This is a genomic window from Sphingobium sp. WR1, from assembly GCF_059693745.1.
Genome location: NZ_JCATID010000009.1, coordinates 108,890 through 164,180, shown reverse-complemented (window position 1 = coordinate 164,180; position 55,291 = coordinate 108,890). Strand labels below are relative to the sequence as shown.

At 65.9% G+C, this 55,291-nt stretch carries 56 protein-coding genes (2 of these 56 cut by a window edge); 15 read left to right on the top strand and 41 right to left on the bottom strand.

What is annotated here, in order from left to right; genetic code table 11:
- Window positions 1-1,180, top strand: the 3' portion of a protein-coding gene (locus tag AC58EF_RS13115; protein ID WP_497276766.1) for an amidohydrolase. 539 nt of this gene lie to the left of the window's left edge; the window shows 1,180 of its 1,719 coding nt (coding positions 540-1,719); the start codon falls outside the window, past its left edge; it ends in the stop codon at window positions 1,178-1,180.
- 100 nt (window positions 1,181-1,280) lie between these two features.
- On the opposite strand, the gene AC58EF_RS13110 is transcribed toward AC58EF_RS13115, so the two are convergent.
- From AC58EF_RS13110 to AC58EF_RS13015, 20 genes are all read right to left on the bottom strand, one after another.
- Window positions 1,281-3,023, bottom strand: a complete 1,743-nt coding sequence (locus tag AC58EF_RS13110) for an MFS transporter (RefSeq protein WP_497276765.1) — start codon at window positions 3,021-3,023, stop codon at window positions 1,281-1,283.
- 2 nt (window positions 3,024-3,025) lie between these two features.
- Window positions 3,026-3,772, bottom strand: a complete 747-nt coding sequence (locus AC58EF_RS13105; protein ID WP_497276763.1) for an FkbM family methyltransferase — start codon at window positions 3,770-3,772, stop codon at window positions 3,026-3,028.
- Window positions 3,769-4,914 carry a glycosyltransferase family 4 protein gene (locus tag AC58EF_RS13100; RefSeq protein ID WP_497276762.1) on the bottom strand — a complete coding sequence of 382 codons (1,146 nt, stop codon included), beginning with the start codon at window positions 4,912-4,914 and terminating at the stop codon, window positions 3,769-3,771. Before AC58EF_RS13100 ends, AC58EF_RS13105 begins: the two co-directional genes overlap by 4 nt.
- Complete coding sequence (locus AC58EF_RS13095) at window positions 4,911-6,212, bottom strand: hypothetical protein (protein ID WP_497276761.1); 1,302 nt, start codon at window positions 6,210-6,212, stop codon at window positions 4,911-4,913. Before AC58EF_RS13095 ends, AC58EF_RS13100 begins: the two co-directional genes overlap by 4 nt.
- Window positions 6,209-6,946 (bottom strand): class I SAM-dependent methyltransferase, encoded by a 738-nt coding sequence (locus tag AC58EF_RS13090; protein ID WP_497276760.1) that lies wholly within the window; start codon window positions 6,944-6,946, stop codon window positions 6,209-6,211. The genes AC58EF_RS13095 and AC58EF_RS13090 overlap by 4 nt, the downstream gene beginning before the upstream one ends.
- Before the next feature lie 61 nt (window positions 6,947-7,007).
- Window positions 7,008-8,138 carry a glycosyltransferase family 2 protein gene (locus tag AC58EF_RS13085; protein ID WP_497276759.1) on the bottom strand — a complete coding sequence of 377 codons (1,131 nt, stop codon included), beginning with the start codon at window positions 8,136-8,138 and terminating at the stop codon, window positions 7,008-7,010.
- Between the two features lie 4 nt (window positions 8,139-8,142).
- Window positions 8,143-9,492, bottom strand: coding sequence for a sugar transferase (locus AC58EF_RS13080; RefSeq protein WP_497276757.1), 1,350 nt, complete (start codon window positions 9,490-9,492; stop codon window positions 8,143-8,145).
- Between the two features lie 66 nt (window positions 9,493-9,558).
- Entirely contained in the window at window positions 9,559-9,858 is a 300-nt protein-coding gene (locus AC58EF_RS13075; RefSeq protein ID WP_497276756.1) for a hypothetical protein, read from the bottom strand.
- Window positions 9,855-11,750, bottom strand: coding sequence for an XrtA/PEP-CTERM system amidotransferase (locus tag AC58EF_RS13070; protein ID WP_497276755.1), 1,896 nt, complete (start codon window positions 11,748-11,750; stop codon window positions 9,855-9,857). The genes AC58EF_RS13075 and AC58EF_RS13070 overlap by 4 nt, the downstream gene beginning before the upstream one ends.
- 11 nt (window positions 11,751-11,761) lie before the next feature.
- Window positions 11,762-13,297 (bottom strand): exosortase A, encoded by a 1,536-nt coding sequence (gene xrtA / locus AC58EF_RS13065; RefSeq protein WP_497276754.1) that lies wholly within the window; start codon window positions 13,295-13,297, stop codon window positions 11,762-11,764.
- Complete coding sequence (locus tag AC58EF_RS13060; RefSeq protein WP_497276753.1) at window positions 13,294-14,520, bottom strand: TIGR03087 family PEP-CTERM/XrtA system glycosyltransferase; 1,227 nt, start codon at window positions 14,518-14,520, stop codon at window positions 13,294-13,296. The genes xrtA and AC58EF_RS13060 overlap by 4 nt, the downstream gene beginning before the upstream one ends.
- The gene (locus AC58EF_RS13055) at window positions 14,517-15,587 is read right to left on the bottom strand and encodes a FemAB family XrtA/PEP-CTERM system-associated protein (RefSeq protein WP_497276752.1); all 1,071 of its coding nucleotides are present in this window, start codon (window positions 15,585-15,587) and stop codon (window positions 14,517-14,519) included. The genes AC58EF_RS13060 and AC58EF_RS13055 overlap by 4 nt, the downstream gene beginning before the upstream one ends.
- Window positions 15,584-16,429, bottom strand: coding sequence for an XrtA system polysaccharide deacetylase (locus AC58EF_RS13050; RefSeq protein ID WP_497276751.1), 846 nt, complete (start codon window positions 16,427-16,429; stop codon window positions 15,584-15,586). Before AC58EF_RS13050 ends, AC58EF_RS13055 begins: the two co-directional genes overlap by 4 nt.
- A gap of 22 nt (window positions 16,430-16,451) precedes the next feature.
- Window positions 16,452-17,969: an XrtA/PEP-CTERM system-associated ATPase gene (locus AC58EF_RS13045; RefSeq protein ID WP_497276750.1), complete on the bottom strand. Its 1,518-nt coding sequence runs from the start codon at window positions 17,967-17,969 to the stop codon at window positions 16,452-16,454.
- Between the two features lie 21 nt (window positions 17,970-17,990).
- Window positions 17,991-19,592, bottom strand: a complete 1,602-nt coding sequence (locus tag AC58EF_RS13040; RefSeq protein ID WP_497276749.1) for a hypothetical protein — start codon at window positions 19,590-19,592, stop codon at window positions 17,991-17,993.
- A complete protein-coding gene (locus AC58EF_RS13035; protein WP_497276748.1) occupies window positions 19,589-20,515 on the bottom strand; it encodes a P-loop NTPase in 927 nt (308 codons plus the stop codon). Before AC58EF_RS13035 ends, AC58EF_RS13040 begins: the two co-directional genes overlap by 4 nt.
- A gap of 14 nt (window positions 20,516-20,529) precedes the next feature.
- Entirely contained in the window at window positions 20,530-22,053 is a 1,524-nt protein-coding gene (locus AC58EF_RS13030) for an XrtA system polysaccharide chain length determinant (RefSeq protein WP_497276746.1), read from the bottom strand.
- Between the two features lie 2 nt (window positions 22,054-22,055).
- The gene (locus AC58EF_RS13025; RefSeq protein ID WP_497276778.1) at window positions 22,056-22,700 is read right to left on the bottom strand and encodes an XrtA/PEP-CTERM system exopolysaccharide export protein; all 645 of its coding nucleotides are present in this window, start codon (window positions 22,698-22,700) and stop codon (window positions 22,056-22,058) included.
- 132 nt (window positions 22,701-22,832) lie between these two features.
- Complete coding sequence (locus tag AC58EF_RS13020) at window positions 22,833-24,065, bottom strand: pyridoxal-dependent decarboxylase, exosortase A system-associated (protein ID WP_497276745.1); 1,233 nt, start codon at window positions 24,063-24,065, stop codon at window positions 22,833-22,835.
- The gene (locus AC58EF_RS13015; RefSeq protein WP_497276777.1) at window positions 24,062-25,573 is read right to left on the bottom strand and encodes an acyl-CoA ligase (AMP-forming), exosortase A system-associated; all 1,512 of its coding nucleotides are present in this window, start codon (window positions 25,571-25,573) and stop codon (window positions 24,062-24,064) included. The genes AC58EF_RS13020 and AC58EF_RS13015 overlap by 4 nt, the downstream gene beginning before the upstream one ends.
- Before the next feature lie 98 nt (window positions 25,574-25,671).
- On the opposite strand from AC58EF_RS13015, the gene AC58EF_RS13010 reads away from it, so the two are divergent.
- Together AC58EF_RS13010 and AC58EF_RS13005 are read left to right on the top strand one after the other, a co-directional pair.
- Window positions 25,672-26,682 (top strand): GNAT family N-acetyltransferase, encoded by a 1,011-nt coding sequence (locus tag AC58EF_RS13010; protein ID WP_497276744.1) that lies wholly within the window; start codon window positions 25,672-25,674, stop codon window positions 26,680-26,682.
- A 28-nt stretch (window positions 26,683-26,710) separates the two neighbouring features.
- The gene (locus tag AC58EF_RS13005; protein WP_497276743.1) at window positions 26,711-26,998 is read left to right on the top strand and encodes an acyl carrier protein; all 288 of its coding nucleotides are present in this window, start codon (window positions 26,711-26,713) and stop codon (window positions 26,996-26,998) included.
- An 18-nt stretch (window positions 26,999-27,016) separates the two neighbouring features.
- Here the strand turns inward: AC58EF_RS13005 and trxB are convergent, their stop codons facing one another.
- The 4 genes from trxB to AC58EF_RS12985 all read right to left on the bottom strand — a co-directional run bounded on the left by trxB (window position 27,017) and on the right by AC58EF_RS12985 (window position 29,647).
- On the bottom strand, window positions 27,017-27,979 hold the full coding sequence (gene trxB / locus AC58EF_RS13000; RefSeq protein WP_497276742.1) for a thioredoxin-disulfide reductase: 963 nt from the start codon (window positions 27,977-27,979) through the stop codon (window positions 27,017-27,019).
- Between the two features lie 153 nt (window positions 27,980-28,132).
- Window positions 28,133-28,258: a hypothetical protein gene (locus AC58EF_RS12995; RefSeq protein ID WP_497276741.1), complete on the bottom strand. Its 126-nt coding sequence runs from the start codon at window positions 28,256-28,258 to the stop codon at window positions 28,133-28,135.
- 288 nt (window positions 28,259-28,546) lie between these two features.
- Complete coding sequence (locus AC58EF_RS12990; protein ID WP_497276740.1) at window positions 28,547-29,008, bottom strand: hypothetical protein; 462 nt, start codon at window positions 29,006-29,008, stop codon at window positions 28,547-28,549.
- Between the two features lie 135 nt (window positions 29,009-29,143).
- Complete coding sequence (locus tag AC58EF_RS12985; protein ID WP_497276739.1) at window positions 29,144-29,647, bottom strand: 2'-5' RNA ligase family protein; 504 nt, start codon at window positions 29,645-29,647, stop codon at window positions 29,144-29,146.
- Window positions 29,648-29,761: 114 nt separating this feature from the next.
- Here AC58EF_RS12985 and AC58EF_RS12980 point away from each other — a divergent pair, with 114 nt between their 5' ends.
- Complete coding sequence (locus AC58EF_RS12980; RefSeq protein WP_497276738.1) at window positions 29,762-30,184, top strand: sugar transporter; 423 nt, start codon at window positions 29,762-29,764, stop codon at window positions 30,182-30,184.
- A gap of 18 nt (window positions 30,185-30,202) precedes the next feature.
- Here AC58EF_RS12980 and mltG read toward each other — a convergent pair whose 3' ends face one another.
- The 3 genes from mltG to AC58EF_RS12965 form a co-directional block, all read right to left on the bottom strand.
- Window positions 30,203-31,174: an endolytic transglycosylase MltG gene (mltG, locus tag AC58EF_RS12975; RefSeq protein WP_497276776.1), complete on the bottom strand. Its 972-nt coding sequence runs from the start codon at window positions 31,172-31,174 to the stop codon at window positions 30,203-30,205.
- Between the two features lie 121 nt (window positions 31,175-31,295).
- Window positions 31,296-32,555, bottom strand: coding sequence for a beta-ketoacyl-ACP synthase II (gene fabF, locus AC58EF_RS12970; RefSeq protein WP_497276736.1), 1,260 nt, complete (start codon window positions 32,553-32,555; stop codon window positions 31,296-31,298).
- Between the two features lie 178 nt (window positions 32,556-32,733).
- The gene (locus AC58EF_RS12965) at window positions 32,734-32,967 is read right to left on the bottom strand and encodes an acyl carrier protein (RefSeq protein ID WP_007689016.1); all 234 of its coding nucleotides are present in this window, start codon (window positions 32,965-32,967) and stop codon (window positions 32,734-32,736) included.
- 205 nt (window positions 32,968-33,172) lie between these two features.
- On the opposite strand from AC58EF_RS12965, the gene AC58EF_RS12960 reads away from it, so the two are divergent.
- Window positions 33,173-33,331, top strand: coding sequence for a hypothetical protein (locus tag AC58EF_RS12960; RefSeq protein WP_497276735.1), 159 nt, complete (start codon window positions 33,173-33,175; stop codon window positions 33,329-33,331).
- Here AC58EF_RS12960 and AC58EF_RS12955 read toward each other — a convergent pair.
- Entirely contained in the window at window positions 33,328-33,801 is a 474-nt protein-coding gene (locus AC58EF_RS12955; protein WP_497276734.1) for a hypothetical protein, read from the bottom strand. The two genes, AC58EF_RS12960 and AC58EF_RS12955, sit on opposite strands and share 4 nt — an antisense overlap.
- A gap of 125 nt (window positions 33,802-33,926) precedes the next feature.
- Here AC58EF_RS12955 and betI point away from each other — a divergent pair, with 125 nt between their 5' ends.
- The 5 genes from betI (at window position 33,927) to AC58EF_RS12930 (ending at window position 39,073) form a co-directional block, all read left to right on the top strand.
- Window positions 33,927-34,565 carry a transcriptional regulator BetI gene (gene betI / locus AC58EF_RS12950; RefSeq protein ID WP_497276733.1) on the top strand — a complete coding sequence of 213 codons (639 nt, stop codon included), beginning with the start codon at window positions 33,927-33,929 and terminating at the stop codon, window positions 34,563-34,565.
- A gap of 142 nt (window positions 34,566-34,707) precedes the next feature.
- The gene (gene ahpC / locus AC58EF_RS12945) at window positions 34,708-35,271 is read left to right on the top strand and encodes an alkyl hydroperoxide reductase subunit C (protein WP_497276732.1); all 564 of its coding nucleotides are present in this window, start codon (window positions 34,708-34,710) and stop codon (window positions 35,269-35,271) included.
- A 252-nt stretch (window positions 35,272-35,523) separates the two neighbouring features.
- Entirely contained in the window at window positions 35,524-37,101 is a 1,578-nt protein-coding gene (gene ahpF, locus AC58EF_RS12940; protein WP_497276731.1) for an alkyl hydroperoxide reductase subunit F, read from the top strand.
- Between the two features lie 273 nt (window positions 37,102-37,374).
- Window positions 37,375-38,520, top strand: a complete 1,146-nt coding sequence (locus AC58EF_RS12935; protein WP_497276730.1) for a ribosomal protein uL16 3-hydroxylase — start codon at window positions 37,375-37,377, stop codon at window positions 38,518-38,520.
- 4 nt (window positions 38,521-38,524) lie between these two features.
- Window positions 38,525-39,073, top strand: a complete 549-nt coding sequence (locus AC58EF_RS12930) for a pseudouridine synthase (RefSeq protein WP_497276729.1) — start codon at window positions 38,525-38,527, stop codon at window positions 39,071-39,073.
- A 98-nt stretch (window positions 39,074-39,171) separates the two neighbouring features.
- Here the strand turns inward: AC58EF_RS12930 and AC58EF_RS12925 are convergent, their stop codons facing one another.
- The 6 genes from AC58EF_RS12925 to glmM all read right to left on the bottom strand — a co-directional run bounded on the left by AC58EF_RS12925 (window position 39,172) and on the right by glmM (window position 44,584).
- The gene (locus AC58EF_RS12925) at window positions 39,172-40,440 is read right to left on the bottom strand and encodes an MFS transporter (protein ID WP_497276728.1); all 1,269 of its coding nucleotides are present in this window, start codon (window positions 40,438-40,440) and stop codon (window positions 39,172-39,174) included.
- Window positions 40,441-40,582: 142 nt separating this feature from the next.
- The gene (locus AC58EF_RS12920) at window positions 40,583-41,233 is read right to left on the bottom strand and encodes a L,D-transpeptidase family protein (RefSeq protein ID WP_497276726.1); all 651 of its coding nucleotides are present in this window, start codon (window positions 41,231-41,233) and stop codon (window positions 40,583-40,585) included.
- Window positions 41,234-41,414: 181 nt separating this feature from the next.
- On the bottom strand, window positions 41,415-42,014 hold the full coding sequence (gene rnhB, locus AC58EF_RS12915) for a ribonuclease HII (RefSeq protein WP_497276725.1): 600 nt from the start codon (window positions 42,012-42,014) through the stop codon (window positions 41,415-41,417).
- Window positions 42,007-42,894: a bifunctional hydroxymethylpyrimidine kinase/phosphomethylpyrimidine kinase gene (thiD, locus tag AC58EF_RS12910; protein WP_497276724.1), complete on the bottom strand. Its 888-nt coding sequence runs from the start codon at window positions 42,892-42,894 to the stop codon at window positions 42,007-42,009. The genes rnhB and thiD overlap by 8 nt, the downstream gene beginning before the upstream one ends.
- The gene (locus AC58EF_RS12905; RefSeq protein ID WP_497276722.1) at window positions 42,891-43,115 is read right to left on the bottom strand and encodes a DUF1272 domain-containing protein; all 225 of its coding nucleotides are present in this window, start codon (window positions 43,113-43,115) and stop codon (window positions 42,891-42,893) included. Before AC58EF_RS12905 ends, thiD begins: the two co-directional genes overlap by 4 nt.
- Window positions 43,116-43,243: 128 nt before the next feature.
- Window positions 43,244-44,584 carry a phosphoglucosamine mutase gene (gene glmM / locus AC58EF_RS12900; protein WP_497276721.1) on the bottom strand — a complete coding sequence of 447 codons (1,341 nt, stop codon included), beginning with the start codon at window positions 44,582-44,584 and terminating at the stop codon, window positions 43,244-43,246.
- Between the two features lie 100 nt (window positions 44,585-44,684).
- Here glmM and AC58EF_RS12895 point away from each other — a divergent pair, with 100 nt between their 5' ends.
- Window positions 44,685-46,052: an alanine/glycine:cation symporter family protein gene (locus AC58EF_RS12895; protein WP_497276719.1), complete on the top strand. Its 1,368-nt coding sequence runs from the start codon at window positions 44,685-44,687 to the stop codon at window positions 46,050-46,052.
- A gap of 85 nt (window positions 46,053-46,137) precedes the next feature.
- Here AC58EF_RS12895 and AC58EF_RS12890 read toward each other — a convergent pair whose 3' ends face one another.
- From AC58EF_RS12890 to AC58EF_RS12870, 5 genes are all read right to left on the bottom strand, one after another.
- Window positions 46,138-46,320: a CsbD family protein gene (locus AC58EF_RS12890; RefSeq protein WP_497276718.1), complete on the bottom strand. Its 183-nt coding sequence runs from the start codon at window positions 46,318-46,320 to the stop codon at window positions 46,138-46,140.
- 134 nt (window positions 46,321-46,454) lie between these two features.
- Window positions 46,455-47,000 (bottom strand): 30S ribosomal protein S9, encoded by a 546-nt coding sequence (rpsI, locus tag AC58EF_RS12885; RefSeq protein ID WP_497276717.1) that lies wholly within the window; start codon window positions 46,998-47,000, stop codon window positions 46,455-46,457.
- Complete coding sequence (gene rplM, locus AC58EF_RS12880; RefSeq protein ID WP_084438944.1) at window positions 47,000-47,479, bottom strand: 50S ribosomal protein L13; 480 nt, start codon at window positions 47,477-47,479, stop codon at window positions 47,000-47,002. The genes rpsI and rplM overlap by 1 nt, the downstream gene beginning before the upstream one ends.
- Before the next feature lie 246 nt (window positions 47,480-47,725).
- The gene (gene folP / locus AC58EF_RS12875; protein ID WP_497276716.1) at window positions 47,726-48,853 is read right to left on the bottom strand and encodes a dihydropteroate synthase; all 1,128 of its coding nucleotides are present in this window, start codon (window positions 48,851-48,853) and stop codon (window positions 47,726-47,728) included.
- A 90-nt stretch (window positions 48,854-48,943) separates the two neighbouring features.
- A complete protein-coding gene (locus AC58EF_RS12870; RefSeq protein ID WP_497276714.1) occupies window positions 48,944-50,086 on the bottom strand; it encodes a site-specific DNA-methyltransferase in 1,143 nt (380 codons plus the stop codon).
- A gap of 291 nt (window positions 50,087-50,377) precedes the next feature.
- Between AC58EF_RS12870 and AC58EF_RS12865 the strand changes: the two genes are divergently transcribed.
- Both AC58EF_RS12865 and AC58EF_RS12860 read left to right on the top strand, forming a co-directional pair.
- Window positions 50,378-50,713 (top strand): ArsR/SmtB family transcription factor, encoded by a 336-nt coding sequence (locus AC58EF_RS12865; RefSeq protein WP_497276712.1) that lies wholly within the window; start codon window positions 50,378-50,380, stop codon window positions 50,711-50,713.
- Window positions 50,710-51,291 carry a hypothetical protein gene (locus AC58EF_RS12860; RefSeq protein WP_497276711.1) on the top strand — a complete coding sequence of 194 codons (582 nt, stop codon included), beginning with the start codon at window positions 50,710-50,712 and terminating at the stop codon, window positions 51,289-51,291. The genes AC58EF_RS12865 and AC58EF_RS12860 overlap by 4 nt, the downstream gene beginning before the upstream one ends.
- A gap of 49 nt (window positions 51,292-51,340) precedes the next feature.
- On the opposite strand, the gene fabG is transcribed toward AC58EF_RS12860, so the two are convergent.
- Window positions 51,341-52,081, bottom strand: a complete 741-nt coding sequence (fabG, locus tag AC58EF_RS12855) for a 3-oxoacyl-[acyl-carrier-protein] reductase (RefSeq protein WP_497276710.1) — start codon at window positions 52,079-52,081, stop codon at window positions 51,341-51,343.
- 18 nt (window positions 52,082-52,099) lie between these two features.
- On the bottom strand, window positions 52,100-53,035 hold the full coding sequence (gene fabD / locus AC58EF_RS12850) for an ACP S-malonyltransferase (protein ID WP_497276709.1): 936 nt from the start codon (window positions 53,033-53,035) through the stop codon (window positions 52,100-52,102).
- Window positions 53,036-53,194: 159 nt separating this feature from the next.
- On the opposite strand from fabD, the gene AC58EF_RS12845 reads away from it, so the two are divergent.
- Together AC58EF_RS12845 and AC58EF_RS12840 are read left to right on the top strand one after the other, a co-directional pair.
- Window positions 53,195-54,667: an efflux transporter outer membrane subunit gene (locus AC58EF_RS12845; protein ID WP_497276708.1), complete on the top strand. Its 1,473-nt coding sequence runs from the start codon at window positions 53,195-53,197 to the stop codon at window positions 54,665-54,667.
- Window positions 54,657-55,291, top strand: partial view of an efflux RND transporter periplasmic adaptor subunit gene (locus AC58EF_RS12840; RefSeq protein WP_497276707.1) — the beginning only. 901 nt of this gene lie beyond the right edge of the window; only the first 635 of its 1,536 coding nucleotides appear in the window; the start codon lies at window positions 54,657-54,659; the stop codon falls past the right edge of the window. The genes AC58EF_RS12845 and AC58EF_RS12840 overlap by 11 nt, the downstream gene beginning before the upstream one ends.

Sequence of the window (55,291 nt, the reverse complement as noted above, 5' to 3'; positions counted from 1 at the left end):
GCTGGAGCGCATCGACGGCCATGCCGGCTGGGCCAACAGCGCCGCCATCCGCGCGGCCGGCGTGACGGCGACGACCAAGGCGCCCGCGGGTGGGCGCGTCGAGATGGCGGCGGGCAAGCCGGCGGGCGTGTTCGTCGACCGGGCGATGGACCTCATCCAGAAATTCGTGCCGCCGCCCGCGCCCAAGGACCGCGACATGGCGCTGGAAAAGGCGCAGCGCGCGCTGTTGGCGCAGGGCATCACCGGCATCGCCGACATGGGCACCAGCATCGAGGATTGGCAGGCCTTCCGCCGGTCGGCCGATCGCGGCGCGCTGCGCGTGCGGATCATGTCCTATGCCGCCGGCCTCGACAATATGGTGCTGATCGCGGGGCCGGAGCCGACGCCCTGGCTGTATGACGATCATCTGCGCATGGGCGGGATCAAGCTGATCCTCGACGGCGCGCTGGGATCGCGCGGGGCGTGGCTGAAGGCCGATTATGCCGATGCGCCGGGCCAGCGCGGCCTGACCCTGATCCCAGACACCCAGCTCCGCAACATCATGAGCCGCGCGGCGATGGATAATTTCCAGGTCGCCGTCCACGCCATCGGCGACGCCGCCAATGGCGAGATACTGGACGCGATCCAGGAACTGAACGACACTTATAAGGGCGACCGGCGCTGGCGCGTGGAACATGCCCAGATCATCGACCCCGCCGACCTGCCGCGCTTCGGGCCGCTGGGCGCGATCGCGTCGATGCAGCCGGTGCATGAGGCGTCGGACTGGCGCATGGCGACCGCGCGCATGGGCGAGGCCCGGCTGAAGGGCGCCTATGCCTGGAAGTCGATGCTCGACAATCGTGTGCCGCTGGCCTTTGGCTCCGACGTGCCGGTGGAAAGCCCCAATCCCTTCCCCGGCATCGCCGTCGCCATGAGCCGCGAGGATGCGAAGGGCGAGCCATTCGGTGGCTGGATGCCCGAGCAGCGGGTGGGTTTCGAGGCGGCGCTGGACGGCTTCACCCGGCAGGCGGCCTATGCGGGCTTCGCCGAAAAGAAGTTCGGCAGCCTGATTCCGGGGCAGCGCGCGGACTTCCTGCTGATCGACCGGGACATCAGCACAGCGCGCCCCGCCGACATTCGCCAGACTCAGGTGCTGGAAACCTGGATCGGCGGCAAGCGTGTCTATGTGAAGGGGCAATAGCCGCTCCATCAGAGCGCGGTATGGTTAGACGAATAAAATCACCTCCGTTCGCTTCGAGCGAACGGAACAAAGTAAAATCAGCGCGCGTCAAACTGATCGATCACATTGCGTTATCGGCCGCGTTCAGCGCATCCTCGAACGTCTCGGGCAGCGGCGGCTGGACCGGCTTATCGCAGCCCACTTCCTTCATATGGGCGCGCAGCGCGTCCATGCGGCCGAGATTCCAGCGCGCCAGCGGCACGCCCAGCGGGCGAAACTCCGCGCGGTCGAACAGTTCGACGACATAGGAGGCGCAGAGCATATCCACCTGATCCAGCGTCAACATGCCAAGATTCATCACCATCGGCTTGCCCGGCACGCCGTTCCGCCCCCGCACCAGATCGGTGACGTAGAGGCCACCGCGCGGATCGATCAGCACGACGTCGGCCTGGCTCGAATCGATCAGCTTGTGGCTGGCGGCATAGGGCGCGACAAACTCATGCGTGCGCCAGACGAGAAAGGCGCTCGACAAAGCGGTGATGAGGAGGGCGATGAAGATGGGCCGCATCGCGCCCTCCGGCCGGAAGCGCGCCCAGCCAAGGCCCGCGAGCAGGCAGAAGGGGCCGATGAAACCATGGGCGTAGCGGAAGCCCCAGCCATAGCCCTGCGCCAGCGCCAGCGCGCAACCCGCAAGGCAGCCCAGCGCCAGCGGTAACGCGATTTCCCGGCCGCGAATCATCGCGCCCCAGCGCATCGCCGCCATGCCGAGCGCGGCGAGCGGCACCATCAATATGTCGTTCCAGGCGATATAGCGGCTGATGTTCACCAGCGGCTGCCAGCGGTCGCCGAGCCGCTCGAACAGGCTGCCCACCTTGTCGGCGACGCCGGCGGAGGGGCGGACGTCCGCCGGCGCGCCCAGCGCATGGAGCAGGAAGCCGGGCCAGAGCTTGGCCCAGACGATGACGATCGCGACCAGGGTGAGCGCATGGAAGGCCGCCACCGTCCAGCGCCGCGCCAGCAGCATCCACAGGATGAAGGGCGCGATGAAGATGGGCGGGAAATGCCATTGGTGCAGCCCCGCCGCGATCAGCGCGACCACGCCGGCACTCAAATGACCGAACATCCCACCGCGCAGCACCAGCGCCAGCCAAACCATGTTGAGCGCGAAATGGCCGGTCATGGCATAGGGGGTCATCGCCGTGACCCAGAGCTGGCTGGACGAAAAGCCGAGCAGCATCGTCACCCACACCGCGTCCGGCCGGTCGGGCATCAGGTGCAGCGCCACCCGCCACAGCGCGAACAGCCCCGCCATCAGCAACACCGGCCCGGCCAGATTGGGATCGCCCAATTGCCAGAAGATCGCCTGGATCGCGCTGTTCACCGGCAGATAGGCCGCCGTCCAATAATCCGCCGCGCCGAAGGGGGAGAAGAATTCGGGCATGATCGCCCGGCGATAGGGTTCCCATTCGATGGGGATCGGTCGCGCGAACAGGCCTTCGCGCATATAGGCGGCGGCGAAACGCGCCACTTCCTCGTCCCGGCTGATCGCATAATCCTGGAACAGCGCATAATGGCCGGCCCAGGCGGCCATGCCGAGCAGCAGGATCAGCGGGACGACGATCCGGGCCGTAGGTCTGGCGAGCGCGAAGCCCTTCCCTTCCGCCCAGGGCGCGGCCAGCGCCAGCAGCAGCAGCGATCCCAGCAGCGCCGGGAAATCCTGATCCAGCAGCAGGATGACGGCCAGGCTGATGCCCTGCCGATAGGTCACATGCCAGAGGAAGGTCGCACCCAGCCATAGCGTCAGGCCGATCGCTCCCGCCAGAAACAGGCGGCGCGCGGACAGGGAGCCGGCAACCTTGCCCATGCTCAATCCTGAACCAGCGTCCGGTTGACGAAAATGCCGTCCATCTCGACCAGCAGCGGGAAATGGCCCTTGTTGTTGGCGAAGAAGGCGGAGGGGATGAAGCCGCGCCCCTCCAGCCAGTCGATCATCGCACGATAGCCGGTGCCGCCTTCATAAATGGGGCGGACGCCGAGTTCCGTCTGCACGCCCAGCATCCGGCCCAGACTGTCGCCCGCGCCTTCGCAGACCGACAGGTCATGACCCTGCGTGTCCATCTTGAGGAAGGGCCGCGCGAAACCATGCTGCGCCATCAGTTGGGGCAGCATTGTATCGAGGCGGCGGCACTGCATCTCCACCGTCTTCGTCACTCTGTTGCGATCGGCGAAGATGGCGTCCTGTTCGCCCGACGGCTTTTTCAGCGAACTGAACTGGTCGGCGGCCATGATATTGAAGCTGGCGGTGCCGTCGAAATCGGACAGCGCCATGTTGAATATATGCCAGTTGCGGTCGGACGCGGCGTGCCTCTGAAGTTCTGCGAACACGTCCGGGTTCGGCTCGAACGACAGGATCAGCCCCTTATAGCCCGCATCCTTGCGCAGCATCGTCGCATATTGGCCGCGATTGGCGCCGACGTCGAACAGGCAGTCGACCGCGAAGGCTGACAGAAAGCGCTTCAATGCTTGCACTTCGGGATATTGGTGGACGCGGCCCGACAAAGCGAGGCGCAGCGCCAGCCTGCGGTCGGCGAGTTCGCGCAGATAGCGGTTCATGCGCGCCCGGCCAGCACGGTTTCGTAGATGCCGATCGTCGCCACCGCCATATCCTTCCAAGACCCCATTTCATCGCCATAGGCCCGCGCCCGCGCGCCATGTTCCTGCCTGATGGCCGCGCTTTCGATCAGCGGCAAGAGGGCTTGGGCAAGGGCAGGCGCATTTCCGGCAGGCACCCTGACCGCGACGCCGTCCGGCAACTGACCGAACATGCCCGCGTCCGACGTCACCATCGCCTTGCCATGGTGCAGCGCCGACAGGAAGGCGCCGCTCGAATCGATATGGCGATAGGGAAAGACCAGCATGTCGGCGCGCGTCATATGCGCGTCGAGCCGGCCTTCGGTCAGGAAGCCGAAATCGGTGAGGAGGCGATCGGCAAAGCCCGCCTGCGCGACGGCATCGATCAGGGGGGAGACATCCATGAAAGGCTTGCCCGCGAGCGCCAGTTCGAAGCGATGGCCGGCGCGCCAGAGGTGGAGGCAGGCGGTGATGAGGATGTCGACGCCCTTATAGGGGCGGATCGTGCCGAAGAAGAGGAGGCGCGGCACCTTTGGCGGGGCGATGGCGGCGAGGTCTTGCGGAGACGCGGCCGCGAGGCGCATCGGCGGATGCGGCGTCACATGGATGCGCGCCGGATCGACGCCCTGACCGACCAGCGCCGCGCGGGTCGTGTCGCCATGCACGATGAGCGCGTCGAACAGGTCGAGCAGCGCGCGATAGCCGCGCCCCTGCAAGCCCGCATCGGCATGATAGGCGTCGGCATTATGCACGGTGTGGACGAGCGCCGCCTTGCCGCTGAGCCGGTTCAGCATCAGCCGGTCGGCGGGCGCGAGGGGCAGCCATTGGACATGGACCAGATCGGCGGCGAGCAGCGGCGTCAGGTCGCCCTGCGCGCAGGACAGGCCATATTCGGCGGCCTTGGCGAGACGGAAGGCGCGCCCCTCCCCCATCTTTTCGCGCAAGGCTTCGCTGCGGCGGAAGAAGTGCGGAAGATAGGCATAGCCCTGCGGCGTGATGGCGTCGGTCGGGCGCATGGGGCGGCCGAGCAACGTCACCTGCGCGCCCTGCCCGGCCAACGCGGCGCAGAGGCTGTCGTCATAGCGCCCGGTAAAGAGCGACGGATCGAGCATCGCCACCTTCATGCGCGCAGCAGCCTTTTGAGCGACAGGAGGTGCAGCCCGGCGACGCCCAGCAGGGTCAGGGCATAGAGCGCAAGGAAGGCGAGATCGAAGCGATCGGGCCAGAGCAGCAGCGCGAGCGGCGCGCTCGCCAGCGACCCGGCGAGGAAGGGCAGCGAGCGGGCGAGCAACTGGCTGAACCGTCCGAGCGCCGCCTGCACATAGACGGAGACGCAGAGGATGGTGAGCGCCGCCAACGCAAGGATGATGAGGCCGATATCCGCCCGATCCACCGCCGCGCGCCCGTCGAACAGGATCGCGAACAGCCGGTCGCCCGCTACCAGCAGCACGCCCGCAAGGGCTACCGCGAAGACCATCGCCGCGCCCAGCGCCCGCAGCAGCAATTGCCGCAGCCGGGCGCGATCCCCGGCATGATAGGCGCGGGTGATGCGCGGCAGCGCGGCTTCGACCATGGCGCGCACCAGCATGGACAGCGACCTGGACATCTTGAAGAAGAAATCGAACACCAGCATCGGCCGCGCGTCCGACGTCATCGCAGCGATCGTGAAATAGGGCGCGTTATAGGCGATGATGTCCGACATAGTGAAGGCCGCCGACGCGCCGATGTCGCGCAGATAATGCGCGCGGACATGGCCGCCGCCGACGCGAAAGGCGAGCCAGTGGCGACGGGTCATGTTCAGTCGGCGATGGACATGGGCGATGGCATAGCCGATCACCGCCATGCTCGCGACCAGTTGCAGCGCGACCGACAGGCGCGGGTCCAGCCCGAAGAGGATCGCCAGCAGCAGGCCGATCGTCACGACGCGCCGCGCGCAATCCAGCCCCTCCCACAGGAAATTGCCGTCCACCGCCGCCAGCGCCCGCTTGGCGAGCAGGGCGGGCAGGTTGAGGCAGGCCGACAGGAAGAAGAGCAGGAACAGCAAGGGCATCCCGGTCGCCAGCCAGCCCATGAGGAGCGCGACGATCAGGATCAGCACGCCGCCCGCGACCAGCAGGCCGAGGAAGAGGAAGAGTACGCCCATTTCCTCCAGCCGGAAACCGCCATCCTCCACCCCTCCGCTGCGCCCCAACCAATGCTGGCGCAGCCGGGCATAGATGATGCTGGTGAGGCCGAACTCGGCCGAAATGGTGAAATTACCGAAGGCGACGAGCAGCAGGAAAGCCTGAAACTCCGCGATCGGCAGGACGCGCACGAAGACGAAGGTGACGGCAAAGCCCCAGATCAGCACCAGCCCGACATTGGCGAGCTTCACCAGGGCCAGGATGCGGGCGCTGCCCTCCATCCGTGCGAGACGGTTCATGCGGGCTTGCGCGCCCTGAACAACCGGTCGTCGAGGGCGTAGAAATGGCGTGTCGCAACGTCGATCGAGGCTGCGTCGATCTCCTCCAGATCGAAGCCGGCGGCGCGAATGCGGTCGGCGAAGTCGGGACCGTACTGGCGGACATGGTCCCACTGGCCGAAGCGGCGCTCGCGTTCGCGCGGGGGAATGTCGAAACTGCCATCCTCGGTCGGCTTGGCCCAGAGCGGCACGATCAGCCACGCCTCGCCGCCGGGCTTGAGCGCCCGGAGAATGTTGCGCAGCACGACCATATCGTCGGGCACATGCTCCATCACATGGCTGGCGTAGAACAGGTCGTAGCGGTTCGCGTCCGCCAGTTCCATCAGGTCGACGCGCCGCATGTCCGGTACGGTGTAGCGCGAGGGATCGAGGTCGGCGGGCGCATAGGTGGCGGCGACGGAGAAGCGCTTCACCAGACTGGCCTCATTGGGCGCCATGTGCAGGATCGCGCCCTGTGTCGGCACGGTCAGCCTGCCCTCACCGATCAGCCAGTTCATCAGCCGCTCGCGCGGGGACGCGCCGCATTCCGGGCAACCCCATTCACCATTGTCGCCATAGCGGAAGAAACCGACGACGGTCGCGCCGCAGGCCGGGCAGCCGCGCGTCGCGCGCGCGCCCAGCGCCTTGCGGACTTTGAGCGCCGCCTTGGTCAGATGCTTGCCGGCGGCCTTGGCCACCCGCTGGACAGTAATCACGTCATTCTCCGCTTGGGGTCAGGATCGGCCTATACAATATCGCGCGCCCTTGGCGAGAGGGTCAGCGCGACTTGGCCGGGTTCCAGGTCGTGACGGTGCGGCCGCGCATCGCCCTGAGCACGCCCTGCAAGGTGGCGGCATAGGCGATCAGCACGTCGACCACAGCCGCGAGCGGACCGCTTTTCGACCGGACGCCAATCCAGACAGCGAACACGACAATCAGCGCGCCCGCCATGGTGAGCATCGGCGAGAGGCGCAGCGCGAGCGCCCCGGCCGCCACCGCGCCGATCAGGATGAAGACGCCGCCGAACCAGCGGACGATCTTGCGCGAGGCATATTTGAAGCGGTCGATCGCGGCCATGTTCCGCAGTTGCGGGCGCAAGTGACGGTGCGTGTGCCAGGCGCGGGCGGCGATGCGGACCTTGCGCCGATATTCGTCCTTGCGCGCCGTCACCAGCCGTTCGCGGGCGATAACATTCTTGGCCTTTATCAATCGCTTACCTGAAAATACTACCGCCATGGACACGGTGAGATCGTCCAGGACGCTGTCGGGAAATTCGGGATAGAGGCTGCGCCGGATCGAGAAGATGGAGCCGTCCGCGCCCAGCACATTGCCGGTGCGCGATTCCTGATCCTTCAGCCTTTCCTCCAGCCGCCAGTAGAGCGAACCGACCGAGGCGGTCGCGCTTTCGTCCGCGCCGACATAGTGGAGAGAGCCGAGCACGCCGCCAATTTCCGGGTCCGCATAGCGGGCGAGCAGCCGCTCGACCGCTTCCTCGTCCAGCAGCACATTGGCGTCGGTGAAGATCAGCACATCCCCCCGCGCCCGCACCGCAAGCTGCTTCATGCCATGCGCCTTGCCGCTGCGGCCGGGACCGCGCAACAGGGTGACGAGGTCGCCTTGGCGCTCGATCAGGTCGCCGGTGCCGTCGGAGGAACCGTCATCGAAGGCGAGGCACTCCAGCGCCGGATAGCGGCGCTTCAACATCGCCAAATTGGCGAGCTTTTCCGGCATGGCGTCGGCTTCATTATAGGCACAGAACAGCAGAGACGCGCTGGGCGTGGGACCGGCGACCGGCTGTTCCGGCCGGGTCGGCAGCGCGCGCAGGATCAGCGGGTAGAAGAGAAAGGGCCAGGCCACCGCAATCAGGCAGAACAGCAGAAGCGCGGCGAGTGTCAGGTTGGTCGCCATCGGCTCAATAGGCCTTGTGGTGGACGAGTACGCCCAGGGTCGCGACGATGATCCGCAGGTCGCGCCAGATCGACCAGTCGCTGACATATTCCAGGTCGGAGCGCAGGCGGTCGATCAGATCCTGATGATGGTCGGTCGCGCCGCGATGGCCGCGCACCTGGGCAAGGCCGGTCATGCCCGGCTTGATGCAATGCCGTTCCCAGTAGCGGGCGTCGACCTCCCAATAGAGGCTGTCCCCGGCCTTGGCCGCGGCGGCGTGCGGACGCGGGCCGACGATGCTCATGTCGCCCTTCAGCACGTTGAAAAGCTGGGGCAGTTCATCGATGCTGGTCTTGCGCAGGAACGCGCCGACGCGGGTTACGCGGTCGTCGTCGCGCTTCGTCAAGGTCGCGGCCTTGTGGTCGCTCGCCTCGGCGCGCATCGACCGGAATTTGTAGATGGAGAAGGGCCGCGCATCCTTGCCGATGCGGGGCTGGCGGAAGAGGATCGGACCGGGGCTGGTCAGCTTCACCGCCAGCGCGGCGCCGATCAGGATCGGCGACAGCAGGATCGTGGCGAGACCGGCGACGAGCAGGTCGAACAGCCGCTTGATCAGGCGATCGCGGAACTGGAGCGGACCGCCCGCGACGATGATGGTGGGCTGGCCGTCAAATTCATCCACCCGCGCGGGGGCGAAGCGCAGCAGTTCGGGCACGACGATCTCGCCGCGCGCGGACAGCGACTTGAGCGCCGCCGACCAGTCGTCCATCCGTTCGAGCGGACAGGCGACAATCACCCGCTCCGCCATGCCGACCGCCGCCGCCAGCCGCGCCGCCATGTCGGCGTCATGCCGTTCGGGACGGAGATTGGCGGCGTCGGCCCGGATGATCTCCATATGCGGGCCGGTTTCAATGGCGATCCCGTCCATGATGACGGCGGTGAGGTGCGGCACGTCGCCCAGCAGGCTGACCGCCAGCCGCGCGACGGCGAGGCGGACCAGCGCCAGCGCGACCGCGCCCAGCACCAGCCCGGTGAGGAAGGTGAGACGGGAGAGTTGCTCGGCGATCTTGCCCAGATAGACGATCAGTAGCATCAGCAGCGCCGCCTGCGCCAGCGCCAGCAGCGCGCGGAAAATGCCGCGCCGGACATGATCCAGCGTGTTGATGCCATAGGCGCCGCCCTGCACCGCGAGCAGCGCGTAGAGCGGCGCGACCATGGCGAACATCACCAGCCCATGCGGCTTGCCCGGCTCGCCCCAGAGCGCACCCAGCACGAACCAGTTGGCCGCGAGGAAGGCGCAGAACAGCCCCGCCATGTCCCCCGCCAGACACAGCGCATAGAGCCGCAGCCGCACGATTTCCTTGGAGACTGTCACGGATGCGCCCTGATTTTCGCCATGCGTCCCGTTGGCACCGGCACGCGCGGGTTGCAAGGGGGCGATCTAAATGCAGTCACCCGTCGTGCAGACAGACAGCAGGCCGATGAAGGGCTGCGCAGCGACCGCTAGAATGACGTAGGTTGCCAACAGCGCCATCAGATACCCCTCCTTCCAGCGTGCAAATGGAGAGCCGAGAAGCCAGAAGCCGCTCATTCCCGCGGCGACTGAAAAGGAAGCAGTCATCGCAGCGGCAACATCGCCGCTCCAATGAGGACGCACAATATGCGCAAAGCCGAGCCAGACCAACCACGGCGCTGCCAACATCACACCGAACCCCAGCCAATTGCGCAACGTGTTACTCACACGCCGAACAATCGCGTCAGCGCCTTGTCCAGCATCAGCAATTGCCAGAGCAGCCGGCCGTGATCGGACAGGCCGGCACGATGATCGGCGGCGACCCTGGCCAGCATTCGGGTGTCGAACCAGCCGGTCTTCGCCAGCGCCGATCCGCCCGCGATCGCCGTCGCCTCCCCGGCCAGCGCGCCACGGAACCAGGCGCTGATCGGGGTCACGAAGCCCATTTTCTGGCGATAGAGAATGTCCTGCGGCAGGAACGGCTCCATCGCCTTCTTCATCAGATATTTGCCGCTGTTGCCGCGAATACGCTGGGCGACGGGCAGGCGGGCGGCGAATTCGACCAGCCGATAGTCGAGCAAAGGCTCGCGCGCCTCCAGGCTGACGGCCATGCTCATCCGGTCGGTCTTGGTCAATATGTCGCCGGGCAGCCAGATGCGGATGTCGGCATATTGCGCGCGGTCGAGCGGGTCGCGCGCGGGCGCCTGCGCCATCGCCCTGATATAGCGGTCCTCGGCCCGATAGGCGCCCAGGCGACTCTTCATCTCCTGGCTGAACAGGCGCTGGCGCAGGGCGTGCGCTGTCATGCCGACCGAGGTGGCATAGGCATCCCCCCCCTCGCCCGCCAGTTCGAGGAAGGTCGACTTGGCGCGCAGAACGCGGGGCGCCCAGTCGGCCTTGGGATAGTAGCGCCCCAATGCGCCGAACACAGGCTGGCGGACTGACGCGGGGACCATCGCGCGGAACCGCTCCCCCTGCATCTGGAAGCGGTGACGGCGATAGCCGGCGAACGCTTCGTCCGCGCCGTCGCCCGACAGCGCCACCTTCACCTGCTCGCGCGCCAGTTCGCAGACGCGATAGGTGGGGAGTGCGGAAGCGTCGGCGAAAGGCTCGTCGAAATGGAAGGAAAGCGTATCGATCAGCCCATAATCGTCGGGCGACACGATGCGGGAGCGATGGTCGGTGGCGAAGCGGCGGGCGACGCGATCGGCATAGGCGGTTTCATCGAGGCTGGCGACGTCGAAGCCGATGGTGCAGGTCTTGACCGCACGGGTCGAGGCTTCGGCCATCAGCGCGACGACGCTGCTGCTGTCGACGCCGCCGGAGAGAAACGCACCGAGCGGCACGTCCGCTACCATGCGCGAGCGGACCGCCTGCCGCATCAGCGCGACCAGTTCCTCCTCCAGCGCTTCGGGTTTCGCCTTGCTGCGGTCGGCGAAACTGACGTCCCAGTAGCGTTGCGGCTGCGGCAGAGCGCGGCCGCGCACCAGCCGCAGCGTTTCGCCCGCGCCCAGCTTGCGCACGCCGGCCACCAGACAGGCGTCGTCGGGGACATAGCCATAGGCCATATAATCCTCGACCGCCGACAGGTCCGGCGCGCGGCGCAGCAGCGGATGGGCGAGCAGACTCTTCAATTCCGATCCGAAGATCAGGCTGCCGTCGGACAGCAGCGCATAGTGAAGCGGCTTCACCCCCAGCCGGTCGCGCGCCAGCCAGAGCGACTGGGCGCGCGCATCGAACAGGGCGAAGGCGAACATGCCGTTGAAGCGGTGGACGCACTCCTCGCCCCATTGGCGATAGCCGTGGAGGATGACTTCGGTATCGCTATGGGTGCGGAAGACATGGCCCTTCGCCTCCAGTTCCGCGCGCACTTCCGCGAAATTGTAGATTTCGCCGTTGAAGACGACGGCGAGGCTTTCATCCTCGGTCAGCATAGGCTGCGCGCCGCCGGCCAGGTCGATGATCGACAGACGCAGATGGCCCAGCCCCACGCCCGGCGCGGTCCAGATGCCGCTGCCGTCCGGGCCGCGATGCGGCATCACGTCCAGCATGGCGCGGACCCGCGCGGGATCGACCGGCTTGGCCGTTTCGAGATGGAAGATGCCCGCTATGCCGCACATGCGAACGATCTCTAGCGGATGCCGATGCTGCGGTCAGCCAAAACCCGCACATCGCCCAGATCGGTCAGGAAGGCGGATATAGCGGCGTCCGAAGAATGTCCTTCGCCCTCCTCCGCCGACACGAGGATGGCGATGGCGCGCTGGTCCTGCCCCAGCAGGCGGGCCTTCATGGTTTCCAGCTTCACCGTCGGCTTGCTGCCGGTCGGGGCGCCGCCGCCCACGACGTAGAAGCTCACCACATGGCGCACCACCGGGCCGGGTGCGGTGATCTGCTCGCCGCGCGCATCGGCGGGCGCGCGGGCGGGCGAGGACCAGACCCACAGGCTGTCGGGATCGGCCGCGCCCTGGCCAAAGCCGACCAGTTCGCGCTGGTCCTCCTGCCGGGCATAGGTGGCGATGGCGAGGTCCACCACCTGCCCGCGCGCATTGCGATAGCGGCCGCTGACATAATGGTCCGCGCCGTCGAAGCGCGCTTTCCAGGGATAGGCCTGTCGCGCGTCGGTGCGGGTCCAGCCCTGAACCGCGGGCATATGCAGCACGGGCGGCAGCGGATCGGCGGCGGCGGCGGTGGCGGCGAGCCAGAGCGGCGCGGCGATCACCAGCGCCAGCGCGCCGCCCGCGACCTTGCCCACCGGGCCGCCGCGCTCGCCTTCGCGCTGGAGGGCGCGCGGGTCGAACCAGGGGTCGCCGGGCTTGCGGTCGAAGAAGGGCCAGGCGGTCGCCATGACGATGATCATGATGATGGCGAAGAAGACCCAGCCATAGACGACATGGTCGAAGCCGACCGCCGCGTCGACCGTGGTCAAATGAGCGACGAGGATCGTGGCGAAGGCGCGCACGCCATTGGCCAGCACCGACAGGCCAAGCGCGCCCGCCATGAAAAGGAGGCGGCGGGGCCAGCTATTGAAGCAGACATTGCACACCAGCGCGCCATAGGCGGTCATGGCGATCAGGAATTTCGCGCCGGAACAGGCTTCGGCAACCTCGAAATAGCCGGTCGGCGTGGTGATGAAGATGCCCTCCATATGCGCCGGCACGCCCGACAGGTCGAGCAGCAGCATGGCGAGCCGCGCCGTCAGCAATTGCAGCGGCGGCACAATCTCCTCACCGAAGGGGACCATGAAGAAGGCGTAGAAGAGCGGGAAGAGCAGCGCGCGGGCGACGGCCGGGCCGAGCAGCGCGATGGTCGCGCCCTGAAGCATGACGATAAGGGCGCCATGGCGGATCATCGCCACCCCCGCCGCCGCGCCGAGCAGCCAGGCGAAGGCGCCCGCCCCCAGCCAGAGCAGTCCCGGCGCCCAGGCGACCGGCCGCAACTGGCGCAGGCCGGGCAGGCGCTGCTGCACCAGCCAGGCGATGAGGATGGGAATGAACAGGCAATGGCCGAAGGTGGAGGCGTTCCACCAGATCGACACCATGGTCCAGACATCGTCGAGGAACAGCGACAGGATGACGAACGCGACGACGCCGAGCGCGGTGAGATGGCCGCGCCAGCCGGTCAGGTCGACCAGCGGCAACCGGTCGGGCGTCAGCGCGCGTTCCGTCATGTCACGGCGTCCGCGACCGAAGCGCGGCCGAACAACAGGTCGGGCAGCCGGTCGAGTGTCGCCGACCAGCGATAGCGTTCTTCCATCCGCGCCCGCCCTGCCTGCCCCAGCGTGGCCGCGCGGGCTGGATCGGCGAGCAGGGCGATGATCTTTTCCGCTTCCTGCGCGGGATCATCGGCGACCAGCAATTGCGCGCCATGGCAAGCGTCTATGCCTTCGGCCGCCTGCGACGAGGCGACGACCGGACGGGCCATCGCCATGGCCTCCAGCACCTTGTTCTGGATGCCGCGCGCGATTCGCAGCGGCGCGACGACCACGTCCGCCGCCGCCAGCCAGCCGCGCACGTCGGGCACGCCGCCAGTCACGATCACGCCGGGAAGGTCGGCCAGCGCCTGCACCGACGTTACCGGATTGCGCCCGACAATGGCGAAGCGGGCATCGGGATGGGCGACGCGGATGGCGGGCAGGGTATCGCGGGCGAAACTCTCCACCGCCTCGACATTGGGGCGATAATCCATCTGGCCGGTGAAGACGAGCAGCCGCCCCTGCCCAGCGTCCACGGACGAAAAATCGGCGGCGGGGTCGAAATAGTCGAGTGCGACGCCATTCTCGATCGTGACCACGCGATCGGAATCGAGGCCGGTGGCGGCGCGGAACATCTGCGCCTCCGCCTCGCTCACGAAGCTGGAAACGGCGGCGCGTTCCGCGATGGCCCGTTCGAAATCGAACAGCAGCCGGCCTTCGCGCCGGTTGATCCAGGCCATGGGGCCACTGCCCTGCGCGCCATAGGTCGCATATTTGGCCGAATCGAAATCGACGAAATCCATCATGAAGCGGATATCGGGCGGCAGCATCGGCACGAAATGCGCCATCTGCGCCGAATAGGCGAAGACGGCGCGGATCGGCCGCTCGGCGAGCGTGCGGGCGACCCACTGGTGCAGCCCCGGATGGTCGAACAGCGCGATCAGCAACGACTGGCGTTTCGCGAGGCCGGTGAGGCCGGCGACGACCCTGGACCGATCGCGCATCAGCACGCACTGGCTGGCGGCGACGTGCCGTAGCTCGTCCGAAAACCCCATGTCGCGGTCATCGTCGGCGAAGCAGCCGACATGGACGGCGCTTTCCTCCGCCAGCCGCTTCAGCAGGTGAAAGGAACGGATCTTGTCGCCCCGATCCGGCGGAAAGGGGATGCGGTGGCAGAGGAAGAGGATGTCGCCCTTCACCCCAGCCCTCGCGCGATATGCGGGCCGATCAGGTTGGCCAGGGGCAAGGGCAGTTTCTTCCAATATTCGATCCGCCGCTGATATCGGGCGCTGTTGGGGTCGACATCGCGCCGGGCGCCATCCGCCGACCAGCCATGATAGACAAGGGGGAGCGGATCGAAGCCGAAGCTCTTCTTCCACGCCGCCTGACCGCTGCCGACCTTCGACCGGCCGAAGTCGAACAGGGTCATGCCGCGCGTCCGGGCATGGCCTATCAGCCGAAAATACATGAGTTCATTGGACCGCAGCCGCCGCGCGTCGCCGATGCCGCCGCCCCAATAGGGCATGACCCGCCCGGCATGATAAAGGCTGAGCACCGCCGAAACCGGCCTGTCCCTTTCGCGCACGATCAATATGTCGGCGTCCGTCCCGAACCGCTCCAGCACGGCGCGGAACAGCCGCGCGGGAAAGACCGGCGTGCCGAGGTTGCGGACGCTGGTGGCATAGACATGATAATGATCGCGCAGATGACGCGGATCGCGGCCCACATCGACCGTCAGATCGGCATTGGCCAGCGCCTTGCGCAATTCGGCGCGATGCTTGCGCGGGATCGCCAGCAGTTCCGCTTCCTCGTCGCTGGCGATCGGACGGACGAAGCCGACATGCTGGCCCTCGCGCCGCTCCCAGTCCGCGCCCGGCACGGCGCCGCCGCGCAGTTCCAGCGACAGATTGCCACGTTCCCGCGCCAGTTCCCGCGCCGCCAGGGCGAGGGCGGCGACGGCGCGCTCGTCATCCGCCACTATGCCGCCGTCGACGGCGAAGCCGGTCGATACCAATGCCTGTCCGAACAGGGCGCTCTTGATGTGGTGGAGCGGCAGGAGGCCGACGATCCGGCCCGACGGCGCGATGGCGGCCAGCGGCAAGGCGCGGTTGCCCGTCGCCTCCTCGATCGCGGAAAGCCAGGCGGGTCGGTGGAACGGCGTCCCTTCGGCATGGGCCATCACATAGGCGTCGACCGCCGCCGCCTGCACCGGATCGCGCAGGTCGAGCATGGTTACGGAAAGATCGGCGTCCGTCCCGGCGGTCATGCCGCGCGCGCCGCTTCGGCGTCGGCCAGCGCGTCGACGCGCGTCCAGGCGAAGTCGCGCGTCAGGCGACGCAGCTTCGCCGCCATGACCGACAGGTTGCTGTAATGGCGCAGGCGCGAGCGCAGCGGCGCTCCGGCAACGCGCGGCTGACCGGGATCGATTTCCCAGGGATGGAAATAGATGATCGCGGGCCGCCCAGCCTGTTCATTGACCTGGCGGATCGCCCAGCGGGAAAAACCATAGGGCAGCAGGCGGAAAAAGCCCCCGCCCCCCGCGGCCAGCGTGCGCCCGCCCCATTTGGCGGTCGTCACCGGCAGTTCCACCAGCGGCGAATCCTTGAGCGGTTTCCAGGCGAAGCGCGGGGAGTCGGGCCAGCCATAGTGATCGTGCCGGATCGGCGCGACGCTGGAGGAATAGCGATAACCCTCTTCGGCCAATATCCGATGCGCCCAGGGGGTGCGCGGATCGATCGAGAAGCTGGGCGCGCGATAGCCGGTCACGGCCTGCCCGCTCGCATCCTCCAGCAGGGCGCGCGCCTTGCGCAGGTCGGCGCGAAACTGGTCGGGGGTGAAGGTGAAGACGCGCGCATGGTCATAGCCATGGCTCGCCACCTCATGCCCTGCCTCGACAATGCGGCGCATCAACGCCGGATAACGCTCCGCCACCCAGCCCAGGGTGAAGAAGGTCGCCTTGACATCCGCCTGCGCGAACAGGTCCAGCACCGCGTCGGTGTTGCCTTCGACGCGATGGGCCAGCCCGTCCCAGTCGGCACGGTCGATCGTGCGCTCGAAAGCGCCGACCTGGAACCAGTCCTCCACATCGACGGACAGGGCGTTGCGCATATGTCCCTCACTCAGCCTTCGGTCAATGCGCGCGGGCGACGGCGGCGTCCTGTTCGGCGTCGACCATCCGGTCTTCGCGCTCCACCCATTCGACCAGCATGGTCAGCACCCGGCGCAGCGCGGTATCCTGCTCCTCGGCCCGGAATTCCAGGGTGGAGAGGCGTTCCTCGACCAGGGTGAAACAATCCTTGAGCGCTTCGGGGTCGATGGTCGGCGCGGGCGCGCCGAACGGCGCGTGCGCCTGCACCGCGCGGAGCGAGGCGATCTCGGCGCGCAGGGCGGCGATTTCCTCCTGCATGTCGCGACGCAGGGCGTCGAGCGTTTCCGCCGGATCAGCCTCCTCGACCGGATCGATCGTCTCGTCAAAGGCGTCGACCGGCTCGACTTCCTCTTCCGTCAGCACGTCCGGCTCTGCTGCGGCGAGAGGTTCGTCCGCTGCGTCGATGGCGTCGGCCGATTCCGGTTCTTCGGCGGCGGGTTCCGCGAAGGGCGCCGCGAACCGCGCGAACGGGATCACCCGTTCATCGTCTGCCTTTTCCCCATGATCGAAGCCGTTGGCGACATGCGCGGCGGAAAGGAAACGCGGCGCATCGTCAGGCTCATGCGCGGCCATCAGTTCGTCCTCGCCCGGGTCAAAGGTCGGCCAGGCCGGTTCGGCGGCTTCCTCCGGCTCCGCCGGTTCCTCGACCAGATCGAGCGCCGAAGGCGTCATCGGTTCGGGCCGCGCGTCGACGTCCAGCCCCATGTCGGCGACCACCGCAGCCACGACATCGGCGTCGATGTCGTGCAGTTGCTCGATCGCGCCCAGCAGCAGGACGCGGCTGACCAGCGCGTTGAGGCGACGGGGCACGCCGCCGGTCGCGGCGTAAAGCGCGGCGAAGGCGGCCGGGGTGAAAGCCGGATCGCCGGTCCAGCCCGCCACCCCCAGCCGATGCAGGATATAGGGTTCGACCTCGCGCGGCATCATCGGTTCGAGATGATGGGTGGCGATGACGCGCTGACGCAGCTGCTCCAGCTCCGGGGATGCGAGCAGGTCGCGAAATTCCGGCTGACCGAGCAGGAAAATCTGAAGCAGCGACTGGCCGCCCAACTGGAAGTTGGACAACATGCGCAGTTCCTCGATCGCCGAGACGCCCAGATTCTGGCCTTCATCGACGATCAGCAGGCTGCGCCGCCCGGCGCGCGCCTGGCCATGAAGAAAGCTCTCGATCCGTTGCAGCGTCGCTGCCTTCGTCAGGCCGTCCGTCTCCAGGCCGAAGCTCTGCGCGGCGAGGCGCAGCATGTCGTCGCCCTCGACCTGCGTCGACACGATCTTGACCGCGGTCAGGCGCGACGGGTCGATCGTCTGCATCAGATGGCCGACCAAAGTGGTCTTGCCCGCGCCGATATCGCCGGTGATGACGATGAAGCCTTCCCCCTGGGCCAGACCGTAGCCTAGATAGGACAGCGCCTTGCGGTGGGTCGCGCTCTCGAAATAATAATGCGGGTCCGGCGTCAGCTGGAACGGGCGGCCCTGCAATCCGTAGAATTGATCATACATATCTTCGTCTCCCAGGGCCGGCTAGAAGCTGTAGCGCAGGCCGACCTGCCCCATGGCGCTGATCACCGTGTCGAAATCATCGGCCTTGGCTCCGTCGATGCCGACGGACGCCGATGCCGACAGACGGCGACTCAACCCCTTGAAATAGCTGGTGAAGGCGCCGTAATTGAGAATATCGGGCCGTGCGTCGCTGGCGTCGAAATAGTTGATGTAGACGACCGTATTGATGCTGTCGCTATTGTTGAACATATAGGTCATCGACGCATTGCCGAACCAGTTTTCGTCCCTTGAGCCGCGGATAAACACCGTCTGGCCCTGCGGCGTGATGAACTTGCGCTGCGAATAGCCCGCGCCCACACCCCAGCCCCAGGGACCGCGCCGCAGCGCATATTGGGCCGACACGCCGCGATAGCGGAAATTGGCGCCGGTGATGCCCGACAGCGCGTCGTTGAAGCACTGGCCGCCGCCGGTCGCCGAGAAGGCGCAGCCGGTGAGGTCGCCGGTGAAGGGATTGCGCACGACATTGAGGTTGCTGCCCGACAGCGCGGCGACGTCACCCATGATCATCCGGCCGAAACTGTCGATCCCGTCGAACACGACCAGCGCGAAATTGCTGTCGCGACCCTGCCAGAGGAAGCTGCCCTGATAGGTCATGCCGCCATAGCGTTCGCCCACGCGCGCCTGGAGCGAGGTGCGATGGCTGGGCCGCCAGAGGACACCGACGTCCCAGATGATGTCGTCAAATTCATAGACCAAAGCGCGCGGCGAACTTTCGTCGGTGACGTAGCGGCCGTTGCGGATGACGGGCGCGCCATCATCGTCCAGCAACGGCGAACGCTGGCTGATCTCGATATTCTCATAGCCGATGCCGCCGACCAGCGCGACGGTGCGCGACACCGGCAAGGTGGCGTCCAGCCGGCCCCAGGCGTCCTCGAACCGCTGGTCGAGCTGGCTCGCATCCTCGCGGTCATAGCCGGCGCTGGCGGTCAGGCCCACCGGCAGCACGGTGCCGGGCGCGAAGCCGACCGAGCCGAGCAGGCTGTGGCTCCAGCTGTCCGCGAAGGAACCGCTGGGCAGCGCGCCGGGGATGTCCGCATTGAGGTCATCGTCGACCCGTGCATAGCCCAGGCGATAGGAGCCGTTGACGGTGAAATCGCCAAGCTGCGTCGTATAGGACGGGCCGACATAGCCGGCATAGACCTGGCTGGTATAGCTGTCGTTGAGCGCGGTCGCGCCCGACAGGCCGTCGGTCCGCACCCGCGTCGCAAGGCCCCCGGCATTGAGCGACAGGCCGCGCGCGACATTGACGCGCGTGCTCAATATGCCGCTGATGACGTCCTGATCGGTCGCCTGGCTGCCCCAGCCGAAGCTGTGATTATATTGCGCGTCGATGGTCGCTTCCACGCGGCGGTTGCGCACCTCCGCCGTCACGCCCGCCGTGACGTTGGTGTATGTCAGCACATCGCCCTCACCCTTGAGCGGCGCCATCACCACCTGATCGATGCCCAGATAGGGCACGACCCTGAGGCGCTGGTCCTGCCGGGACGATTGCGCGTGCGCCGGCAGGGCCATGGCCGCCAGCGCGAAAAAGGACGCACCCGAAATCCAGTGGCGCCTGCTCATGCCTGCGCTTCCCCCTTGGCATAATAGCTGCCGAAGCGACGGCTGCCGGTGAAGCGGACGGCGTTGAGCAGCAGTCGCACCTGCGCGCCGCCCTTCAGCATCGTGGCCGCTTCGCGCAGGGCGCTCTCGCTCGTCCGGTCGGCGCGCACGACCAGCAGCGCGATCGCGGCATGGCTGGCGAGCACGGCCGCGGGCGAGGCCGCGAGCAAGGGCGGCGAATCGAAGATCAGGATGCGTTCGGGGCGCCCTTCGGTCAGCCGCGAAAGCAGCTGCCGGGTCCGGGCGGAGGCCAGATATTCGGTATCGTTGTTGCTGCGCGCGCCGGCCGGCAGCACCGACAGCGAGGGCAGGTCGGTGCGGATGATGATATCCTCGATCGCGATCGACGGATCGGCGAGCGCGTCCATGAGGCCAGGCCCACCGGTCAGGCCCAGCTTGTCCGGGATGCCCGGCTTGCCGAAATCGGCATCGATCAGCAGGATTTCCCGGTCCTTTTCCGCCGCCAGGCTGAGCGCCAGATTGATCGCGCAGAAGCTCTTGCCGTCGCCGCTATGCGCGGAGCAGACGAGGATGCGGTTGCCGCCCGGATTGGCCTGCAACTGCGCCAGAAGGTCGCGCTTGAGCAGGCGGAACTCCTCGCTCATCGCGGTCACGGGGCCGTCGGGTTGCAGATAGCCCGCCTGCGCCAGCGCCATGCGGTCGATCGGCTGGATCGGCCCGGTCCAGGCTGGCGCGCGATCAAGGGGTGCGGGGCCCGGCGGCGACGCAGCGGGTCCCACCGGCGCGATGGGCGCCGGCGGCAGATCGGCCGACACATCGACCCTGGGCGCGGCGCGGCCTTTCAGCGCGGCATTGAAGTCGTAAATCTCGGTCGCGCGTTCGATCAGCGATCCGCGCCCCTTGGTGGAGCCATGCTGGTTCATCGGGTCGCGCTCCTTCACGCCATGCCACGCTGGACGAATTCGACGACGATCAGCAGCAGGCAGACGGCGGCCAAGCCGCCGCTCGCCCCTGCGAACCATTTGAGGCGCTGCTTTTCGACCGCCATCTGCGCGGCATTGCGCATCTGGCTGATCGATCCGGCGACGGGCAGGCCCACCGCCTTTTCGAGCCGCGCGGCGGTCGGGAAGGTGCCCTGGAGCTGCCCCATGGCGAAGGCGACGCCGACGCCGGCGCCGATGCCGACGATCAGCACGCCGAGCAGCAGCAACGGACGATTGGGCGCGGCCGGTGCGGTCGGGGCGCTGGGCGGCTGGATGACGCGGAACTGAACCGATCCGGTTTCCGTCTTCACCTCGCCGCGCAGGCGGATCTCCTCCCGGTCGGCCATCAGCTTGTCATATTGGGTCTTGAGCGCCGCATAGTCGCTGTCGAGCTTTTCCTGTTCGGACGCGATGCCCGGTTCGTCGACCTGCTTCGACATCATGATGTTGAGATCGCTCTGCAACTGGGCCTTGCGGGTCTGGAGCGCCTGCACGGTCGCGGCGCGTTCCGCCTGCATCGACTTGATCGACAGATAGGCGGGATTGGGCGTGCCGCCGGCTCCGCCCGCGCTGCCGCCGCCACCTGCGCGGCGCAGGGCGTCGACTTCCCGCTGGGCGGCGATCACGTCGGGATGGCTGGCGGTCCAGCCGCGCGCGCGCATCGAGGCGAGATTAGCCTGCGCCTGCGCCAGCGGCGATGCCCCGCCCGACGCGCCGACGCCCGGCAGCGTCTGGGGCGTGCCCGCGAGCTGGCCGTTCATCGCCGACAGAGCGCTTTGCGCCTGGACGAGCTGCGAATCGATATTGCTGATCTCCGCGCGGGCGGCGTCCATGCGCTGGCTGATCGATCCCGCGCCCGGCAACAGGCCGATATAGCGCTGGGTAAATTCGACGCGGCGCTGGTCGGCCGCCTCCAACTGCTTGGCGCGGGCGGCGAGCTGCTGGTCGAGGAAAGCCAGGCTCTGCTTGGTCTGGCTGCGGTCGCCCGACAGATTTTCCTCCTGGAAGATGTCGATCAGCTTCTGCACCACCTGCTGGGCGATGCGCGCATTGGCCCCGTCCGACAGGCCCGAATCGGCGGAGATGGCGCTGATGTCGATCATGCTGGGATCAGCCTGCGCCATGACGGTGATATTTTCGCGCAGGGTCGTGATCTTCGCGGCGATGTCGCGCGGGCCGGACACGCTCTGCGACAGGTCGGTTCCACGCACGACCTTTTCCAGATTTTCCGCGCTCGCCAGCGTGTTGCGCACGCGGTCCAGATCCTGCTGCGACTGGACCTGGGTGATGCCCATCTTGTCTTCCAGCAGCGACTGGGTGTTCACATAGACCCGCGCCTTGGACTGGTAGCTGTTGGGGATCAGCGCCACGCCCAGCCAGCCGAGCATACACAGGCCCCAGGCCACGCCCAGCGCAATCCAGCGCCGGTTCCAGATGCCGTGCAGCAGGACCAGCAATTCGTCGTAAAGCCCCGCCATGGTCAGAACATGCTTTCCGGAATGATGATGACGTCGCCGGGCGCCAACATGACGTTGGCCTTGGTGTCGCCCTTCTTGAGCAGGTCGTTCAGGCGGACCTGATATTCCTTCTGCTTGCCCGTATCCTTGTCGAAACGGACCAGCCGCGCCCGATTGCCGGCGGCATATTCGCTAAGGCCGCCTACCGCAATCATGGCGTCGAGCAGCGTCATGTTCGCGCGATAGGGAATGGAGGCCGGCTTTTCGGTCGCGCCGACGATCCGCACCTGCTGGCTGAAGGTGCCGCTGAAATTGTTGACGATCACCGACACCAACGGATTTTCGATATATTGGGTAAGCGCCAGCTTGATGTCGTCGGCCAGCATCTTGGGCGTCTTGCCTACGGCCGGCATGTCGGTGATCAAAGGCGTGGTGATGCGGCCGTCGGGGCGCACCTGCACCTTGGCGCCCAGTTCGGGATTGCGCCAGACAAAGATGGTGAGATCATCGAGCGGGCCGATGACATATTCCTCGCCCGGCCCCTCCTGCGTGGAAACGAACGATGCCGGGGGCAATTGCGGCCCGGAGGGCGCGGACGCGCAGCCCGACAAGGCGACGGCGGGCAATGACGCACCGAGCAGAAGCCTGGAAACCGACAGGAAACGCATAATCTCACCCCTTATCGCGGCCCCGCGCGACAGGCCGCCAAAGAGGTGAAGGCGGATCATCGGCGCGGGGCTTTGGGACTCTTCTTCCCGCAAAAGGGTAAAGATACCGTTAGGAGTCAAGTCATGCACAAATCAGCCAAGTAAAACTTCATGGGGACTTGGGTGCCCCAGAAATGCCGTGGGGCTGGCCGATGCGCCATAAGCGCCGGCGAGGAAGAGGACGATGAGGTCGCCTTCCTCCACCGGCGGCAGCGCCACCTTGTCGCCCAGCCGGTCGATCGGCGTGCAGAGGCATCCCACCACCGTCACCGGGTCGGCTGCAGGCGCGGCGCCGAAACGGTTGGCGACGGCGATCGGATAGTTGCGCCGCACGACAGTACCGAAATTGCCGCTGGCGGCGAGCTGATGATGCAGGCCGCCATCGACCACGACGAAGGTTTCGCCCTGGCTGACCTTCACGTCGACCACGCGGGTTAGGTAGACGCCCGCCTCCCCGACCAGCCAGCGCCCCAGTTCGATCGCGAAACCGCTGTCGCGCAGAATGTCGGCGCGCGCCTCCAGCGCCGTGTCGAGCGCCACGCCGATCGGCCGGATGTCGAGCCGCACGTCGCCGGGGAAATAGGGAATGCCGAAGCCGCCGCCGAGATTGACCAGCGGCGGGGTCGCGCCGACTTCGTCCGACAGGCGGGCGGCCAGCGCGATGGTCGCCGCCTGCGTCTCGATGATCGCCAGGGAATCGAGATTCTGGCTGCCCGCGAAGATATGCCAGCCCTGCCAGAGCGCCCCGGCGTCGATCACCATGCGCGCCAGCGCCGCCGCCCGGTCTGCATCGACGCCGAACGGCTTGGCCCCGCCGCCCATGCGCATACCCGATCCCTTGAGATCGAAATCCGGGTTGACCCGGACGGCGAGGCGCGGCGTCTTGCCGATCGCGTCGGCCACGGCCAGCGCGCGGCGCGCCTCCCCTTCCGATTCGAGATTGATGGTCACGCCCGCGAAGATGGCGGCGGACAGTTCGTCATTGCGCTTGCCAGGCCCGGCGAAGCTGATGCGATCGGGCGCCATGCCGGCTTCGAGCGCCATGTCCAGTTCGCCGCCCGAGGCGACGTCGAAGCCGTCGACCCGATGCGCCATGCGCGCCAGCAGCGGCGCATAGGGATTGGCCTTCACCGCATAATGAAGATGCACCGCGTCCGGGATCGCAGCCCGGAAATCCCGAACCTGCGCCTCCACAATGTCCATGTCATAGGCGAACAGCGGCGTGTCGCCGGCTTCATCGACCAGGCTTTCCGCGCCGCAGCCGCCGATCAGCAGCATGTCGTCCTCCGCGGTGGCCCAGGACGGAATCGGGCCCATGGGCTTCATGCGCCATGCTCCCCGGCGAGCGCGACCCGGTCGATCTTGCCATTGGGATTGCGGGGAAATTCGGGAAGCACGATGATATCCTTGGGCTGCATGAAATTGGGCAGTTCGATCTTGAGGTGCGCGGCGACGGCATCGGTGACGGCGGGATCAGCGGCGCGCAGCAGCAGGCGCACCGCCTGCCCCAGCCGATCATCCCTGACGCCCAGCGCGACCGCTTCGGCCACGCCCGGCACGGCGACGGCCGCCTCCTCTATCTCGGTCGGGCTGATGCGGTTGCCGGCCGACTTGATCATCGCATCGTCGCGGCCGACGAAATAGAGCAGGCCTTGGCGGTCGCGCCGCACCGTGTCGCCCGACCATACCGCCATGCCGCCATAGCGCGACACGGCCGGCGCGGGCTTGAAGCGCTCGGCCGTGCGCGCCGGATCGCGCCAATAGCCCCGCGCCACGAGCGGGCCGCAATGGACCAGCTCGCCCGGCTCGTCGGCATCAGTCAGACTGCCGTCCGGGCGGACGACCAATATCTCGGCAAAGGGAATGGCGCCGCCCATCGAATCGGGATGGCTGTCAACCAGGGCAGGCGGCAGATAAGTGGAGCGGAACGCCTCCGTCAGGCCATACATGGGATAGAGATCGGCCTGCGGAAAAAGCGTCCGCAGCTTTGCCACCAAAGGCCTGGTCAGCGCGCCGCCGCTGTTGGTGAGGCGTTTGAGTTTCGCCGCCACGTCCGCGGGCCAGTCCAGTTCCGCCAATTGCACCCAGAGCGGCGGCACCCCGGCCAGCGTCGTGATGTCGCGCCGGTCGACCAGCTTCATGACGTCGCGCGGTGTCAGATAGTCCAGCGGATAGACGCAGCCCCCGGCATACCAGGTGGAAAGCAGCTGGTTCTGGCCATAGTCGAAGCTGAAAGGCAGGACACAGGCGGTGCGATCCTGCGGCGTCAGCTTCAGATAGTCCGCCACCGCCACCGCGCCCAGCCAGAGATTGGCATGGGTCAGCACCACGCCCTTGGGACGCCCGGTCGATCCGCTGGTGTAGAGGATAGCCGCCAGATCGTCGGGCCGCGCATTCGACGGGCCGATCGCCTGCCCGCCGCTCATGGCGCCGGCGGCGTCATCCTCGCGATGCAGTCGGCAGCCCGCGGGCACGTCGCCCGGCTGGAGGCTGTCGAGCCGGGCCGACGTGCCGATCAGCAGCATCGCGCCGCTATCCTCCAGAATATGGGCGACCTGGCGGTGCTTGAGCAGTGGATTGATCGGCACATGGACAAGGCCGGCGCGCGGCGCGGCCAGCGGCATCAGCGCCGCCACCGGCCCCTTGGCCATCCAGCTGGCGACGCGCGCGCCCGGCTCCAGCCCGAATCCCGCCAGCCAGCCGGCCAGCCGACCCAATGTCTCTTCCAGCTCGGCATAGCTGTAGCTGCCCGAACGTCCGTCCAGCGCAAGGCGCGCCGGATCGCCACGCAGCAGCAGATGGTCGAGCGGACGCACCTGCGCGCCGTCGATCATGGGGAAAATGTCAGTCACGGCCGCTTAACTCCCCAAGCGCTTAACCCCATGTGCAGATTCTTCTCCTATGCGTATCGTGACAGGGCGGAGATAGTCGGTTGCAGGCGTCAAGGGAATATCACAGCCTCAAGGAAGTGCGGCAGGCGCTCGCCGGCCGGCTGGATCGCGCCCATGCGCCCGGCCTGTTCGACCGGCTCGACTGGTTCGAGGCGCTGCACCGCCATTGCTTTCGCGACACGCCCGTCCGTGTCGTCGCGGCAGAGGATGGTGGCGCAGAGGCCTGGCTGTTCCTCCTGTCTCCCGACGCGCGGCGCGTCAGCGCGCTCGCCAACTGGTATAGTTTTGCCTGGGCGCCGATCTTTCTTGGCGCGCCCGACGTGGGGCGTCAGCAACAGCTGCTCGAAGCGATCGCGGGTGCGCTGCTGGCAAACCATGCGCAGATTGACCTTTATCCGCTGGAGGAAAGCGCGCTGCTCGTCGTAGCGCTGCGCCGCGCGGGCTGGCTTACGGTGCAGCGGCCCATGGGCGCGCGCCATGTGCTGCCGGTGGAAGGACGCAGCTTCGCCGACTATTGGGCCACGCGCCCCGGCCGCCTGCGCAACCTGGTCCGGCGCAAGGGACGGAACAGTCCCTACGCCCTGTCGATCAGCGAAAGGCTGACCGACGATCTGTGGCGCGACTATGTCGATGTCCATGCGCATAGCTGGAAGGAGGCGGAGCCTGAAGGCGGCCTCCATTTCCTGCGCGATCTGGCCGAGCGGGAAAGCGCGGCGGGCACGCTGCGGCTGGGCTTTGCGCGGCGGGACGGGCGAGCGGTGGCGACCCAGCTGTGGACCATCGACAATGGCGTCGCGCTGATCCACAAGCTGAGCCACGACAGCGCGTTCGACGGCGGATCGCCCGGCACGCTGCTCAGCCACAGGATGTTCGCGCGGGCGATAGACGAGGAGCAGGTCGATCTGATCGACTATGGCACCGGCGACAATGGCTACAAGACCGACTGGATGGAACGGCGGGTGACGCTCCACCGGATCGACGCCTTCAACCCGCGCTTCGCGTCCGCCTGGCTGCCCGCGGCGCGGACCGCCATTTCCGCGCTTGTAGGTTAGGCCGCGCACCTCTATCTAGACGCGCATCATGCGGGCGCAACATTCTCAGCCGGACGACCGGACCATCCCTGTGGAAGACCAGATGCGGGCGCTGCTGCGCGACGCGCTTGGCCTGTCGCAGGAGCGGGTCGACGCCTTCGACGCGGACACGCCGTTGTTCGGCGCGCTGCCGGAACTGGACTCCATGGCGGTCGCCGGGCTACTCACCGAGATCGAGGATCGCTTCCACATCCTGATCGAGGATGAGGATATCGACGGCGACACGTTCGAGACGTTCGGGGCGCTGGTGGCGTTCGCGCAGGGCAAGCTGGGCTGAAGCCCCCGGACGCTTTGATCAGGCGTCCACCAGTTCCTCGAAATCGACTTCGGCCAGGAATTTTTCGACGTCGAGCGCGGCCATGCAGCCCATGCCGGCAGCGGTCACGGCCTGGCGGTAGATTTTGTCGGTGACATCGCCCGCCGCGAAGACGCCGGGAATGGCGGTGCGGGTCGTGCCCTTTTCCACCACGATATAGCCCTCGTCGAGCGGCAGCTTGCCTTCGAACAATTCGGTCGCAGGGTGATGGCCGATCGCGACGAAGCCGCCGTCGGTCGACACATGCGACTTTTCGCCGGTGACGGTGTCGATCAGGTCGACGCCGACCAGTCCTTCGGGCGTGCCGCCGCCGACGAAGCGGTCGACGGCCTTGTTCCACAGCAGCTTGATATTCGGATGGGCGTGGAGACGCTGCTGGAGGATCTTCTCGGCGCGCAGCGTGTCGCGGCGATGGATCAGGGTCACGTCATGGCTGTGATTGGTGAGGTAGAGCGCCTCCTCAACCGCGGTGTTGCCGCCGCCGATCACCACCACCTTCTTGCCGCGATAGAAGAAGCCGTCGCAGGTGGCGCAGGCGCTGACGCCCTTGCCTTGCAGATGCTCCTCGCCCGGAACGCCCAGCCATTTGGCCTGCGCGCCGGTGCAGATGACCAAAGTGTCGGCGACATAGAGGGCGCCGCTGTCGCCTGTCAGGCGGAAGGGGCGTTGCGACAGATCGATATCGACGATCTGGTCATACATCATCTGCGCGCCGACATGCTCTGCCTGGGCCTGCATCTGCTCCATCAGCCACGGCCCCTGGATCACGTCCTTGAAGCCGGGATAATTTTCCACGTCGGTCGTGATGGTGAGCTGACCGCCCGGCTGCATACCCTGCACCACGATCGGCGCCAGACCCGCGCGCGCGCCATAGATGGCGGCGGAAAGGCCCGCCGGGCCGGAACCGAGGATCAACATGCGGGTGCTGTGGGTGGCGGTCATATCAGGCTTTCAAACTGCGATTCGGACAAGGCGACAGAGATAGGCGGCGCGCGCGGAGGCGCAAGCCAAGGATTTGCCTGGGTGGGTGGAAGCAGGGCTGTGGCGGGCGTGGCGGGGCGATCCGACGCGCGCCTGAAGTCACTGTCCTGAAGTTCACAGCGTCGTGGCACGCAAATTCAGCCATTTGCGTGCCGATTGCGCCCGCAACGCGCCCCCGACGCGCCCCCGACGCGCCACATGGGTCAGCGCGACGCTCCACCGACGCGTCGGATGGGTCACGGTCGCGCGCCTGTCGGGTCATGATCAAACCGATGCGGCCAATGGAGGGCCAGCGGGATGGGAACGGGTTGATGAAGGGGTCGTCCGACAGGGTAGATCAGAGAAAATCCTACATTGACAGTGTTTTGTCGCGCGGACGGAAAGCAGCAGGATGCCGAGTCGAACCCGGCATGGCGGGATATGGCTGGAGGCGAGCAGAAATTGCCGTTTAGCTGGGGTCGCATGCCCTCTGATTGCAGACGTTCCGTCGGGCTGTAGCCTCATGGGATGAGGTTATACCTTCCGCAGCTATTTATCACCGCGTTTCATTTGAGTGGCACGTTCTTTATCAACATTGTCGAGTACCGTTGTCCAATTAGCCAACCAATCCACGCGGACAGAACTCAATCGTGCGCCTTTTTCCTCCTGCATAGGTGGAGCACACTGACCAATCGTAAATATCGCCTGCCGCAATCCCATTTCACGCAATCGCACCATCACTACACTTGCACGTTCGTTGGCCAAGAACGGCTTGATGTCAACTTCGGGATCGACACGTCCGCAGACCTGCCAAATCTGAAGCTGTGGATATAGCTTCTCAAAATATTTGATCGTCTCAAGAGATTCATGCGCACTGACGTCAAATTCGATTGAGTTCGGTTTGAAGAAAATGTAGATAGCAGGAGGAGGTGTTTCAGGAGTGCTCGCAACAGCCGGTATCTCTACCATGACGGCGACGAAAGCCAAAAGTGCGCGAGTTTTGATTTTCATGCCTCGTCTCCATACACTGCCAGTGACGTATCAATCCTGTCATCTGATCCCAATAGCCGACATTCCGTAATCACCCATCCCTGCCGGATCATTATCGGAGCAAGTTTCCTCGTCAGGTGGCGAGGTTCGTCGGGATTATCCCCTAAACATCGCCTTCATCGCCTGTTCCCACGGCCCGCCGCGATAGTGCCAGGCGGCGAGGCCCGCGATCGCCAGCGGGCGCGGGCGGAAGTCTTGCCGCAAATCCTCAGCCAGCGCCCTCGCCTCTTCCGGCGCGACCTTGTTCTGGACGGTGATGTGCAGGCGCGGACGCGCCTGGTCCTGCGGCGTCAGCAGGGCGGCGAAGGCGTCGGCCAAATCCTCGCGCATCATCATCAGGTCCGGGCTGTCGATGCGATAGGCGACGCCCCGCCCCAGCAGCATCACCTCCGTCAGCCGCGCATCCGGCGCCCGACCGGCGCAGAGCCGCTTCAGCCGCGTCGCCAGTTCTTCGAGGAGCGAGGGCGGCAGATGGTGGAAAAGCGTCACATGCGCCGGCAACAGATTGCGATCGGGCGGATAATGGGCGCGGCGCAGCCCGTCCGCCCAGGCGAAATCGGCTGCTCCCATCAGCGCGGTGACGATGATCGGCGCATTCATGGACGGCGTTCCCCGATGCCCCTGCCGCCCCGCTTCCGCTCCAGGCGAACAGGTTGTATCATCCCGCCAAGACGGCCACGCAACATCGGGCCGTCCCTATGGGAGGGAAATATCATGCCGGCACCACGATCCTTCATCCTCATCGCCATAATGTTCCTGCTCTGGAACCTCATGGGCCTCGCATCCTTCGTCATGCAATATATGATGGACGTGAACGAACTGGCCAAGACCGATCCGGCGGGCGCCAAGGCCTTTGCCGCCATGCCCGGCTGGCTGTGGCTGGTCTACGCGGTCGCCGTGCTGGCCGGGACCGGCGGCGCCATCGCCCTGCTGATACGCAAGAAGGCGGCGGTGCCGCTGTTCCTGCTGTCGCTGGTCGCGGTGGTCGTGCAGTTCGGCTATGTCTTCCTGGCGACCGACCTGATCGCGGCGAAGGGCGTGGTGGTGGCGATGGCCTTCCCGCTGCTGATCTTCGTGATCGCGATCATCCAGTGGCGTTATGCGACGGCGCAGGCGGCGAAGGGGGTGCTGCGCTGATCATCGGTCGGGATCAGGTCAAAGCTCGCCGCGGGCGCGCCTGATCTCGAACCATTTGCGCACATTCTCATTATGCTGCTGGTAGGTGTCGGCGAAGATATGGCCGCCCTTCCCGTCGGCGACGAAATAGAGCGCGTTCGTTTCCGCCGGGTGCAGCACCGCGAGGATGGAGAGCCGGCCCGGATTGGCGATCGGCCCCTTGGGCAGACCCACCATGGCGTAGGTGTTGTAATCATTGACCGCCGCGATTTCCGACTTGCGGATGCGGCGGCCCAGTGGCTTGCCCTTGGTGATCGGGTAGATGATCGTCGGGTCGGCCTGAAGCATCATATTCTTGCGCAGGCGATTGCCGTAGACGCCCGCCACCGTCGGCCGCTCGGCGGGAACGCCGGTTTCCTTCTCGACGATGCTGGCGAGGATGATGGCTTCCCTGGGCGTCTTCGCGATCGTGTTGGCGGCGCGCCCGGCCCAGAGCTGGGCAAGCAGCCTGTCCATCGCGCCCTGCATCCGTTTCAGCACGGCCGCGCGCTGCTCCCCCTTTTCGAAGGCATAGCTGTCTGGCAGCACGCTGCCCTCTTCGGGCACCTGTATGTCGCCGGTCAGCTGGTCATTCGCCATCAGCCGCTCATAGACCAGAATCGACGGCATCCCCTCCGGTATGGTCACGAGCCGGGTCAGCGTCTTGCCGCCCTGAAGGATGGCGAGGATGTCGCTGTTGCTGGCGCCGGCGGGGATGACGAACTCGCCCGCCTTGATCGACTTGCCCGCGCCGAAGACCTTGGCGCGGGTCAGGAAGGCGTCGGCCGAGCGCACCACGCCCGCCCGTTTGAGCAGCACCGCCGCGTCCGACAGGGTCGCCCCTTCGGGCACGGTGATGCTGATCTGCTTCGCCGCCGGTCCTTTCTCCGTCCAGCCATGGACGAAGCGGAAGGCGACGAAGGCGGCGAAGGCCAGGCCGATCAGGAGGATGATGCAGCCCATGCGTCGCATGGGATTGGCGCTGGATCGTCTTGCCATGCCCGTCAGCCCATGGCGTCATTGCGAGCGGAGCGAAGCAATCCATGTGAGTAACACTGGATTGCTTCGCTCCGCTCGCAATGACGATTCACTGTCAGATCGCCTTCATGATCAGCGACGCGTTGGTGCCGCCGAAACCGAAGCTGTTGTTCAGCACCGCACGCACCTTGCGCTCCTTGGCGACGTGCGGGACCAGGTCCACGCCCTTGCAGCTTTCGCTCGGTTCGTCGAGGTTGAGCGTCGGCGGCACGATCTGGTCGCGCATGGCGAGGATGCAGAAGATGCTCTCCACCGCGCCCGCGCCACCCAGAAGATGGCCGATGGCGGACTTGGTGGACGACATCGACATGGAGCCGAGATGATCGCCGAACAGGCGCTTGACCGCGCCCAGTTCCAGTTCGTCGCCGAGCGGCGTCGAGGTGCCGTGGGCGTTCACATAGTCGATGTCTTCGAGGGACAGGCCCGACTTCTTGAGCGCCATCTGCATCGAGCGGAAGCCGCCATTACCCTCCGGGTGCGGCGCGGTGACATGATAGGCGTCGCCCGACAGGCCGTAGCCGATCACTTCGGCATAGATTTTCGCGCCGCGCGCCTTGGCCCGCTCATATTCCTCCAGCACGACCACGCCCGCGCCTTCGCCCATGACGAAGCCGTCGCGGTTGACGTCATAGGGCCGCGACGCCTTTTCCGGCGTGTCGTTGAAGCCGGTCGACAGCGCGCGCGCCTGGGCGAAGCCGGCGATGCCGATCGGGCAGATCGCGCTTTCCGCGCCGCCCGCCAGCATGACGTCGGCATCATCCATCGCGATCATGCGCGCGGCGTCGCCGATCGAGTGGGCGCCGGTCGAACAGGCGGTGACGACGGCATGGTTCGGACCCATCAGGCCATATTTGATCGACACCTGGCCAGAGATCAGGTTGATGAGGCGGCCATGGACGAAGTGCGGCGACACGCGGCTGGGGCCCTTGTTGGCCAGCACCAGCGATTCGCTTTCGATGCCCGGCAGGCCGCCAATGCCCGAGCCGATCGAACAGCCGGCGCGCAGCCGTTCTTCCTCGCTCATATTGTCGAGACCCGCGTCGCGCAGCGCTTCGCTGGCGGCGGAAATGCCATAGACGATGAAGGGATCGACCTGGCGCTGGATCTTGTGGTCGACGTCCAGCGAGGCATCATAGCCATATTCGTGATCGGCCGGCTTCACCTCGCAGGCGATGCGGCATTTATACTCGCTGGCGTCGAAGCGCTGGATCGTCGCCGCGCCCGATTTCGACGCGATGATGTTCTTCCAGCTGGTTTCGACATTCCCGCCCAGCGGGCTGACCATGCCAAGGCCGGTGACGACGACACGACGCATATCCTAGCTCCGAATTACCTATGGGCTTTGTGCCGCCCATGTAGCCATTTGCAACGCGCTTGTGAACGGCGCGCCAGATACGAAAAGGCTCCCCAAGCTCCGGGATCGCCGGACAGGAGGAGCCGTCTCTTGAACCTAAGGACGGCCCTTCCCCGGTGGGATCGGGCCGCGGAAGGCCTTACTGCTTGCTGTCGATATAGTCGATCGCATCCTTGACGGTGGCGATCTTTTCAGCCGCATCGTCGGGGATTTCGACACCGAATTCTTCTTCGAACGCCATGACGAGTTCAACGATGTCCAGGCTGTCAGCGCCCAGATCGTCAATGAAGCTGGCGTCCTCAGTCACCTTCTCGGCTTCGACGCCCAGATGCTCGACGACGATTTTCTTTACGCGATCCGCGGTCTCACTCATGAGTGGTCCTTCTTACTGGGTATCGTTGATGGTTCTGAACAACCGTTAAGGCAGCCCTAGTGCCAAGCCCCGATAGAGGCAAGAGGGAAGGCCGCCAAGCCCCTTCGTTCGGTCGTGGCAGGGATTAAGCAGCAAAGGCAGGTCGAAACAAGGCAGATAATGCAGCGTTTACCGAAATTTCAGCCGCTTGCGCTAGGCGTTCGGGATGACCGCGCCGTCTTTCATCGATCGTCTGATAACGCGCGAGCGTATGCGGATCGCCGCGATCTGCGTCCTCGCCGCGACCGTCATCGCAGTGCTCTGTCTGGCCGGAACCGCCCGCGGCACGGTGGATTCGCTGGGCCGCATCACGCCCAACGCTTAACGGCAATAGCCTTCCCGCCCCGGCACGACGATCAGGCAGTCCTGCCTGCCGGCCAGATATTTGAAGCCGGTTTCGTCGCCCTTGCCGGGACGGATCGCCAGATCCCTGCCGTCGCGCACGAAGCGGATGGTCGATCCTTCGGCGATGCCGTCATAATCGCCCTGACGATCGAGATTGTCCCTGTTGGCGAGCGCATAATGGCCGGGCTTGCCGTCGGGCGAGGGCTGGATGTCGAGATACAGCCCTTCCGGCCCGGACCAGCGACCGACCCAGTCATCGGTCGGCAGCCCCACAGCCATATTGTCGGCCGCGCCCAGCGCGTCGGGATCATCGATAGTCTCGACCGTCGCGGCCGGAGCCGTCGCATTGTTCGCTGCATCGCCCTCATCAACCGATTTGGCGCAGCCCGCCAGCAGCAGCAGAGCGATCACGCCGGAAAGACCAATGGCGGGCGGAGAAAAACGCTTCATCCATAATCTCCTTTGTCGATCACAGAACCGAACCGATAAGGTTGCCGCTTCGATCCCTCTTTTCCAGACGACAGCTTGCCAGTCGCGCCGTCTGCGGCCAAAGGTCGATCATAAGGGGAAGGGCAATGAACGCGATCAGGGAGAATAGCAGGACGGCGACGCGTCCCAGGGCGCGCTTCGTGCGCGAGGCGCCCGACGTGCGGCGGCAGGCATTGATCGACGCGACGGCGCGCTGCCTCGCCGAAAAGGGCGTGAGCGGCACATCGGTGCGCGCCATCTGCGCGCGGGCCGGCGTTTCGTCGGGGCTGCTCACCCATTATTTCGATGGCGTCGATGCGCTGATCCTGGCCACCTACGCCGACGCCGGCACGCGGGTCGCCGCAGCGCTGGACGCCGCGATCGAGGCCGCGGGCGACGATCCGCGCGACCGGCTGCGCGCCTGCCTTCAGGCCAATTTCCGCGACCCCATCCTCGATCCCGATCTGCTCGCGACCTGGATCGCCTTCTGGAGCCTGGTCAAGTCCGATCCGCAGATCGCGGCCATCCATGCCGAAGTCTATGGCGGCGTCCGGGCGCAGCTGGAGCAGTTGCTTCAGGCCGCCGCACCGGCGCTCTCCCCTTCGCAAACGCGGATCGTGGCGATCAGCCTGACCGCCCTGGTCGATGGGCTGTGGCTGGAACTCTGCCTCGATCGATCGACCTTTTCACCGGAAGAGGCGCTGGCCATGGTCGAGGACGCCATGGCGAAAGCATTGCAGATTTAAGGCGATATGACCGATCACTAAGATCGGCTCTAATCGCTTTTCTCACTCAACACATCCGAGAAAAGCAATTTCCCCCGAATCGGGGGCTTCCCTACATGGGTCTTCGCAACCGCAACATTTCACAGCAGGAAAAGGACAGCCTATGGCTCTCATCAACACCCCCCTGAAGCCCTTCTCGGCCACCGCCTACAAGGAAGGCAAGTTCGTCGACATCACCGACGCCGACGTGAAGGGCAAGTGGGCCGTCTTCTTCTTCTACCCTGCCGACTTCACCTTCGTCTGCCCGACCGAGCTGGAAGACCTGGCCGACATCTACCCGACCCTTCAGGGCATGGGCGTGGAAGTCTATTCGGTGTCGACCGACACCCATTTCAGCCACAAGGCCTGGCACGACACCTCGCCGGCGATCGGCAAGATCAACTATTATATGGTCGGCGACCAGAATCACGCGCTGGCGACCCAGTTCGACGTCCTGCGCGAAGGCGTCGGCCTGGCGGACCGTGGCACCTTTGTCCTCGATCCCGAAGGCGTGATCCAGCTGGTCGAAATCACCCCCGAGGGCGTGGGCCGCAATGCCGCCGAACTGCTCCGCAAGGTGAAGGCCCTGCAATATTGGGTCAGCCATCCGGGTGAAGTCTGCCCAGCCAAGTGGGAAGAAGGCGCGGACACCCTCGCCCCCTCGCTCGACCTCGTCGGCAAGATCTAAAGACCTGCAAAGGCACCTGCCGGGTTGGGTCGAGCTTCTCCCCGACCCGGCGGGGCTTGTGATCGAATATATCGCAGTTTCGACCGCCGGCCTTTGGGTCGCACCTGTCCGGTGGCAGGATGGCGTGTGCGATCCGTATCGCACACGCCAGTCTTTGACCCAGGCATCGGCCTTGCGGAGAGGCCGCTTCCCATTTTCCCATATTGTTCGTGCGCCCCGGATCGGCGCGCCCAACCCATGGAGACAGACAAGATGTTGGACGCAAATCTCAAGGGCCAGCTCAAGGCCTATATGGCGAACATCACGCAGCCCATCGAGCTGGTGGCGTCGCTGGACGACGGCGCGAAGTCGCATGAACTGAAGGAATTGCTGGGCGAGATTGCCGAACTGTCGGACAAGGTGACGATCGCGACGGGTAACGACAAGCGCAAGCCCAGCTTCATGATCCGCCGCGTCGGCACCGATATCGGCGTGACCTTCGCGGGCATCCCCATGGGGCATGAGTTCACTTCGCTGGTGCTGGCGCTGTTGCAGGTCGGCGGTCATCCGTCGAAAGCGGCGCAGGACCTGATCAGCCAGATCAAGGATCTGGACGGCGATTTCGCCTTCGAAACCTATTTCTCGCTATCGTGCCAGAACTGCCCCGACGTGGTGCAGGCGCTCAATCTGATGAGCGTGCTCAACCCCCGGATCAGCCATGTCGCGATCGACGGCGGCCTGTTCAGGGACGAGATCGAGGCGCGCAAGATCATGGCGGTGCCGACCGTCTTCCTGAACGGCGAACCCTTCGGCCAGGGCCGGATGGAGCTGGAGCAGATCGTCGCCAAGATCGACAGCGGCGCGGAAGCCCGCGCAGCCGAGAAGATCAAGGCCCAGGACCCGTTCGAGGTGCTGGTGATCGGCGGCGGCCCGGCCGGCGCGGCGGCGGCCATCTATTCGGCGCGCAAGGGCATCCGCACCGGGGTCGCGGCGGAACGCTTCGGCGGTCAGGTGCTCGACACCATGGATATCGAGAATTTCATTTCGGTATCGCGGACCGAAGGGCCGAAGCTGGCCAGCGCCCTTGAAGCGCATGTCAAGGATTATGACGTCGAGATCATGAACCTGCAAAAGGCGGCGAAGCTGATCCCGGCCCAGACCGAAGGCGGCTATCATGAGGTGGTGCTGGACAATGGCGCGTCCCTGAAGGGCCGCACCATCATCCTGTCCACCGGCGCCCGCTGGCGGCAGATGGGCGTGCCCGGCGAAGAGGACTATCGCAACAAGGGCGTCGCCTACTGCCCGCACTGCGACGGTCCGCTGTTCAAGGGCAAGCGCGTGGCGGTGATCGGCGGCGGCAACAGCGGCGTCGAGGCGGCCATCGACCTGGCCGGCATCGTCGCCCATGTGACGCTGATCGAATATGACAGCCAGTTGCGGGCCGACGCGGTGTTGCAGCGGAAATTGGCGAGCCTGCCCAATGTGAAAATCATCACCTCGGCCCTGACGACCAAGGTGGAGGGCAATGGCGAGCGGGTCACGGGCCTGAGCTACAAGGACCGCAACCATGGCACCGAGCATGATGTCGAGCTGGAGGGCATTTTCGTCCAGATCGGCCTGGTCCCGAACACCGAATGGCTGAAGGACGCGATCGCCCTGAGCCCGCGCGGCGAGATCGAGATCGATGCGCGCGGCGAAACCAGCCAGCCGGGCATCTTCGCCGCGGGCGACTGCACGACCGTACCCTATAAGCAGATCGTAATCGCCATGGGCGCGGGATCGACGGCGGCGCTGTCCGCCTTCGATTATCTGATCCGCCTGCCGGCCGAGGAAACGGCGCAGGCGGCCTGATCGATCAGGCTGACGGTAACAGAAAGAAGCGGCCGATCCGGGGACGGGTCGGCCGCTTTTTTTGTGCCGATGAGGTGGTTATGGGTGGTTAGGCGACTGACGGCTTTTCATTCTCCCCTCCCCTTCAGGTTCAAACGAGGCACGTGACTCGTTTGAACCTGAAGGGGAGGGGCTATGAAGGTCCGCTCCTGGCCGAACCCCCGCCCCACTTTGACAGCGACGGCGGGGGGCGGCAAAGCCGTTCCCGCCCTTCCCCCTTCGCCGCGAGAAACCATGCAGCTTTCCGATTTCGACATCGACCTCTTCCTGCGCGACTATTGGCAGAAGAAGCCGCTGCTGATCCGCAACCCGTGGAAGGCGTGGGAAAATCCGCTGGAGCCGGACGAGTTGGCGGGGCTGGCGTGCGAGGAAGGCATCGAATCGCGGCTGATCGTCCAGTCGGGCGACGAGTGGGCGCTGGAACATGGCCCCTTTGCCGAGGATCGCTTCGGCGGGCTGGGCGCTGCGCCCTGGACGCTGCTGGTGCAGGCGGTCGACCATTATGCGCCCGGTGTCGCGGCGCTGCTCGATCCGTTCCGCTTCATCCCCAACTGGCGGATCGACGATGTGATGGTCAGCTATGCCAGCGACGGCGGCGGCGTGGGGCCGCATTTCGACCAATATGACGTGTTCCTGATCCAGGGGCTGGGCAAGCGGCACTGGCGCGTGGGCGGTCGGTGCGACGGGACGACGCCGCTGCGCCCGCACGACGAGCTGCGCCTGCTCGCCGATTTCGAGGCGAGCGGCGACTGGGTGCTGGGGCCGGGCGACATTCTCTATGTTCCTCCGGGCGTCGCGCATGACGGCGTGGCCGTGGGTGAGGATTGCATGACCTATTCGATCGGCTTTCGCGCGCCGTCGCGGCCCGACCTGCTGGTCGAATGGACCGAACATCTGGTCGACGGCATGGCGGACGACGACCGCTATGCCGATCCCGATTTGGCGCGCGCGAGCAATCCCGGCGAGATCGCGCCCGCCGCCATCGACCGGCTGCACGCCATGACGATCGAGAAGCTGCTGGATCGCGACGCCTTCGCCCGCTGGTTCGGCCAGCATAGCAGCGCGCCCAAATATGCCGAGGCCGACTGGCGGCCGGAGGAGCCGGTGACGGTCGCGGAGTTGGAGGCGCTGGCCGAAGAGGGCGCGGTGCTGCTGCGCAATCCCGCGAGCCGGTTCGCGTTTCTGCGGGAGGCCGGCGGGTTGCTGTTGTTCGCCGATGGCAGCGCCTTTCCGTGCAGCGGCGGCGCGGCGGCATTGGCAGAGCGGATTTGCGCGCAGGATCATGTCGTCCTCGATCCGTCGCTGGCCGAGGGGATGGCGTTGCTCGCGGCGCTGGTCAATCAGGGCAGCCTGATGATCGACGAGGAAGAGGAGGATTGACGCCATGGCCCGGCTGATCCTGTTCAACAAGCCGTTCAACGTGCTGAGCCAGTTCACCGATCGCAGCATCGGCGCGGACCGGAGGACGCTGTCCGATTATATCGACGCGCCCGGCGTCTATCCGGCCGGGCGGCTCGATCTGGACAGCGAGGGGCTGATGCTGCTGACCGACGATGGCCGGTTGCAGGCGCGCATTTCCAACCCGCGATACAAGACGCCCAAAACCTATCTGGCGCAGGTCGAGGGGGAGGCGCAGGAGGAGGCGCTGGCGCAACTGCGCAAGGGCGTGATGCTGAAGGACGGCCCGACGCTGCCGGCCAGGGCGGAGCGAATCGATGATCCGGCGCTGTGGCCGCGCGATCCGCCGGTGCGCTTCCGCAAGACGGTGCCGGACTGCTGGATCAGCCTGACCATCGGCGAAGGCCGCAACCGGCAGGTGCGGCGGATGACGGCGGCGGTCGGCCTGCCGACGCTGCGTCTGGTGCGCTGGCGCATCGGGGAATGGAGCATCGAGGGCTTGCAACCGGGCGAATGGCGCGAGGTGCGGGTTTAGGGCTCGGGCCTTAAACAAGAACCGTTCGCTTCGAGCGTAGTCGAGAAGCCATGCTGAGGTTTCTCGACTATGCTCGAAACGAACGGAGATGGTGAATGCTACAGGCCCGACCGCCGCGCCGGGGCCGTTTCGGGCAGGGCCAGCAGAACCGGCAGGACACACAGGGCCACGAGCGCGATCATCGCGCCGGGGACCAAAGTCCAGCCGGTCCGATCGATCAGCAGATGCGCCAGCCAGGGCGTGAGGCCGCCGAACAGCGCGGTCGCGGTCGTCGCTCCCAGCGCCAGACCCGTCAGCCGGCCCTCGCCGGGAAACTGCTCGGCCGTGGTGACGGCGCCCACCGCGCTCACCGCACCGCCAAGGCAGGCAAGGAGGATCGCGCCCAACAGCGCCGCGCCATCGCCCTGCCCCATCAGCAGGAACATCGGGATCGGCAGGGCCGCACCGAGCAGGCTCAGCGACACCAGCACCGGTCTGCGCCCGATCCGGTCCGCCAGCAGCCCGGTGAAGGGCGTGACCAGGATCACCGCCAGCGCCGCCGCGGTCGACAGCCATAGCGCCGCCCCCTCCTCCATCGCCCCGGTGCCGGTCAGGAAACTCGGTACATAGGTGATGCCCACATAATAGGTGATCGATCCCAGCGCCGAAATCGCGAAGCCGCGCAGGATCGGGAGGCGATGGCTGCGCAGGCTCTGGCGCAACGGGTGGCGCGGCACGCTGTCCTCCGCCTGCTGGCGCAGGAAATCGGGCGATTCCTCCATGGTCGAGCGGGCGAGCAGGATGAGGCCGGCCATGCCTGCGCCGACGAAGAAGGGGATGCGCCAGCCCCAGTCTTCAAGGCTGGCATGGTCGAACGCGGCGACGGTCAGCGCCGCGATCCCGGCCGCCAGCAGCGCGCCGACCTCGCTGGCGGCCGAGGCGAGCGAGGTGACGAAGCCGCGCCGCCGCACGCTGGCCCCCTCCATCAGATAGGCGACGACGCCGGTATATTCGCCCCCGACCGAGAAGGCCATCAGGCAGCGCAGCGCCAGCAGCGCCCAGCCCGCCGCCGGGCCCGCCTGCGCATGGGTGGGCAGCAGCGCCGTCGCCAGCATGGCGGCGGTCATCATCCCCATCGACAGCAACATGGTCAGCCGGCGGCCATGACGATCCCCGATATGGCCGAAGACGATCGCGCCCAGCGGCCGCATTGCATAGGCGACGGCGAATCCCGCCAGCGTTTCCCCCAGCCCCGCCGCGCCGCCGCCGAAGAAAATGCGGGACAGAAGCGTCGCGAGATAGAGATAGAGGGTGAAGTCATACCATTCGACGATGGTGGAAAATGTCGCCACGGCCAGCGACCGGTTGGACATGCGGCTGGCCTGCATCGACGCTCCTTCCCGGTTCCCATCCGCTATCCTGCGGAGAAAGCCGGAAAAGGGCAAATGTTTCGGAACGATCGGACAAGACAACCCAAATGGTCACATATTGCGTCATTGCTTCGCTGCGCTCGCAATGACGTCTGCTTGCCTATCTGCGCAGGCGGGGCGTGAAGATGGCCGGGTCGATCTCCAGCATCGGCAGGCCATCCTCCTGCGCGTCCGGCGGCGGCAGGGCCATGCCCTGACCGCGTGCCGGATCGAAGCTCACGATCGTACTCCCCGGATCACCCAGCACCAGCGGATCGAGCTTGAGCGCGGCATTGAGGCGGGCCTGCGTCACTTCGACCAGGGTGCCGATCTTGGTCAGCGCAAATAATTGCCGCGCGAAGGCATAGGGCAGACGGATGCAGCCATGGCTGGCCGGATAGCCCGGATTATGCCCGGCATGGAGCGCGATCCCGTCCCAGGTCAGCCGCTGCATGAAGGGCATGGGCGCATTGCTGTAGAGGTTGGAGCGGTGCCATTGGCGCTTTTGCAGGATCGGATAGTCGCCGGTCGGGGTGCGATGCCCCTTCATGCCAGTCGACACGCTGGCGACGCCGATCAGCCGGTCGCCGCTATAGACATGGACCCGCTGCTTTTCGACGCTGATGACCATATAGAGCGGGCCGTCCCCCGTGCCCTCCTCCAGCCAGCGATAGCCGCCGGGCGCCAGCGCGATCTCCGTTTCGACGGCGGCCCTCGCCGGCAGGGCCAGGACGAGCAGGGACGCGAGCAGGGATAGCAAAGGCTTATGCATAAGCCTTTCTTAACCATGATTCGCGCCAGCGCCAGCCTGTCCGCAAGGTCAGGCGGTTTCGGTCCCCGCCTGGGACATTCACCAATCTGCAACGTCCGTTCGTTTCGAGCGCAGTCGAGAAACGGATAGGCCGTAGCTTCTCGTTTCTCGACACGCTCGAAACGAACGGATGTGTGGTGAATCAGATCAGGACGAGTTGCGCCACAGGCGCGAAGCTGCGGCGATGAAGCGGGGTCGGGCCATGTTCGCGCAGCGCCGCCAGATGCCGGGCGCTGCCATAGCCTTTATTGGCTTCCCAGCCATAATGCGGATGATCGGCCGCCGCTGCGATCATCATCCGGTCGCGCGCCTCCTTCGCGAGGATGGAGGCGGCCGCGATCGACAGGCATTTGGCGTCGCCCTCCACGATGGCGGTGGAGGCCCAGCGCCATTTGGGGCAGCGATTCCCGTCGACCAATATATGGGCGCAATCATGGCTGAGCGCCTCGACCGCGCGGGTCATCGCCAGCATCGTCGCCCAGAGGATGTTGATCTCGTCGATTTCCGCGACGCTGGCGACGCCCACGCTCCAGCAGAGCGCGCGGGCCTTGATCTCGACCTCCAGCGTGGCGCGTTTGGTGGCGCTGAGTTGCTTGGAATCGTTGAGGCCGTCGGGGCAATCCTCCGCACGCAGGATGACGGCGGCGGCGACCACCGGCCCCGCCAGCGGTCCCCTGCCCGCTTCGTCCACCCCGGCGACGAGGCCGGGATGATGGAGAAGTTCGTGGGAGAAATCAGGCATGATCGGAATAGCGCGCAGCGAATGCGGCTGCGTCCCAACCATCGCCGTCCTTTGCGGCGAGCAGATGATAGAAAGGCGTCATACCCAATGCATGTCCCATCGGGCCATGCCCCTGCCCCAGATTTGGAGCAGCAGCGAGAGCGGCCGCAACGAATGCTTCTGCCCGGTCGACCGCATCCGCCAGCGAGAGGCCGCCACCCAGCCCCGTCGCCACGGCGCTGGCCAATGTGCAGCCTGTGCCATGACTGTTGCGCGTGTCGATCCGTTCAACCGAATATTCGGCGACCATGTCCTCATCAACGAGCATGTCGTGGATCAGCGGCCGATCATCTTCCGCCTGTTGCGGCAGATGCCCGCCCTTGGCGAGGATGACAGCCCCGGTTCGATCGCGCAGCATTTGTGCAGCGGCCTCCAGCGCGTCGAGATCGTTGATCGTCATGCCGGTCAATGCCTGCAATTCCGGCACATTGGGCGTGATGACGGTGGCGACCTGCATAAGCTTTTCAAAGGCGGCGATGGTCGCGTCGTCGGCCAGCAGCGAGCCGCTGGTCGCGACCATGACCGGATCGAAGACGATCGACACATTGTCCAGTTGCGCCAGCCGGTCGGCCACGGCGGCGGCGGTTTGCGCCGATCCGATCATGCCGATCTTCACCGCGTCGACGCCGATGTCGCCGATGCAGCTTTCCATCTGCGCCAGCACCATGGCGGTCGGGACCGGATGGACGTCCTGCACGCCCAGCGTATTCTGCGCGGTGATGGCGGTGATGGCGGTCATGCCGAACCCGCCGAGCAGCGTCACGGTCTTGAGGTCCGCCTGGATGCCCGCGCCGCCCCCGCTGTCGGAACCGGCGATGATGAGGATGCGTGCGGGTGTCATGGCTTGAATTTGCGCTCCGTGGAGGCGGGATTGGTCGCCAGCACCTTCCCCACGCGGGTCGGGCGGTCCATCAGTTCGCCGCCGCAATTGGGGCAACGATCGTCCAGCGCCTCCGCGCAGGGCGCGCAAAAGGTGCATTCGAAGGAACAGATGAACGCGCCGGGTTCTTGCGGAGGCAGGTCGGTGCCGCAGCGTTCGCAATCGGGGCGCATTTCAAGCATGGAAAATCTTGCCTTACAAAATCCGTCACCCCCGCGGAGGCGGGGGTCCATCTCCCATACTAACAGTCTTGAGGCGAGGTCGAGAGATGGATTCCCGCCTTCGCGGGAATGACGATGGAGTTTGAGGTTTACGCCGCCGCCTTCTCCACCGCGGCGCAGATGCGTTCGACCACGTCGCGCACCTGATCCTCGCGGTCGCCTTCGGCCATGACGCGGATCACCGGCTCGGTGCCGGACGGACGGATGACAAGGCGGCCCGCGCCGTTCAATTCCGCCTCCGCCTGGGCGATGACGCGCTTCACTTCGTCATGCTCCAGCGGCTTGCCGCCGGAAAAGCGGACATTTTTGAGCAGCTGCGGCACCGGATCGAACTGGTGCAGCGTCTCGCTCGCCGGCCTGCCGGAGCGGACCAGCGCGGCCAGCACCTGCAAGGCCGCGACCGTGCCGTCGCCGGTGGTGGCATAGTCGGACAGGATCATGTGGCCCGACTGTTCGCCGCCGACATTGAAGCCGCCCTCGCGCATCCGTTCCAGCACATAGCGGTCGCCGACCTTGGTGCGTTCCAGACGGATGCCCTTGCCCGACAGGAAGCGTTCGAGGCCGAGGTTCGACATGATCGTCGCGACCAGCCCGCCACCGCGCAACGTGCCTTCACGCGCGAAATTGGCGGCGATCAGCGCCATGATCTGATCGCCGTCGACGATCTTGCCCTGTTCGTCCACCACGATCAGCCGGTCGGCGTCACCGTCCAGCGCGATGCCGATGTCCGCGCCCGAAGAGACGACGGTTTCCTGCAACAGCAGCGGCGCCGTCGATCCGCAGCCGTCATTGATGTTGGTGCCGTTGGGCGTGACGCCGATCGCGACGACGGTGGCGCCCAGTTCCCATAGCGCGGAAGGAGCGACCTGATAGGCGGCGCCATTGGCGCAATCGACCACGATCTTGAGGCCGTCGAGCCGCAGGTCGGCGGGGAAGCTGGACTTGACCGCATGGATATAGCGGCCACGGGCGTCCTCGACCCGGCGGGCGCGGCCGATATCCTTCGACGCGGCCGGCGCGATATCCTGCCCCAGCAGCGCCTCGATCTTCAGCTCATCCTCGTCCGACAGCTTGTAGCCGTCGGGGCCGAACAGCTTGATGCCGTTATCATAATAGGGATTGTGGCTGGCCGAGATCATGACGCCGAGGTCGGCGCGCATCGAATGGGCGAGCAGCGCCACGGCGGGGGTCGGGATCGGCCCGAACTGGACCACGTCCATGCCGACGGCGGTGAAGCCGGCGACCAGCGCATTTTCCACCATATAGCCCGAAAGCCGCGTATCCTTGCCGATCACGACGCGATGACGGTGGCTGCCGCGCTGGAAATGGGTGCCGGCGGCCATGCCGACCTTCATCGCCAGTTCCGCCGTCATCGGCCATTGGTTGGTGCGCCCGCGAATGCCGTCGGTGCCGAAATATTGCCTGCTCATAACCCTTCCTTGCACCCATCGGGGCGCCCCCCGCAACCCGCCTACGCCAGATGAGCAATCTTTAATCGACTTTCCATCCGTCCGGCGGCATCCGGGCGGGATGGAAAATTTCAACGCCTTTGTCGACGGCCTGTCCAACGCCGTCTTTTTCAAGGTGCCGCTGCTTGGCGCGCGGATCGAACTGATCGTGCTCTATCTGGCGCTGCCGATGCTGTTCTTCACCCTATGGCTGGGCTTCCCCAATGTGACGCAGGTCGGGCGCGCCATCCGCATCCTCAAAACCCAGCCGCACGAAGGCGAGGCGAAGGGCGATGTCAGCCAGTGGGCGGCGCTTTCCACTGCCCTGTCCGGCACGATCGGCCTTGGCAATATCGCGGGCGTGGCGGTGGCGCTGACCATGGGCGGCCCCGGCGCGATCCTGTGGATGTTCATCATCGGCTGGTTCGCCATGACGGTGAAGATGGCGGAGGTGACGCTGGGCCTCAAATATCGCGTGTTCGACAGTCGCGGCCATGTTCATGGCGGGCCAATGTATGTGCTGAAGGCCGTGGGCGCGGCGCGGGGATGGCCGAAACTGGGGCTGACGCTGGGCGGGGCCTATGCCTTCTTCGCGCTGTTCGGCGCCATTCCGATGGTGCAGGTCAACCAGAGCTTCGCGCAGGTGAAGGTCGTCACCGGGCTGACCAATGGCTGGGCCTATGGCGTGTTCCTGGCGAGCGCGGTGGCGTTGGTGACGCTGGGCGGCGCGGCTTGGCTGGGCGAGGTGGCCAAGCGGCTTACTCCGCTCAAGGTCGCGGTCTATCTGGCGGGGGTCGCAGCGATCCTGATCCTGCATATCGGGGAGATTCCGGGCGCGCTGGCGCTGATCTGGAACGGGGCATGGAGCGGCGACGCCGCGACCGGCGGGGCGATCGGCGCTTTCGTCGCGGGGATGCGGCGCGCGGTCTTCGCCAGCGAGGCGGGCGTGGGATCGGCGGTCATGGCGCATAGCCTTGCGCGGGCCAGGCATCCGGTGTCGGAGGGACTGGTGGCGCTGCTGGAGCCGCTGCTCGGCACGATGATCGTCTGCGCGCTGGGCGGGCTGGCGCTGGTCGTGGCGGGGACGTGGAATACGGGGCTGGAGGGCATCGCCATCACATCGGCGGCATTCGCGAAAGTGTCGCCCTGGTTTCCCTGGCTGCTGGCGGTGGTGGTGTTCCTGTTCGCCTATTCGACGCTGGTCGCCTGGGGCTTTTATGGCTTGCAGGCCTGGGGCTATCTGTTCGGCAACGGGCCAAAGGCGCAATGGACCTACAAGATCCTCTATGTCGTCGCCCTGCCCCCGGCGGCGGCGATCGACCTCGGCCGGGTCGTCGGGATCGTCGATTCCAGTTTCTTCCTGATGGCGATCCCCAATGTCATCGCGCTCTATCTGTGCGCCGGGGAGTTGCGGCGAGACGTTCGGGATTTCCTGGCGAAGGAGGAATGAGGTCGCGCCTGTCGCGCCGATTTTGAAAAGCAAAAGGCCCCGCCCCTTGCGGAGCGAGGCCTTTTTCCATGCCCGACGGTGCGTGTCAGATCTTGTCGCCGAGCGCACCCTTGACCGAACCGGCAATGTCCTGCGCAGTGCCCTTGGCCTTCTGCGCCTTGCCTTCGGCTTCCAGACGTTCATTGTCGGTTGCCTTGCCGATGCCTTCCTTGACGGAACCGGCGGCCTTGTTGCCCGCGGCCTTCACCTTGTCGGTCAGTTCACCCATGAAACATCTCCTGTGGTTGCAGTTGCAGGGTCAACCGACCACCATGCGCAAAGGTTTCCGCCGGAACGCAGACGCAACGAAAAAGGGACCGGAAAACCGGCCCCTTCTCCAAAATCCGCGTGTCGCGAAGCTGCTTAGCGCTTCGAGAACTGGAAGCTGCGGCGGGCCTTCGCCTTGCCGTACTTCTTACGCTCGACGACGCGGCTGTCGCGGGTCAGGAAGCCTTCGGCCTTGACCGCGCTGCGCAGCGCCGGTTCGTACTTCGACAGAGCCTGGGCGATGCCGTGCTTCACGGCGCCGGCCTGACCCGACAGACCGCCGCCCTTGACGGTGGCGATCACGTCATACTGGCCTTCACGCTCGGTGACGCCGAAGGGCTGGTTGATGACCAGACGCAGGGTCGGACGGGCGAAATAGACTTCCTGGTCACGGCCGTTGACCGTGATCTTGCCGGTGCCGGGCTTGACCCAGACGCGGGCCACGGCGTCCTTACGGCGGCCGGTGGCGTAGGCGCGGCCGAGACCGTCGATTTCCTGGGCGCGCAGCGGCGCCGAAGGCTGGACCGGAGCGGCAGCGACGGGCGCTTCGCCTTCCACGGCGGCCGGAGCGGCAGCGCTGGGGGCGGGGGCGTTGGCGGTCAGCGACGCGAGGTCGGACAGGGACTGGCGGTTATCGGACATTATGCACCCACCTTGTTCTTGCGGTTGCGCGACGCGAAGTCGAGCACTTCGGGGTTCTGGGCTTCATGGGCGTGCTCGGCGCCGGCGAAGATGCGCAGGTTGCGCATCTGCTGGCGGCCCAGCGGACCACGGGGGATCATACGCTCGACGGCCTTTTCCAGGACGCGCTCGGGAAAACGACCTTCCAGAATCTTCTGGGGGGTGGTTTCCTTGATGCCGCCGGCATAGCCGGTGTGCTTGTAATAAACCTTGTCGGTCAGCTTGCGGCCGGTGAACTTCACCTTGCCAGCGTTGATGATGATGACATTGTCACCGCAATCGACGTGGGGGGTGAAGCTGGTCTTGTGCTTGCCGCGCAGGATATTCGCGACGGTCGAAGCGAGACGACCCACGACGAGGCCTTCGGCGTCGATCAGGATCCACTTCTTTTCGACCGTTGCCGGGGTCGCCGGCTTGGTGGTCTTCATCAGCGCCTTCATGGTGCCAATACTCCAGAATGAAAAAATGAAACCGGACGCCGTTGCCGACGCCCGGAAGTGGGGCGCTAATGACGGCAGAGGCGTGAGAAGTCAAGAGATGCAGGGGTTTCCTGACGGGTAAAATAATACCCGTAGCTCCAAGCGCCGGAAATAGCGCAAATCAATCCGTCGTCATTGCGAGCGCAGCGAAGCAATCCACCGTCCCACCATGGATTGCTTCGCTGCGCTCGCAATGACGGGGAAATGTCAGATCGCGCTCAGTCCCGCATCCGCCAGACCGCGCCAGAGGTGGAGCGCCTGGACGCTTTCCTTCACGTCATGAACGCGGACCATCTGCGCGCCCAGCTGCGCCGCGCGGAAGGCGAGCGCCACCGATCCGCCGAGCCGTTCGGGCGCGGGTGCTTCGTTGGACAGCGCGCCGATCAACCTTTTGCGGCTGCCCGCGAACAGCAGCGGCACGCCCAGCGCCTGAAAGGTCGCAAGGCCGTTCACCAGCGCCAGATTGTCGGCTAGGCTCTTGCCGAAGCCGAGACCGGGATCGAGCATGATCTTTTCGCGCGCAATGCCGGCGTCGATACAGGCGGCGATCCGCCCCTCCAGATGGTCGTAGACGTCTGCCACCACATCGCCATAGCCGGCGGGATTGTCGTGCGGATCGTCTCCGGCCGAGGGCGCGTGCATCAGGATCACCGGGCAGCCCGCTGCGACCGCAACGTCCATGGCGCGCGGGTCGTGCCGGAGCGCGCTGACATCATTGATGACATGCGCGCCGGCGGCCAGCGCCGCCTCCATCACCGCCGCCTTGCGCGTGTCGACCGACATGGCGACACCAGAGGCCGCGAGCCGCTCGACCACGGGCGCGATGCGGGCGATCTCGTCCCCCTCCCACAGAAGGGGCGCCCTGGGCCGGGTGGATTCGCCGCCCACGTCGATCAGCGCCGCGCCGGCCGCCGCCATGGCGAAGCCTGCATCGGCGGCCGCCTGCGGATCGTCCATATGCCTGCCGCCATCGGAAAAGCTGTCGGGGGTGATGTTGAGGATCGCCATCACCTGCGGCGCGTCGAAGCGGATGGTGCGGTCGCCAAGGGCGAGCGGCGGACGCTGGGCGGAGATATTGGCGGCGAGCTGTTGCGCGCGCTCGGCCAGAATGTCGGGCAAGGTCGCGATGGCGGCGGCGAAGTCGGCGACCGGGATCGTGATCCGCGCGATGCGCTGCGCGCCCTGGAGCGCGGTCAGTTCATAGGCCTGGAACCAGATCAGCCCATTGCCCATCCGCGCCGCCGCGCCATCCGGCAAACCGATCGGGGTCGGCACATACCAAGTCGGCTTGAGATAGAGGCGCGCGTCGGCGGGGATGCTCGAAAGAATCGTCATGCCTCCCCCTATCCGTTCGTGTCGAGCGAAGTCGAGACACGAGATGCGCGAACGCTTCTCGACTTCGCTCGAAGCGAACGGAGACTGATTTTAAGGCTCGTTGGCGAGCAGATAGGTCTGGCGCAGCGCGTCGATGGGCTTGAGGCCCCCTTCCGCCTCATAATGCCAGAAGGTCCAGCCGTTGCAGCTCGGCGCGCCCTGCAAGGTGGCACCGATCTTGTGGATCGAGCCGGTGTCGGCGCCCACCGCCAGCGATCCGTCGGCGCGGACCTGCGCCTGCCAGCGCCGCTTGCTGTCGGTCAGCAACGTGCCAGGCTTCAAATAGCCGGTCTCGACCAGCGTGCCGAAAGCGACCTTGGGCTGGCTCCGGGCGCTCTGCATGATGGTAAGCGCGGATTCATCGAGCGGCAGCGCGTCGGCGATGCGCTCCAGCGCGACCTCGATATAGCTTTCTTCGCGCTCGATGCCGATCCACTTGCGGCCCAGGCGCTTGGCGACCGCGCCGGTGGTGCCGGTGCCGAAAAAGGGATCGAGCACCACGTCGCCCGGCTTGGTGCAGGACAGCATCACGCGATAGAGCAGGGATTCGGGCTTTTGCGTCGGATGCGCCTTGGTGCCGTTGCGCTTCAGCCGCTCCTGCCCGCCGCAGATCGGCAGCACCCAGTCGGAACGCATCTGCAATTCGTCATTGAGCGTCTTCATCGCCTTATAGTTGAACCTATATTTGGCGTCTTCGCCCTGGCTGGCCCAGATCAGCGTTTCATGCGCGTTGGTGAAGCGGGTGCCCTTGAAATTGGGCATCGGGTTCGCCTTGCGCCAGATGATGTCGTTGAGGATCCAGAAGCCTTCGTCCTGCAGCGCCGCGCCGACGCGGAAGATATTGTGATAGCTGCCGATCACCCAGATGGTGCCGTCAGGCTTCAGGATACGGCGCGCCTCGCGCAGCCATGCCTTGGTGAAGCGGTCATAGGCGCCCAACGTGTCGAACTTGTCCCAGTCATTGTCGACCGCGTCGACGCGCCCGCCCTCTGGCCGGAACAGGTCGCCGCCCAGTTGCAGATTATAGGGCGGGTCGGCGAAGATCATGTCGATGCAATTGTCGGGCAGCGACGCCATCTGCGCGATGCAGTCGCCACGCAGCAGGCTGTCCGTGGGGATGTGGGCGGCATCGATCTCGGTCGAAACAACCGCCTTCTTCCGCCGCGGCGCTGCGACGCGTTCCATGACACCCATGATGCTGAACCCCCTTCTGTCTTGAGACGCACCGATGAGTCCTCCGGAGTCCGCCGTCAAGTGTAGGGGACTCGCGGATTCAAGGCGAGTCGCACGGCATGAAGAGGAGAACGAAGGGTGGACCCACAAGATATTGAGTCCCGCGCGGAAAACGGGACTCAATATGAGGCGGTGTGGCTCAAAAGACTCAGCCCCCTGGAGGCATTGACTTTTTTTTGGTTAACCACGCGGAAAGGCATTTCGGCGCAGCGAGGCTTGCCTAATTCATAACCATTTGGTTATGACAATCCCATGACAGAAACATTGCAAGATGACCGCGGTCCCACCATCGACGCCCAGTTCAAGGCGCTGTCGGACGGCACGCGCCGCGCCCTGCTCGAATATCTGGTGCGCGAGGGCGAACAGAGCGTCCATGCGCTGACGGCTGTGGCGGGCGTATCGCAACCGATGGTGTCGCGCCACCTGGGCAAGCTCAAGCGGGCGAAGCTCGTGACGGCCCGCCGTGCGGGGCGCGAAACCTATTATGCGGCGCGCGCCAAGGGGCTGGCCCCGGTGGTGCAGTGGATGGCGGTCTATGGCGCGCTCTGGTCGCAGCGCTTCACCGCGCTGGAGGGGATGGAGGCGTGAGGCGACGCATCGCGCCTTTGCTGGCGGCGTTGGCCCTCCCCGCCCCTGCCCCGGCGCAGACCGATGCGGCCTATGCCGCCAGCACGCAGCACCGGGCCGCGGAGAAGCTTGGCCTGTCTGCGGCATCGGTAAATGTGACCCCGGCCACATGGAATGGCCGTGCCTATATCTTCGCCGACTATCTGACCGGGAAAGAGGGGGAAGAGGAGCGGCAACTGGTGATGCTGGCCGAGGCGATGAACGGGCCGCCCATCGCTGTAACCGTCGGCGAACAGGAAGGCGGCGCCCCGGAAATCGCCGCCATCGGCTTCGCCAATGCGGACAGGGATGCGGCCAAGGAACTGATCGCAATCCTCGCCTGGAACATCCGCCATTATGACGTCAGCGGCACGATGTATGACGTGCGCATCATGGACGACTGGAAGCCTGGACAGACCGCGCTCCTGCCCGTGAAAGCAGCGGAACGGCTGTTCAGACATTATGAATGCGACTGTGGCCGGCGCGACGGACCGGATGAAGTGGCCAAGGTCAAGACGATCGTGGCGGTGAAGCAGGTGCTGAAACGCGCCAGTTATTAACCTTTTTCCGTCATCCCCGCGAAGGCGGGAATGACGGAAAAAATATGCCTCAGATCATCGCCATGCCGCCATTGACGTGCAGCGTCTGCCCGGTGACGTAGCCTGCCTCCTTGCTGGCCAGATAGACGACCGCCGCGCCAATATCGTCGCCGCTGCCCAGATCGCCAGCCGGGATCTTGGTCAGGATCGCGCCCTTCTGCGCATCGTTGAGCGCATCGGTCATGGCCGATCGGATGAAGCCGGGGGCGACGCAGTTCACGGTGATGCCCCGGCTCGCCAGTTCCTGCCCCAGCGACTTGGACATGCCGATGATGCCCGCCTTTGACGCGCAATAATTGGCCTGACCGGGGTTGCCGGTGACGCCGACGACCGAGGTGATGGAGATGATGCGGCCGAAGCGCGCCTTCATCATCGGCTTGGCGGCGGCGCGGACGAGGCGGAAGGCGGCTTCCAGATTGACCTGGATGACCTGGCTCCATTCCTCATCCTTCATACGCAGGATCAGATTGTCGCGGGTGATGCCGGCATTGTTGACGAGGATGTCGATCCTGCCGCCCAACGCTTCCACCGCCTGCGGCACCAGCGCGTCGACCGAGGCCGGGTCGGAGAGATTGCAGACGATCGTCTTGTGATCACCGCCGAGTTCGGCGGCGAAGGCCTTGAGCTTCTCCTCATTGCTGCCCGACAGCGCGAGTGTCGCGCCGCGCGCAGCGAGCGCCTTGGCGATCGACGAACCGATGCCACCCGAAGCGCCAGTCACCAGCGCGGTCATTCCTGTAAGGTCGAACATATCTTATTCCTTATCCTGTCAGAACGAAGCCAGCGCGGCCTCGATATCGTCCATCGTCACGATGCTGCGCACGGTGGCGTCGGGGGCGATGCGCTTGACCATCGGGCCGAGCACCTTACCGCCCAGTTCCACGAACTCGGTAACGCCCGCATCCCACATCGCCGCGACGGATTCGCGCCAGCGGACGCGGCCCGTCACCTGCTCGACCAGGCGCGCCTTGATCTCTTCGGGGTCGGCGATCGGCGCTGCGAGGACATTGGCGTAAACCGGCAACAGCGGCGCGACGATGGTCGCCCCGGCCAGCGCCGCTTCCATCGCTTCGGCCGCGGGCTGCATCAACGGGCAATGGAAAGGCGCCGACACGGGCAGCAGCACGCCGCGCTTGATGCCATGGTCCTTGACCAACGCCACCGCACGCTCGATCGCACCGCGATGGCCGGAAATCACGACCTGCGTAGGATCATTGTCGTTGGCGACGGTGCAGATTTCGCCTTCCGCAGCAGCATCGGCCAAAGCCTGCGCCTTTTCGATGTCCGCGCCCAGCAGCGCGGCCATCGCGCCCTCACCCACCGGCACGGCGGCCTGCATCGCCTGGCCACGCAGCTTCAGCAGGCGCGACGTGGTGCCGATGTCGAACGCCTCGACCGCGCAAAGGGCGCTATATTCGCCGAGCGAGTGACCGGCGACATAGTCGCCCTTGTCGGCCAGGCTGAAGCCGCCTTCCCGCTGCATCACGCGCAGCGTGGCGATGGCGTTGGCCATGATCGCGGGCTGGGCGTTCTCGGTCAGGGTCAGGTCGCTCTCCGGCCCCTCCACCATGATCCGGAACAAATGCTGCGACAGGGCGTGGTCGACCTCCTGAAACAGTTCCTTCGCCGCCGGGCTGGCGTCGGCCAGCGCCTTACCCATGCCTACCGACTGGCTACCCTGCCCCGGAAAGAGAAATGCCCGCATCATCCAACTCCAAGCTCAAGCGCCTGCCGAAAAGCGCTGAAATCCAAAAGTGTTACACTTTGAGACATAAATGTCATTGAGACGTACACATCCCTGCGGCAGTCAGGGCATGGACGTCTGCCTCCCCGTCCCGGGATGGCCGTGGCGGCCCCTTTAACGATGACGGAGTGCAAGGAAAAGGTGCGATATCGCTTTGCATGGATCGGCGGGACGGCCCTGGCCCTGTCCGCCTGCGCCACCGGCCCCGATTATCGCGCCCCGCAGACGGCCGCCCTGGGCGTGCCCGCCACCTATAGCCAGGGCAACAGCATGGCGCTGGACGACGCCGCGCTTGCGCAATGGTGGACGCGCCTCAACGATCCGGCGCTCAGCGGACTGATCGACAGCGCAATCGCCAACAATCTGGACATAGTGCAGGCGCAGGCGCGGTTGCGGCAGGCGCGCGAAAGCCTGCGCCAGGCCAATGCGAGCTTCCTGCCGCAGGTGAGCGGCTCCGCCAGCGGCGGCAAGAATTACCGCAACCAGGCCGGCGGCACCCGCGTCGACGACAGCGGCAACGTCATCAGCACCGGCGCGAGCAACTGGTCGAGCACTTATTCGCTGGGCGCCAATGCGAGCTGGCAGATCGACCTGTTCGGCGAACTGTCGCGTTCGGCCGAAGCGGCGCGCGCCGATCTCGCCGCGTCGGGCTATGATCTCGCCAATGTGCGGATGACGATCATTTCCGAACTCGTCACCAACTATGTCCAGGCGCGGCTGGCGCAGGAGCAGTTGCGCGTCGCCCGCGAGACGCAGAAGGTGCAGCAGGACAATTACAATATCGCCGGCTGGCGCTTGCAGGCGGGCCTCGTTTCCTCGCTGGACGAGCAGCAAGCCAAGGCGCAGCTTGCCCAGACCAACGCTTCCATCCCGCAACTGGAAGCGAACCTGCGCGGTAGCCTGAATCGCATCGCCGTGCTGACCGGACAGGCGCCGGGCGAGGCGACCCGCGCGCTGGAGACGCCGGCCCCCATTCCGACCACCGCGACGCAGATCGCGACCGGCATTCCCGCCGACACGCTGCGCCAGCGGCCCGACGTGCGCAGCGCCGAACGGGCACTGGCCGCCGCCACCGCGCGGATCGGCGTGGCGCAGGCGCAACTCTATCCCTCGCTGGGGATCAGCGGCAATATCGGCACGACCTCCAACGCCTTCAGCGACCTGTTCAGCCTGATCACCGGCGGCGTCTTCGCCAATGTCGCGCAGACGATCTTCGACGGAGGCCGCCTCGCCTCGCAGCTGCGCTCGCAGAAGGCGGCGACCGACGCCGCCTTCGCCGCCTATAAACAGAGCGTGCTGACCGCGCTGGAGGATGTCGAGAACGCCATGGCGTCGCTCGACAGCGCGCGCCGGCGCAAGGCCGAATTCGCCACCGCCTATGAGGCATCAAACAACGCCGCGATCCTGGCGCGCAGTCAGTATCAAGCGGGCCTTACCGATTTCCAGACACTGTCGACCAGCGAAACCACCCTCCTGAACGCCCGCAACAGCCTCGCTTCGGCGCAATCCGACGAGGTTCTGGCCATCGCCCAGCTTTACAATGCGCTGGGCGGCGGCTGGCAGAGCATGGACAACCGGCCCGATGAGCAATGATGTGACCACAGACAATGATCTGGACGATTTCCTGGGCGCCAGGCCGCAGAAGCCGTGGCGCAAATGGGCGATCAGGGGCGGCATCGGCGTCGGCCTGCTGATCCTGATATTGCTCGTCGCCCGCTGCTTTTCGGGCGACGACAAGCCCAATTATGCGACCCGCGAGGTGCGGCAGGGCGATCTGACGGTCAGCGTGTCGGCGACCGGCAATCTGAAGCCGATCAACCAGGTTGATGTCGGGTCCGAACAGTCGGGCAAGATCACCGCCGTCTATGTCGACGTGAACGACCGCGTGACCAAGGGGCAGAAGCTCGCCGAACTGGACACCCGCCGTCTGGTCGACACGGTGAACCAGAACCAGGCGCAGGTGGCGTCCAGCCAGGCCAGCGTCGCGCAGGCGCAGGCGCAGGTCGCACTGGCGAAGGCGACTCTCGACCGGCAGGAAAATGTGTTCAAGCTGTCGGGCGGCCGCGTGCCGGCCAAGACCGAACTGGATTCGGCCCGCGCTGACTATCAGAGCGCACTCGCCAATTTGCGGTCGGCGCAGGCGCAGGTGAATGTGTCGCGCGCGCAGCTTTCGACGGCGCAAACCAACCTGTCGATCGCGCAGATCGTGTCCCCGGT

What these genes read in the sequence shown, in the direction of transcription:
- ahpF (WP_497276731.1), top strand. Translation starts at nt 35,524, where the DNA reads ATGTTGGACGCAAATCTCAAGGGCCAGCTCAAGGCCTATATGGCGAAC.
- AC58EF_RS12845 (WP_497276708.1), top strand. Translation starts at nt 53,195, where the DNA reads ATGACGGAGTGCAAGGAAAAGGTGCGATATCGCTTTGCATGGATCGGC.
- glmM (WP_497276721.1), bottom strand. Translation starts at nt 44,584, where the DNA reads ATGAGCAGGCAATATTTCGGCACCGACGGCATTCGCGGGCGCACCAAC.
- AC58EF_RS13015 (WP_497276777.1), bottom strand. Translation starts at nt 25,573, where the DNA reads ATGATCGACGGCGCGCAGGTGCGTCCGCTCGACCATCTGCTGCTGCGT.
- AC58EF_RS12955 (WP_497276734.1), bottom strand. Translation starts at nt 33,801, where the DNA reads ATGAAGCGTTTTTCTCCGCCCGCCATTGGTCTTTCCGGCGTGATCGCT.
- trxB (WP_497276742.1), bottom strand. Translation starts at nt 27,979, where the DNA reads ATGACCGCCACCCACAGCACCCGCATGTTGATCCTCGGTTCCGGCCCG.
- folP (WP_497276716.1), bottom strand. Translation starts at nt 48,853, where the DNA reads ATGACGATTCTTTCGAGCATCCCCGCCGACGCGCGCCTCTATCTCAAG.
- AC58EF_RS13025 (WP_497276778.1), bottom strand. Translation starts at nt 22,700, where the DNA reads ATGCGTTTCCTGTCGGTTTCCAGGCTTCTGCTCGGTGCGTCATTGCCC.
- AC58EF_RS13020 (WP_497276745.1), bottom strand. Translation starts at nt 24,065, where the DNA reads ATGAAGCCCATGGGCCCGATTCCGTCCTGGGCCACCGCGGAGGACGAC.
- AC58EF_RS13110 (WP_497276765.1), bottom strand. Translation starts at nt 3,023, where the DNA reads ATGGGCAAGGTTGCCGGCTCCCTGTCCGCGCGCCGCCTGTTTCTGGCG.
- AC58EF_RS13040 (WP_497276749.1), bottom strand. Translation starts at nt 19,592, where the DNA reads ATGAGCAGGCGCCACTGGATTTCGGGTGCGTCCTTTTTCGCGCTGGCG.
- AC58EF_RS13100 (WP_497276762.1), bottom strand. Translation starts at nt 4,914, where the DNA reads ATGAAGGTGGCGATGCTCGATCCGTCGCTCTTTACCGGGCGCTATGAC.
- AC58EF_RS12965 (WP_007689016.1), bottom strand. Translation starts at nt 32,967, where the DNA reads ATGAGTGAGACCGCGGATCGCGTAAAGAAAATCGTCGTCGAGCATCTG.
- AC58EF_RS13085 (WP_497276759.1), bottom strand. Translation starts at nt 8,138, where the DNA reads ATGGCGACCAACCTGACACTCGCCGCGCTTCTGCTGTTCTGCCTGATT.
- fabF (WP_497276736.1), bottom strand. Translation starts at nt 32,555, where the DNA reads ATGCGTCGTGTCGTCGTCACCGGCCTTGGCATGGTCAGCCCGCTGGGC.
- thiD (WP_497276724.1), bottom strand. Translation starts at nt 42,894, where the DNA reads ATGACACCCGCACGCATCCTCATCATCGCCGGTTCCGACAGCGGGGGC.
- AC58EF_RS13055 (WP_497276752.1), bottom strand. Translation starts at nt 15,587, where the DNA reads ATGACCGCCGGGACGGACGCCGATCTTTCCGTAACCATGCTCGACCTG.
- AC58EF_RS13045 (WP_497276750.1), bottom strand. Translation starts at nt 17,969, where the DNA reads ATGTATGATCAATTCTACGGATTGCAGGGCCGCCCGTTCCAGCTGACG.
- AC58EF_RS12865 (WP_497276712.1), top strand. Translation starts at nt 50,378, where the DNA reads ATGACAGAAACATTGCAAGATGACCGCGGTCCCACCATCGACGCCCAG.
- AC58EF_RS12925 (WP_497276728.1), bottom strand. Translation starts at nt 40,440, where the DNA reads ATGCAGGCCAGCCGCATGTCCAACCGGTCGCTGGCCGTGGCGACATTT.
- AC58EF_RS12870 (WP_497276714.1), bottom strand. Translation starts at nt 50,086, where the DNA reads ATGGGTGTCATGGAACGCGTCGCAGCGCCGCGGCGGAAGAAGGCGGTT.
- xrtA (WP_497276754.1), bottom strand. Translation starts at nt 13,297, where the DNA reads ATGACGGAACGCGCGCTGACGCCCGACCGGTTGCCGCTGGTCGACCTG.
- rpsI (WP_497276717.1), bottom strand. Translation starts at nt 47,000, where the DNA reads ATGTCCGATAACCGCCAGTCCCTGTCCGACCTCGCGTCGCTGACCGCC.
- AC58EF_RS13105 (WP_497276763.1), bottom strand. Translation starts at nt 3,772, where the DNA reads ATGAACCGCTATCTGCGCGAACTCGCCGACCGCAGGCTGGCGCTGCGC.
- AC58EF_RS12990 (WP_497276740.1), bottom strand. Translation starts at nt 29,008, where the DNA reads ATGAAAATCAAAACTCGCGCACTTTTGGCTTTCGTCGCCGTCATGGTA.
- AC58EF_RS13070 (WP_497276755.1), bottom strand. Translation starts at nt 11,750, where the DNA reads ATGTGCGGCATAGCGGGCATCTTCCATCTCGAAACGGCCAAGCCGGTC.
- rnhB (WP_497276725.1), bottom strand. Translation starts at nt 42,014, where the DNA reads ATGCCTGATTTCTCCCACGAACTTCTCCATCATCCCGGCCTCGTCGCC.
- fabD (WP_497276709.1), bottom strand. Translation starts at nt 53,035, where the DNA reads ATGCGGGCATTTCTCTTTCCGGGGCAGGGTAGCCAGTCGGTAGGCATG.
- betI (WP_497276733.1), top strand. Translation starts at nt 33,927, where the DNA reads ATGAACGCGATCAGGGAGAATAGCAGGACGGCGACGCGTCCCAGGGCG.
- AC58EF_RS12920 (WP_497276726.1), bottom strand. Translation starts at nt 41,233, where the DNA reads ATGCATAAGCCTTTGCTATCCCTGCTCGCGTCCCTGCTCGTCCTGGCC.
- fabG (WP_497276710.1), bottom strand. Translation starts at nt 52,081, where the DNA reads ATGTTCGACCTTACAGGAATGACCGCGCTGGTGACTGGCGCTTCGGGT.
- AC58EF_RS13095 (WP_497276761.1), bottom strand. Translation starts at nt 6,212, where the DNA reads ATGAACCGTCTCGCACGGATGGAGGGCAGCGCCCGCATCCTGGCCCTG.
- mltG (WP_497276776.1), bottom strand. Translation starts at nt 31,174, where the DNA reads ATGCGACGCATGGGCTGCATCATCCTCCTGATCGGCCTGGCCTTCGCC.
- ahpC (WP_497276732.1), top strand. Translation starts at nt 34,708, where the DNA reads ATGGCTCTCATCAACACCCCCCTGAAGCCCTTCTCGGCCACCGCCTAC.
- AC58EF_RS13035 (WP_497276748.1), bottom strand. Translation starts at nt 20,515, where the DNA reads ATGAACCAGCATGGCTCCACCAAGGGGCGCGGATCGCTGATCGAACGC.
- AC58EF_RS12980 (WP_497276738.1), top strand. Translation starts at nt 29,762, where the DNA reads ATGCCGGCACCACGATCCTTCATCCTCATCGCCATAATGTTCCTGCTC.
- AC58EF_RS12960 (WP_497276735.1), top strand. Translation starts at nt 33,173, where the DNA reads ATGACCGCGCCGTCTTTCATCGATCGTCTGATAACGCGCGAGCGTATG.
- AC58EF_RS12890 (WP_497276718.1), bottom strand. Translation starts at nt 46,320, where the DNA reads ATGGGTGAACTGACCGACAAGGTGAAGGCCGCGGGCAACAAGGCCGCC.
- AC58EF_RS12895 (WP_497276719.1), top strand. Translation starts at nt 44,685, where the DNA reads ATGGAAAATTTCAACGCCTTTGTCGACGGCCTGTCCAACGCCGTCTTT.
- AC58EF_RS12930 (WP_497276729.1), top strand. Translation starts at nt 38,525, where the DNA reads ATGGCCCGGCTGATCCTGTTCAACAAGCCGTTCAACGTGCTGAGCCAG.
- AC58EF_RS13005 (WP_497276743.1), top strand. Translation starts at nt 26,711, where the DNA reads ATGCGGGCGCAACATTCTCAGCCGGACGACCGGACCATCCCTGTGGAA.
- AC58EF_RS12985 (WP_497276739.1), bottom strand. Translation starts at nt 29,647, where the DNA reads ATGAATGCGCCGATCATCGTCACCGCGCTGATGGGAGCAGCCGATTTC.
- rplM (WP_084438944.1), bottom strand. Translation starts at nt 47,479, where the DNA reads ATGAAGGCGCTGATGAAGACCACCAAGCCGGCGACCCCGGCAACGGTC.
- AC58EF_RS13050 (WP_497276751.1), bottom strand. Translation starts at nt 16,429, where the DNA reads ATGCGCAACGCCCTGTCCGTCGATGTGGAGGACTGGTTCCAGGTCGGC.
- AC58EF_RS13030 (WP_497276746.1), bottom strand. Translation starts at nt 22,053, where the DNA reads ATGGCGGGGCTTTACGACGAATTGCTGGTCCTGCTGCACGGCATCTGG.
- AC58EF_RS12905 (WP_497276722.1), bottom strand. Translation starts at nt 43,115, where the DNA reads ATGCTTGAAATGCGCCCCGATTGCGAACGCTGCGGCACCGACCTGCCT.
- AC58EF_RS12935 (WP_497276730.1), top strand. Translation starts at nt 37,375, where the DNA reads ATGCAGCTTTCCGATTTCGACATCGACCTCTTCCTGCGCGACTATTGG.